The sequence below is a fragment of the Acidovorax sp. Root568 genome, assembly GCF_001427445.1.
GTDB lineage: Bacteria > Pseudomonadota > Gammaproteobacteria > Burkholderiales > Burkholderiaceae_C > Acidovorax > Acidovorax delafieldii.
Genome location: NZ_LMGP01000016.1, coordinates 1 through 57,671 on the forward strand (window position 1 = coordinate 1; position 57,671 = coordinate 57,671).

Genomic DNA, 57,671 nt, shown 5'->3' on the forward strand with positions numbered 1-57,671 from the left:
CCTTCCAAACAGATACCCCTGGAACCCCTCGCACCCGTGCAGCCTCAGGAACGACAGCTGCCCCGTCGTCTCCACCCCCTCCGCCACCACCTCCAAATCCAGGCTCTTGGCCAGCGCCAGGATCGTCCGCACGATCGCCGCGTCGTTCGGGTCCGTCAGCACGTCCCGCACGAAGCTCTGGTCGATCTTCACCTGGTCCAGCGGCAGGCGCTTGAGGTAGGACAGGGACGAGTAGCCGGTGCCGAAGTCGTCCAGCGCAAACCCCACGCCTTCGCTCTTGAGCTGCACCATGCGCGCGATGGTGTCTTCGATGTCGCCCAGCAGCAGGCTTTCGGTGAGTTCGAGCTTGAGCTGCCGGGGGTCTGCGTTGTGGTTCTTCAAGGTTTGCAGCACTTCGGCCACGAAGCCGGGTTGCCGAAATTGGCGGGCGCTGACGTTGACGGAGATGGACAGGTGGGCGGTGTCTGGGTGCTGGCTCCAGCGCTGCAGTTGTTCGCAGGCGGTCTGGAGCACGTATTGGCCCAGCGGGAGGATGAGGCCGGTCTGTTCTGCCAGGGGGATGAAGTCGCCGGGGCTGATCATGCCGCGCTGGGGGTGGCGCCAGCGCACGAGGGCTTCTGCGCCCAGCAGGCGGGCGTGGTGGTCCACGACGGGCTGGTAGTGCACGAGCAATTCGCCCCGGGCCAGGCCCTGGCGCAGGTCGGCTTCGAGGTTGGAGCGGGCGTTGACGGCCGCCTGCATGTCGGGGTCGAAGAAGCGCTGGGTGTTGCGTCCTGCGGCTTTGGCCTGGTACATGGCCAGGTCGGCGCGCTTGAGGAGTTCATCCACGGTGAGGCGTTCGTCGCCAAAGAGGGTGATGCCGATGCTGGGGGTGCTGTAGTGCTGGGCGCCGTCCAGGTCAAAGGGCTGGTTCAGGCTGGCCAGGAGTTTTTCGGCGACGGTTTCTGCCTGGGTGGCGGCGTTTTGCAGGTCAGGGGCCAGGGCTTCGAGCATGACGACGAATTCGTCGCCGCCGAAGCGGGCCACGGTGTCGGCTTCGCGCACGCTGCCCACCAGGCGGGCGGCGACCTGGGCCAGGAGCTGGTCGCCCATGTCGTGGCCCAGGGTGTCGTTGAGGTCTTTGAAGTTATCGAGGTCGATGAACAGCAGGGCCCCGAGGTTCCTGGTGCGCTGGCAGGCGGCGATGGAGCGTTGCAGGCGGTCCAGCAGCAGGCGGCGGTTGGGCAGGCCCGTGAGCGCGTCGTAGAACGCCAGGCGTTCGATCTCNCGCTGGCAGGCGGCGATGGAGCGTTGCAGGCGGTCCAGCAGCAGGCGGCGGTTGGGCAGGCCCGTGAGCGCGTCGTAGAACGCCAGGCGTTCGATCTCTTGTTCGGCGCGTTTGCGGTCTGTGATGTCGCGGCACACGCCCAGGATGCCCGTCACGCGGCCATGCAGATCGCGGATGGGCGTCTTGATGGTCTCGAACTGGCCCTGGTAGCCGTCTTCGGCGAAGGTGAGCGTTTCCTCATACACCAGCGGCTGCCAGGCCTGCATGGCGCGCTGGTCGTACTTGCGAAAGCGCTCGGCCTCGGCCGCGTTGGTCAGGTCGTAGTCGTTTCGGCCCACCACATCGCGTTCGGGCCGGCCCGCAAAACGCTCGAATACCGGGTTGACCGACAGGTACACCCCGTTGGTGTCCTTCATGAACACCATGTCCGGCATGGCATTGACCACGCTGGCCAGATGCGCCTTCTGCTGGGCCAATTCTTGTTCGATGCGCTTGAGCGCCGTCAAGTCGTAGGCAAACAGCACCACGGCTGCCACCCCTTGCGCCGTCACGCTCTCTGGGGCGATGGTGGTGTGGCGAAACTGTGTGCCGTCAGGGCCGTCAATGCGGTTTTCGAACACCGCGGTCTCGCCCGCAAAGGCTTTTTCAAGATGCGGGTGGATGCGCGCGAACACTTCGGGCGGGATCACATCCTGCAGCCGCTGCCCTTCCAGCGCCTGGGGCGTGGTGTAGAGCCAGCGTGCCTGCTGTTCATTGACGTACAGCACGCGCAAGTCCCGATCAATCCGCGACACACCACCCGGCACATGGCGCAGCGTGTTGGCCATGAGCGCCTGCTGGGCGTGCGCGGCCTCTTCGGCCTGGTGGTGGGCGGTGATGTCGGTCTGCACGCCATCCCACAGCACCCGGCCATCCTGCAGCCGGCGCGGCGACGAACTCAGGTGCATCCAGCGCACCTGGCCGTCGGTGCGGCGCACCCGAAACACCGCCTCCAGACTGGTCATGGACAGGTAGGACTGGCGCTCTGCCTGCCGCAGGCGATCTATGTCTTCCGGGAGGATCTGCCGGTAAAGCACGCGTGGGTCCTGCAACACGTCTTCGACGCGTACCCCGTTCAGCCGTTCGATGGCGTCGCCCATGTGCACAAAATGCACCCGGCCATCCAGCTCGCGCACGATCTGGAACAACACGCTGTGCGGCAGGTTGCGCCCCAGCAATGACAGACGCCCCTCGCTCTCGCGCAACCGGCTCTCGGCCTCCTGGATGCGCGCGAACGGGCGGCGGATGCCTGCATCAAACACCGCCTGGTACAGCAGCGCATACGCCACCACCCGAAAGCCATGGGACAGCACTCCACCCAGCATCGAATGCCCGCCCAGCGCGCCCACCGTGACCTCACCGCACACGAACGCTCCGGCCGCCCAGGCAAACAGGCGTTCACGCGGTGCATCTTCGCTGCGGCTGCGGCGATGCAGCACCACCGCGCTGGCGGCCATGGCCAGGGCGAGCCCCACGGCCACCACCTGGCGCAAGGCACCGTCTGCAGCATGGGCAAACCACTGGGGCAGCGGCCCCAGCGACGACCCTGCCAGCACCAGCGTGACACCCCCCGCCGCTGCCAGCCAGGCGCGGGCCGGCCCGGGGGCCGACAAGCGCGTGGCGGTGAGCCCCAAGGTCAGGGCCTCGGCCACACGCGCCCAACTGCTCAGCCACAACGACATGTCGGCACTGCCCGGCGGCATGTGCACAGGGCCGGAGTGCACCAGCACCCCGTGCAGAAAATTGCAGGCCGCCGCCACGCCAAAACCCACCACCAGGACATTGGCGCGCGCCTGCTCCTGCGCCTCCAGGGCGTGCAGGGACACCGACACCACCAGCAGTCCCAGCAGCACCGCCACCAGCTCCAGCAACGGTTCCAGCCCGTGCTGGGCGCCCGCCCCATCCCCCAGCATCTGCGCCAGCGGCACCACGACCAGCGCCAGCACTGCCACCACCAGCACCACGGTGATGGCGGGCGCATCCGACCAGGGCATGCGCGCTGTCGGAGAGCTGTTGGGAGGTGGCATGGACGAAGGGGTGAATGGCAGTGCCAGCGAAATGGCCGCACAACGTCACAAGTGTATCTACGCGTAAGGAAATGACCAGAGCGCTCGCACCATGAAAAACGGGGCCAAAGCCCCGTCCAAGACAACCCGGGACGGCGCTGCGCCCAGGCGTTGCGTGCACGCATCAGCGCAGGGCGCGATGCGGCAAGTAAGAAGGATGCAGCGGGCCCTCAACCCTCCAGCAGCTGGCGCAGCACAAACGGCAAGATGCCCCCGGCCTGGTAGTAGTCCACCTCGATGGGGGTATCGATGCGCAGGGTCACCGTCACTTCCTGGCGCGTGCCATCGGCACGGTGAATGACCAGCCTCGCATCGCTCTGTGGCGTGAGTGCGGCATCAGGCACCACATCAATCACCTCATTGCCCGTCAGGCCCAGCGTTTCCCAAGAATCGCCCGCCTTGAACTGCAGCGGCAACACGCCCATGCCCACGAGGTTGGAGCGGTGAATGCGCTCAAAGCTGCCCGCCACCACCGCCTTGATGCCGAGCAGTTGCGTGCCCTTGGCGGCCCAGTCGCGGCTGGAGCCGGTGCCGTACTCTTCGCCCGCAAAAATCACGGTGGGCGTGCCCTGCGCCATGTACTGCATGGCGGCATCGAAGATGAACATCTTCTCGCCCTGCAGCGGACCATCGTTCTGGAACAACGTGACGCCGCCCTCTTCACGCGAGCCATCGGCGGTGGGCGGAATCATCAGGTTCTTGATGCGCACATTGGCAAAGGTGCCGCGCATCATCACGTCATGGTTGCCCCGGCGGGCGCCGTAGCTGTTGAAGTCTGCCTTTTGCACGCCGTGCTGCAACAGCCACTGGCCTGCGGGTGAGCTTTCCTTGATGGAGCCTGCGGGCGAGATGTGGTCGGTGGTGATGGAGTCGCCGAACAGCGCCATGATGCGCGCGCCGTGCACCGCCGACGCGGCCGCAGCGCCTTTGTCGAGCGCAAACTGGGCAAAAAACGGCGGCTCGGCAATGTACGTGCTGGCGGGCCAGGTGTAGGCCGTGCCGCTCACGCCCTTGATCTTCTCCCACAGCTTTCCGGGGTCGGTCGCCACCTTGGCGTAGTTTTCGCGGAAGGCCTTGCCGTTCATGGCGAACTTGAGCAGGGCGTGGACTTCATCGCTGGTGGGCCAGATGTCGCCCAGGTAGATGTCCTTGCCACCCTTGCCCTTGCCCACGGGTTCGGTCATCAGGTCTTTGAGCACCGTGCCCGCGATGGCATACGCCACCACCAGCGGCGGGCTGGCCAGAAAGTTGGCCTTGAGGTTGGGATGGATGCGTGCCTCGAAATTGCGGTTGCCCGACAGCACGGCTGCGCAGACCAGATCGTTGCTGGTGATGACCTCGTTCAATTCGGGGGTGAGGTCGCCCGCGTTGCCGATGCAGGTGGTGCAGCCATAGCCCGCCAGCGCAAAGCCCAGCTTTTCCAGGTACGGCAGCAGCCCGGTCTGCGTGAGGTATTCGGTGACGATGCGCGAGCCGGGGGCCAGCGAGGTCTTGATGTGCGGCTGCACCTTGAGGCCTGCCTCCACCGCCTTCTTGGCCAAGAGGCCTGCAGCCAGCAGCACGCTGGGGTTGCTGGTGTTGGTGCAGCTGGTGATGGCGGCAATCAGCACGTCGCCATTGCCCACTGTGGGGTCAGCCCCCTTGGCGGGCAGCGTGGCTGCGCGGGACTCGCCGTGCGCAGTGGCCAGTGCGGGTTTGTTGGCCTCCATCTCGACCACCGAGCGCGGTGCGCCGGCCGGCGTGGGCTTACCGTCTGGCGTAGCCTCTTCGGCGGCAGCTTCGCCATGGCGGTGGATGTGATGGCGCGTGTGCAGCAGCTCTGCCGGGCGGTTGAAGCCGTTTTGCGCATTGGGCTTGCTGAACAGCTCAGCGAACTGGCTGCTGACCTTGCCCAGCTCGATGCGGTCTTGCGGGCGCTTGGGGCCCGCCAAGCTGGGGGTGACGCTGCCAAGGTCGAGCTTGACGACCTGCGAGTAGTCGACCTCGCCGGCCAGCGGCACACCAAACAGCCCCTGGGCCTTGAAGTAGGCCTCGAAGGCTTCGATCTCGCCCTTGGTACGCCCCGTGCCCTTGAAGTAGTCGATGGTCTTTTCGTCCACCGGGAAGAAGCCCATGGTGGCGCCGTACTCCGGCGCCATGTTGCCGATGGTGGCGCGGTCGGGCAGCGCCAGGGTGCGCGTGCCTTCGCCAAAGAACTCCACGAACTTGCCCACCACCTTGTGCTGGCGCAGCAGCTCGGTCACCGTGAGCACCAGGTCGGTGGCGGTCACGCCCTCGCGCAGCTGGCCGGTCATCTCAAAGCCCACCACATCGGGCGTGAGGAAGTACACCGGCTGGCCCAGCATGGCGGCCTCGGCCTCGATGCCGCCCACGCCCCAGCCCACCACGCCGATGCCGTTGATCATGGTGGTGTGGCTGTCGGTGCCCACCAGGGTGTCGGGGTAGTAGACGCCATCCTTGCGCTTGTGCACGCCGCGCGCCAGGTATTCGAGGTTGACCTGGTGCACGATGCCAAAGCCCGGGGGCACCACACCAAAGGTGTCAAAGGCCTGCATGCCCCACTTCATGAACTCGTAGCGCTCTTTGTTGCGCTGGAATTCGAGTTTCATGTTCAGGTCGAGCGAATTCTTCTTGCCGTAGTGGTCGACCATGATCGAGTGGTCCACCACCAGGTCCACCGGCACCAGGGGCTCGATCTTCTTGGGGTTCTTGCCCAGCTTGGCGGCCACGCTGCGCATGGCGGCCAGGTCGGCCAGCAAAGGCACACCGGTGAAGTCCTGCAGCACCACGCGCGAGACGACAAAAGGGATCTCGTCGGTGCGCGCGGCATTGGGCGCCCAGTGCGCAAGCTGTTGCACATGCTCGGCCGTCACCTTGCGGCCGTCGCAATTGCGCAGCACCGATTCGAGCACGATGCGGATCGACACCGGCAGACGCTGGATCTGCGGAAACTGCTTGGTCAGCGCAGGCAGAGAGTAGAACTTGCCCTCCTTGCCCGACGCCGTTTTGAAGCCCTTGAGCGTGTCGGCAAAGGCGTGGCGTGCGGGTCGGGACGACGGTTTGGCTAGCGGCTTGGACGATGAGGCCATGGCGAACTCCTTGATAAGGCAACAGCGTCTATTCTGGCAGTCCCCCATGACGGCGCAATCGTTGGGGGTATGCCGCTGTGCCCCGCCGCCCTGGCGCAGAGGCTCATACGACGCTCTTTTCACCATTTTTGCGGAAAAACTCGGCCAAGCGCTACATCCTTATGTCTCAATAGCTATCAAATATATAGCACAAAAGAACTAAATAGCAGCCCAAGCAGGCAGGCGGCGCACACCCATCCACTGCAGCTCAGCAATGAGCGCCACCGAGACCACGTGCACCACCAGGTACGCCTGGCCCAGAAACGTGGGTGCCACGGCGTTACCGAGCAGCAGCACCAGGCTGGCCAACGCCCATCCAAAGTTGGCAGCGATCAGCGCCCACAGCCACCCGCGCGGCATGGTGCGCGCGCGGGCAATTCGGGTGGCCAGTGCTGCGTAGCCCAGCAGCAAAACGCCGGACACCACCAGCAGTCCGTGCGGCAGACCCAGCCATTCGGCCAGCGACGCCGTCAGCAGCAGATGCAAGGCGCCCAGCAGCAGCCCGGTGGACGCATCGAACCAGACCACGGCACGCAAAAGGGAGGGGGAAGACAACAGGTTCAACATGGCAAGCTCCTTGGGGGTTGAAGAAGGCTGCATCGTTGCCGCTGCGGCGCATGGCGTCGATGACATGGCAGGTAATGGCCTGCGGCCTGGTTGGGCCTAGGATGCGAGGCATGACGTCCGCACCCTCCACCCCCTCTCGCCGCACCCCGCGCCATCCGCTGCCGCACCGCAGCACAGCGGCGGGGCCTGCCAGTTTTGGCGACCACCTGCGCACCTGGCGCCAGCAGCGGCACCTGAGTCAGCTGGAGCTGGCCGACGAGGCAGACATCTCCACGCGGCACGTGAGCTTCATGGAAACCGGCCGCACCAATCCCAGCCGTGACATGGTGCTGCGCCTGTGCGAGCGCCTGGCCATCCCGCTGCGCGAACGCAACGCACTGCTGGTGGCAGCCGGCTACGCCCCCATGTACCGAGAACGCGCGCTGGACGACCCGGCACTGACCGCAGCGCGCCAGGCCGTCGAGCTGGTGCTCAAGGGCCATGAGCCCTGCCCCGCCATCGCGCTCGACCGCTGCTGGAACGTGGTGGCTGCCAACCGCGCAGCGCAGGCCTTGCTGGCCGCGCACGTGAGCCCTGAACTGCTCGTGCCCCCCATCAACGTGTTCCGCCTGAGCCTGCACCCCGACGGCCTGGCGTCACGCATCGCCAATCTGGCGCAATGGCGCCACCACCTCTTTGAGCGCCTGCGCCAGCAGATTCATGCCACGGGGGACCCGGCATTGCTGGCCCTGCAGGCCGAACTGCTGGAATACCCCGCGCCCGATGAATCCACACCACTCGTCATGGCGGGAGAAATGCTGGGTGTGGTGATGCCGTTTTGTTTCAATAGCATGCACGGCATGCTGTCGCTCATCAGCACCACGACGATATTCGGCACGCCAGTGGATGTGACGCTGCAGGAGCTGGCGGTGGAATCGTTTTTCCCGGCCGACGCATTTACTGCCCAGGTACTGCGGGAGATGGCGCAGCAATATGCTGCGGATTGACTGCCTGGGGTGCGTTGAACCACCACACGCGGACCGAATTTTTGGGTTCCGTGGGCAGTGGCTGGTTGGGATAGCGTGATTTTGCGGTATCCACCCAGTGAATGCAGGGCGCAGATTTTGTGTCGCCAGCGATGTATGAAGGCTCCAGGTGTGGGGCCAGGCTGGGTAGTTCGGCGCCCCGTGCCAGGCCACCCAAAAAAATAGCCCGCAGTTGCGGGCTATTTTTTTTGAGTGCAGCGAATGCCGATTCTCAGATGGCGAACTTTTCGCGGTTTTCGTTCTGAATCCACTTGGGTGCCTTGCCACGGCCGGTCCATGTCTGGCCAGTCGCCGGGTCGCGGTATTTGGGGGCCACTTTGGTGCCTGCCGTAGAGCTGCGGCCAGTTTTCCCTGCGGCCTTGCCTGCGGGGAACACATCCTGGGCGGTCAGACCATATTCGGCCACCAAGGCGCGCACTTGGGAAACAGCGTCCGACAATTCTCGGCGACGGGCTTCGCTGATTTGTTGCTCAAGCGCTTCACGCTGCTTCAAAAGTTCTTTGTAGCTGGTCATGGTGTCTGAATAAGAAAATGGGGTTAGTGACAACGCGATTATATGGATAACCGCTGCGAGCACACGCCGGGGTAAAGATTTTGCATTAAGAAACCACAAAAATACTGCCTGGCATATTCAGCACCTGGACAGCCGGTGGTCCAAGAAGCCACAAAGGCTTCAAAGTGCGCTGTCAGGCTGTGCCAATACGCGGTCAATGCGTTTGCCCTCCAGGGCCAGCACCTCGAATATCCAGCCCACGCACACAATCTGTTCGCCTACGGCAGGTAAATGCCCCGTTTCTGCCATCAAAAACCCCGCCAGGGTGTTATACCGCCCACGGTCTTCCTGCGGCAGATCTCGAATATCCAGGCGGGCCTTGAGTTCGGACACAGGCATCAGCCCATCCAGCAGCCATGCGCCATCACCACGCGGGGTGGCCCAGGCATCGGCGGCAGCGCCGGGCTGCAATTCACCGGTAATGGCTTCGAGCAGATCGTGCGGGGTCATGATGCCTTGCACCACGCCATATTCGTCCACCACAAACACCATGCGCCCCGAGCGCGCCCGAAACTGCTCCAGCAGCTCCATGCCGCTCAAGGTCTCGGGCAAAAAGGCGGCGGGCTTCACATACTGTTCCAGCGTGCCGGGCGCATCAGGCCCCAGCTCCAGCAACCGGGCCACGCTCACAATACCCACCACCTCGTCCAGAGAGTTGCGACACACGGGGTACCACGAATGCGCGGCATGCTCGCCGCCACGGCCCGCCTGCTGCAAGCCCTGCAACACCGACCACCCTGCATCGAGCCAGCCCACATCACTGCGCGGCACCATCAGCGAGGTCAATGGCCGATCATCCAGGCGAAACACGTTTTGCACCATCTGGTGCTCATGGTGCTCGATCACACCGGCCTCGCGCCCTTCTTCCAGGCTGGCAACGATTTCTTCTTCCGTGACCGAACGCCCTGCTGTGTTGTCCACCTGCATCAGGCGCAGCACCCCTTGGGTTGAGAGCGACAACAGGCGCACAAAAGGCTTGGCCACCCGGGCCACCCAGGCCATGGGTCGCGCCACCAGGCGGGACACCGCCTCGGGATAGAGCTGTCCGATGCGTTTGGGCACCAGTTCGCCAAACACGATGGTGACGAAGGTGATGACGGTTACCACCAGCGCGGTGGCGGTGATGCTGGCGGCCCGCACAGGCATCCCGAGCTGCTGCAGCCACAGCCCCAGGTCATCGCTGAAAGCAGCCTCTCCGAGAATGCCGTTGAGCATGCCAATGGAGGTGATGCCCACTTGCACCGAGGACAAAAACTGCGTGGGGTTCTCAAGCAGCGCCAGAGCGGCCTGTGCGCCCTTGTCACCCGCCTCGGCCATGGCGGTCAGCCGCGACCTTCGACTTGACGCCAGCGCCAGCTCGGACATCGCGAACACGCCGTTGAGCAGGGTCAGCAGCGCGATCAGCAGAAAATCCATGCTTCACTCAATCAGGTTTGCAACCGACGACCATCATGGCACTTTACTGTATCGGCGACATTCAGGGCTGCGACGACGCCCTGGGGCGCCTGCTGGACACCATCGGCTTTTCTGCCAGCCGTGACACGGTGTACCTGCTGGGGGACCTCGTCAACCGCGGCCCCGACTCCGCCGCCGTGCTGCGCCGCTGCATGCAGCAGGGCGACGCCATCCGCTGCCTGCTGGGCAACCACGACCTGCACTTGCTCGCTGCCGCACACGGCGCACGCAAGCCTTCGCGCCGGGACACCCTGGCCTCGGTGCTCGACGCCCCAGACCGCAGCGCTTTGCTCGAGTGGCTGCGCCACCAGCCATTGGCACGGGCCCACGAGCATGCCGGCCAGACCCTGCTGATGGTGCATGCGGGCGTGGTCCCCACCTGGACCCCCACAGACACCCTGGAACGCGCGCAGGAGGTCCATGCCGTGCTGGGTAGCCCGGACCTGCCCGCCTTCTTGCACAGCATGTATGGCAACACGCCGGACCACTGGAGCGATACCCTCACAGGCTCCGACCGGCTGCGCGTGATCGTGAACGCGCTAACGCGCATGCGCTTTTGCTCATCCGAGGGTGTGATGGATTTTGAAAGCACCGAAAGCGCCAGCGCTGCCCCAGAGGGCCTGATGCCCTGGTTTGATGTGCCGGGCCGGCGCACCGCTGGCACGCTGATGGCCTTTGGCCACTGGTCCACCTTGGGGTGGCTCAACCGCAGCGACCTGCTGGGCCTGGACACTGGCTGTGTATGGGGGGGGTGCCTGAGCGCCGTGCGTTTCGGCGCCACGCTGGGACAGCGGGAGCTGCTGCAGGTGCACTGCGAGCAGGCCCAGGCCCCGGGCTGAGTGTCTGGAGACCATCTCGCAAAGGCCCGCCAGCTCGCTCAGAGCCACAACCGACTCAAGACGGCATAGGCTCGAGCAAGGCCGACATGGCGGCAGACTGCCAGACACCACCATCCTGCCCGGCGATCAACACAGCCAGCCCCGGCATACGCTGCGCCAGCGCCCTGCCCGCCTGCGGGCCCTTCACCATGAGCGCGGCGCCCAGTCCGTTGACGGCTGCCACATCCCGCGCCACCAGACTCACGCCATGCACCCCGGATGCCGGGCGCCCCGTACGCGGGTTGAGTACATGGTGCTGGCGCTGGCCTTCGTGAAAGAAGAAGCGTTCATAGTCCCCTGAAGAGGCCACCACACCGGTGCCTGCCACCGCCACGACGCCCAGCAAGCGCTCGGGAGACCGCGGGTCGCGCAAGCCCACACGCCAGGGTCTGCCTTGCCATAACCCCTGGGTCAGCACATCACCGCCACCATTGATCATGGCATTCTCGACCCCTTCGGAGCGCAGCATGTCCATGCCGGCTTTCAGAATCGGGAGTTTGGCGATGCCACCCAAATCCAGCGCCATGCCCTGGCGAGCCAGGTAGGCAGTGCCTGCGGCGACATCCAGCACCAGACCGCGTGCATCCACCAGCGGCAGTTGCCGCGCGATCTCGCTGGCGCCTGGCACCACCTTTTCGCCAGGGCCAAAGTTCCAGGACCTGAAAGCTCCCACAGTGGCATCAAAGGCCCCATGGCTCGCTGCCGACACACGCTGTGCGCTTTGCAGCACCGCCATGACCTCGGCCGGAACCTGCACCGGCGTCACGCCCGCAGCCAGGTTGATGCGGCTGACCACGCTGCGTGGCTGGTAGCGGCTCATGAGCGCCTCCAGCCTCTGCATCTCGGCATAGGCCCGGTCCATGGCGCGGCGCAGCAGCAGGGCGTCAACACCCTCCACAGCCATATCCACCTGCGTGCCCATCAGTGGCCGCGAGCTGCGTTCAGACACCACCCTCGCGTGGGCTGCCGCGCTGGCGCCCCAGGTCGCACCACCCAGCAAGGGCAGCGCCATCACCATGCGACGGCGCAACAGACCGTGGGAATGCAGAGAAGCTTGCTGCATGGCGTCTGCGCTCAGAGCGATTTGTCGGCCATGAAGTCCACGGCGGCCTTGACCTCGTCATCGGTCAGGTTGGCGGAGCCTCCCTTGGCAGGCATCATGCCTTTGGCCCCGGTAAAGCCCTCGATAGCGTGCTTGTACAGCGTGTCCTTGCCCTGGGCAATGCGCGGGCCCCAATCGGCCTTGTCGCCTGGCTTGGGGGCACCGGCCACGCCCGCGGCATGGCACATGGCGCAGGTCTTGCCGAACACGCCCTTGCCCACTTCGTTTTCTGCGACAGCCGGGGCGGCAGGGGCCGCCGCGGGCGCCGGGGTCGTCGCTGCAGCGGGTGCGGCAGCAGGTGCAGGTTCCGACTTCTTGTCGCCACAACCGGCCAGCAGCGCGGCCAAGATCGCTACGGCGACCCACTCGGTTTTCTTTTGCATCGCATACATCCTGTTCTTGATGGTTAAAAACATCTGAGGGGGCCTGTGACTGCGCACGAAATGCATGCAGCGCCACTTCAGACCGGTGCATGAACTTTAGAGGCAACAGGCCCTTTTGGGCAGTTACAGGCCTCGCCAGAACATGATCCAGATCAAATTGATTCATATTACGTGAATCTATTATCCGCCCCATGCAAAGCCATCCAACCGTACGAACCCTGCGCCTTTGGTTGCTGGCGTGGTTTGTCATGGCGCTGGCTGCAGCAGCGGCTTCGCCGCTGATAGCGCCCCGTGCCCTGGAGCTGGTCTGCTCCGGCACCGGTGGCACCCGGCTGGTGGTGAAGACCGCAGAGGGCCTGGTGGCGGCAGATAGCGCCGGCCTTGATTGCCCCTTGTGCCTGGCCGCCGACGCTCCACCCGCTACCCCGATCACAGCAAACACCACCGCGGCAGCGCCTCCATTGGCGCCCCTCTTTCACACATCACTTTCCGCTCGCACAGGGATGGCGCTCAGCCCCCCTGCGCGTGCACCACCCCTTTTCAACTGAGCGATCCCCAAGAGGAAAACCATGACCGAGAGAAAAGACAGTTCCCTTCCCGCTGCTGGCCTGGGCCGACGCAGTTTCATCAACACGGCAGCCCTGGTGGGCCTGACCGCAGGCGTTGCCGCCTGCAACGAAAAGCCCAGCGCCGCCACACCTGCGGCACCGGCATCGGCAGCCCCCGCCGCCAGCCACGCGGCCGGCGGTGCCAACCCCCACCTCAAGCCCGGCGAACTGGACACCTACTACGGTCTGTGGAGCGGCGGCCATACGGGCGACATGCGCGTGCTGGGCCTGCCCTCGGGCCGCGAAATCACACGCATCCCCTGCTTCGTGCCTGACGCACTGGTGGGCTGGGGCATCACCAACGAATCCAAGGCCGTGATGGGCACCAAGGCCGATGGCCACCTCGAATACACGGTGGCCGACACCCACCACACGCACGCCTCGTACAAGGACGGCAACTACGACGGCCGCTACGCCTGGATCAACGACAAGATCAACAGCCGCATCGCGCGCATCCGCCTCGATTACTTTGTGTGCGACAAGATCACCAAACTGCCCAACGTGCAGGGCTTTCACGGCATCTTCCCGGACAAGGCCGACCCGGTGGACCCGGCCATCAACTACACCACGCGCGTGTTCTGCGGCGGTGAGTTCGCCATTCCCATGCCCAACACGGGCACCGAAGACTCCAGCAAATACCGCTCCATGTTCAGCTGCGTGGATGCAGAAACGATGGAAGTGCGCTGGCAAGTGCTGATCGACGGCAACTGCGACCTGGTGGCCACGTCGTACGACGGCAAGCTGGCCGCCACCAACCAGTACAACACCGAGATGGGCGCGAAGTACGAGGACATGATGTCCGCCGAACGCGACGCCTGCCTGTTCTTCAACGTGGGCCGCATCGAGGCCGCCGTGAAGGCTGGCAAGTTCAAGACCATCGGCACCAGCAAGGTACCTGTGGTGGACGGCACGCACGAAGCCAACACGGACCCAAAGACGGCCCTCACCGCCTATGTGTCGGTGCCCAAGAACCCGCACGGCGTGAACGCCAGCCCCGATGGCAAGTACTTCATCTGCGCCGGTAAGCTCTCGCCCACTGGCACCGTGATCGAGCTGGCCAAGGTGCTGGACTACTTTGACGGCAAGCTCGAAAAGCTGGACTCCGCCATCGTGGCCGAAGTGGAGCTGGGCCTGGGCCCACTGCACACCGCGTTCGACGGCCGTGGCAATGCCTACACCACCCTGTTCCTGGACAGCCAGGTCGTGAAGTGGAACGTGGAGGCTGCCATCAAGTTCCACGCAGGCGACAAGACCGCCAAGTACGTGGTGGACCGCCTCGATGTGCAATACCAGCCCGGCCACTTGAACGCGTCGCAGTCCGAAACCAAGGCCGCCGACGGCAAGATCCTGGCGGTGGGTTGCAAGTTCTCCAAGGACCGCTTCCTGCCCGTGGGCCCGCTGCACCCCGAGAACGAACAGCTCATCGACATCTCTGGCGAAAAGATGGTGCTGCTGGCCGACCACCCTGTGCGTGGCGAGCCCCATGACTTCATCATCTTCAAGCGCGACCTGGTGCGTCCCAAGCAGGTCTACACGCTCGACGAGTTCCCGCTGGCCGTCAAGGACCCCAAGGAGTCCGGCGTGTTCCGCAATGGCAAGAAGGTCACCGTGAAGATGACCTCGCAAGCCCCGGCGTTCAGCCTGCGCGAGTTCAAGCTCAAGAAGGGCGATGAGGTCACGCTGATCCTGACCAACCTGGACAAGATCGAAGACTTGACCCACGGCTTTGCGATCCCGAACTACAACGTGAACTTCATCGTGAACCCGCTGGAGACCAAGTCGGTGAGCTTTGTGGCCGACAAGCCCGGTGTGTTCTGGTGCTATTGCACGCACTTCTGCCATGCGCTGCATCTGGAAATGCGCACCCGCATGATCGTGGAGGGGTGATTCGGAGCATCCCCCTGAGGCGCTGCGCGCCTTCCCCCTTCTCTCGAATCGCTGCGCGATTCGGGAAGGGGGACGCAGCCCTCGCGGCGGGGCGGCCCTTGCTTGGCTGCTCTCGCCTGGGGCGCGCCAGTTGTCACGTTTGTGCCCCATTTCGAATCATATTGGCCGCTAGCGCTTGAAGAATATGCGCCGGCAGCTATCAAAAAGATAGTTCCATGATTTCCCTCCGTCGGCAGTTCGCCACGCTTCTTCTGGTCTTGTTGGCAGCACTTTGGCTGGCGCCGCGCGCGCATGCTGCGGCAGGCGCCTACGAGGCCGAACTGCCTGCGGACCTGCCTACCGCGCGCGACATGTGCGCGCTGGTGCCGTGCAAGGACGTGTTTCCCGGCGCCAGCCATTTCTCTGAACGCAAGGGCCAGCCGCCCTACGTAGAGGCTTACGACAACGACAGCGCGCAAAAGAAGCTGCTGGGCTACGTGATGCTCTCCACCGACATCACGGACACCCCTGCCTACTCGGGCAAGCCCGTGGTCACGCTGATCGGCATGGACACACAAGGTCGCTTCGTGGGCGTGAAGGTGCTCAAACATTCCGAGCCCATCCTGCTGCTGGGCATCCCTGAATCCGCGCTGCTGAAATTCAACGCCCAGTACCTGGGCAAGTCGGTGGCCGACAAGATCGAGGTGGGCCAGTCGCGCCCCGATGAAAACGTGCTGGGCCTCGACGCCATCTCGGGCGCCACGGTCACCGTCATCGCGCAGAACCAGGTCATGATGGCCTCGGGCTCGGCCGTGGCGCGGCAGGTGGGCATCCTCGCGCCCACGGTGCGCGAGCCCGCACGCTATGCCGAAACCGGCAAACGCCTGAGCTGGGCCGAACTGGTGCAACAAGGCACCGTGCAGCGCCTGCGGGTGCTGCCCGAACAGGTGGGCCTGGACAAAGGCCCCGACCCGTTCATCGAGCTGTGGTTTGGTGATCTGAACCACCCCGACATTGGCAAGAGCCTGCTGGGCGACAACGGCTGGAACAACCTGCGCCTGCAGCTCAAGGAGGGCGAACACGCCTTCTTCATCGTCCGCACCGGTGGCAAGGAATCGTTCAAGGGCTCGGGCTTTGTGCGCGGCGGCCTCTACGACCGCGTGCAGGTGCGCCAAGGCGCAGATTCGTTCACCTTCCGCGACCTGGACGCGCTCAACCTGTACGGCATCGAGGCCGCAGGCGCACCCAGCTACAACGAATCGGTCATCTTCATCATCCGCTCGAGTGCGTTCTCGGCGGCCTATCCGTGGAAGCTGAGCTTTCTGGGCAACCGCGTGGACCGGGCCACCGGCACACGCAGCTTCACCAGCTTTGACACGCCCTACTGGCTGCCCGCCGCCACGCTGCAAGGCGGGCGCCCTACCATCAACGAGCCCGACGCCCCCTGGGTGCGCGTGTGGAAGTCGCGCGCGGTCGAGATCGCGCTGTTCGCCGTGCTGCTGGTCGCCGTGAGCGTGGTCTACGCCCTGCGCGAAAAGCTCACCCGCCTGTCCACCCACAAGAACAAGTGGCCCGTCAACGCCTTCAAGTACAGCTTCTGGGCCCTCAGCATTGGCTGGATCGGTTTTGGCGCCATGGCGCAGCCCTCCATCACGCAGGTGCTGACCTGGTTCCACGCGCTGCTGTTCCAGTGGACCTGGTCGCTGTTCCTGTCCGACCCGTTCATCTTCCTGTTCTGGATCTTCATCATCGTCACCGTCTTCCTGTTCGGGCGCGGGTTGTTCTGCGGCTGGATGTGCCCGTTTGGCTCGCTGCAGGAGGGCATCTACAAGATCGCGCGCGCGGTGGGCCTCAAGCGCTTTCAGGCCCAGCTGCCGCAGAAGTGGCACGACCGGCTCAAGTGGGTCAAGTACGCGGTGTTCTTCGGGTTGCTGGTGGTGTCGATGTTCTCGATGGGGCTGGCCGAAAAGCTCGCCGAGGTGGAGCCGTTCAAGACCACCTTCCTCGTCGGTGTGCTGAACCGCGCCTGGCCCTACAGCCTGTTTGTGGCGGCCATCCTGGGCGTGTCGATCTTCATCGAGCGGCCCTATTGCAAATACATCTGCCCACTGGGCGCCTCGCTGGCCATGCCCAGCACGTTCCGCTGGTTTGGCCTCAAGCGCAAGCAGGACTGCAACAGCTGCAAGGCCTGCGCCGTGGGCTGCGGCGCCCAGGCGATTGACGCCGATGGCCGCATCGACCATCGCGAATGCCTGCACTGCCTGGACTGCATGGTGCTCTACACCGACACCAAGGGCTGCCCGCCCCTGGCAAAAGAGCGCAAGCGCCGCGAAAAGGACGGCCTGGAGATCACGCCCATCGGCGCGAACGGCTACTTCATCCCGATCCACCCCGCTACGGTGCAGGATCAGATTTCGGCCAAGGCCGCCCAGGGGCCCGACCCACGCATGCCCACAACGCCTGCACACCCCGCCCACAAGACTGGAAGCCAAGGCCTGCGCTGGATCTGGCTGGAGCTGGTGGACCACCTGTGGCCCTGGAGCCGCGAAGGCTGGGCATCTGGCCGTGGCCTGCAGATCGCAGGCTTCTCGCTGGCCATCGCCGCCAGCGTGGCCTGGGTGATGACCGCCCTGGGCACGTTGTCGTCGGGCGCCATCATCGGCTGGTGGTTTGGCTGGAGCGTGTACGAGGTGCTGATCCGCCTATCGGGCAAGCGCTATGTGAAAGACGGCCCGTGGTGGCAGGGCCAGTACCGCCAGGCGGGCGTGATGGACATGCTGAGCTATGTGGGCTTCAAGAACCTGCTGATCGGCGCGGCGCTGTTCCTGGCCATCAAGGCCGTGGTGGGGTTGGCGTGATGAAGCCCCCCCTTGCTGCCACCGCATTCGTGGCGCTGGCTGCGTGCCTGCTGGCCCTGCCCACCCACGCTGCCACCGTGCAGGTGCGCCCCGGGCAAGACCTGCAAGCTGCCATCACGGCCGCTGCGCCAGGCGACACGGTGGAGGTGCTGCGCGGCGCCTACCGCGTGAACCTGCGCATCGACAAAGCCCTGACGCTGCGCGGCATCGACCGCCCCACGCTCAGCGGCGGCCAGACGGGCGACACCATCCGAGTCACCGCGCCCGACGTGGTGATCGAGGGCCTGATCGTGCGCGACTCGGGCACCAGCCTCAAGGACCAGAACGCGGGCATCTACATCTACCCCGGTGCCCACCGTGCCGTGGTGCGCCACAACGACCTCACCTACAACCTGTTCGGCCTGTGGATCGAGAAGGCCAACGACGTGCAGGTGCTGCACAACACCATCACCGGCCTGCGCGATGTGGGCTCGTCCCAGCGCGGCAATGGCGTGCAGCTGTACAACACCACGGGCGCTCGCATCGAGGGCAACCAGATCAGCTTTGTGCGCGACGCGCTGTATGTGGACGTATCGCACCACGCCGTGTTCCGGGGCAACAAGCTGCACCACAGCCGCTACGGCACGCACTACATGAACTCCTACTACAACCTGTGGGAGGACAACGACACCTACTACAACCGGGGCGGCCTGGCGCTGATGGAAGTGCGCGACCAGGTGGTGCGCAACAACCGCGCCTGGGGCAACACCGACCACGGCATCATGCTGCGCACCATGCAGGACTCGGTGATCGAGAACAACGTGGTGGCCGAGAACAACCGGGGCTTCTTCATCTACGACGTGGAGTACGTCACCCTGCGCGGCAACCTGGTGGCGCGCAACACGGTGGGCGTGCACCTGTCGGCCGGCTCCACCCGCAACAAGGTGGACAACAACGACTTCGTCGGCAACCGCGAACAGGTGCGCTACGTAGGCGCCCGCGACGAGCGCTGGGGCACCGGCGGCGGCAACCACTGGAGCAACTACCTGGGCTGGGACCGCGACGGCAACGGCGTGGGCGATGTGCCCTACGAAGCCAACGACATGGTGGACCGCCTGACCTGGCGCCACCCCGCCATCAAGCTGCTGCTGGCCAGCCCTGCCGTGCAGGCACTGCGCCTGGTGGGCCAGCAATTTCCGGTGCTGCGCGTGCCCACGGTGGTGGACCCCAAGCCCCGCATGCAACCGAACCAACCCCAACGGAATTTTCAGCGTGACACGCAACCCTCCCCCCATTGACCTGAGCGAGCCCCCCGCCATCGAGGTGCGGGGCGCGCACAAGCACTACGGCGCACTGCACGCCGTGGACGGCATCGACCTGCGCATCGCGCGCGGCGAGATCTTTGGCCTCATCGGCCACAACGGCGCGGGCAAGAGCACGCTGTTCAAGATGATCCTGGGCCTCACACCCGCCACCTCGGGCGAAATCCGGGTGGGCGGGGCCACGGTGCAGGGCCGCGACTTTCGTGCCGCCCGCCGCCACCTGGGCTACCTGCCCGAGAACGTGGTGCTCTACGACAACCTGAACGGGCTGGAAACGCTGCGTTTCTTCGCCCGCCTCAAGGGTGCGCCCCTCACACAATGCCCCGCGCTGCTGGAACGCGTGGGCCTGGCCCACGCGGGCAACCGCGCCGTGCGCGAATACTCCAAGGGCATGCGCCAGCGCCTGGGGTTTGCACAGGCCCTGCTGGGCGAGCCCCAGGTGCTGCTGCTCGACGAGCCCACCAACGGCCTGGACCCGCAGGCCATCCGCGACTTCTACGCCACGCTGCGCGAGCTGCAAGCGGGTGGCGTGACCATCGTCATCACCTCGCACATCCTGGCCGAACTGCAGGAGCGCGTGGACCGCCTGGCCATCCTGGCCTCCGGCAAGCTGCAGGCCCTGGGCAGCGTGCAGGCACTGCGCGAGCAGGCGCACATGCCGCTGACCATCCACCTCACCCTGGCCGCGGCCGACCGGCCTGCCGCGCTGGGACTGCTCTCTGCCGTGCCCGGCGTCACCGGGACGGAAACGGCGGAAGGCCTGCATGTGGACTGCCCGCGCGGCAGCAAGATGGCCGTGCTGGGTGCGCTGGCACCGCTGGGCACCGCGCTGCAGGACCTGCAGATCCAGGAACCCTCGCTTGAGGATGTGTACTTTGACCTGCGCAAGGGCTAGCCATGGAATTCCAACAAATCTTCACCATCGCGGGCAAAGAGTTCCGCGACCGCATGCGCAACCGCTGGGTGCTGGCCGTGGCGCTCGTGTTCACCGTGTTCTCGCTGGCCATCGCCTACTTTGGCGGCGCACAGCAGGGCACGGTGGGTTTTCGCTCCATCGAGTTCACCATCGCCAGCCTGGTCAGCCTGGTGATCTACCTCATCCCGCTGATCGCGCTGCTGCTGGGCTTTGACGCCATCGTGGGCGAGCGCGAGCGCGGCTCGCTCGATCTGCTGCTGTCATTGCCCATCACGCGGCTGGAGCTGCTGCTGGGCAAGTACCTGGGGCTGGCGGCGGCGCTTACGCTCTCGACGCTGGCGGGGTTCGGGCTGGTGGCGGTGCTGCTGGTCCGGCAGTTCAGCTGGGCTGCGCTGTTCCACTACGGCGGCTTCATGCTCAGCTCGGTGCTGCTGGGGCTGGCCTTTTTGAGCCTGGCCGTGCTGCTGTCGGTGCTCACGCACGAGCGCACACGCGCCTCGGGGCTGGCGATTACCGCCTGGTTCTTTTTTGTGCTGGTGTTTGACCTGCTGCTGCTGGGTGCCCTGGTGGCCACGGGCGGCAGTGTGGGCGGCGAGGCCATGGCCTACCTGCTGCTGCTCAACCCGGCCGACGTTTTCCGCATCCTCAACGTGTTCTCGCTGGACGACGTGCGCACCCTGTACGGCCTGACCAGCATCGTGCCCCCTGCCCTGGCCAAGCCATGGCTGATGGGCGCGGTGATGGCGGGCTGGATTGTGGTGCCCCTGGGCCTGGCGAGCTGGAGATTCAAGCCATGACGAAAAAATCCCACAACCAATACCAATGCGCGTGCGCCACACGGCGCCAACTGCTGGGCTGGGCGGCCCTCACATCGCTGGGCACGCTCACCGGCCTCACGGGCCTGACCGGCTGCAGCCAGGCAGACAACAGCGCGCAGTCCCTGAAACCCGTGGAGATCGACCGCACCACCAGCTGCGAACTCGACGGCATGCTGCTGGCCGACTACCCCGGCCCCAAGGCGCAGGTGCGTTTTGCGGGGCAGGACAAGCCCTCGTTCTTCTGCGACACGGTGGAGCTGTTCAGCACCCTGCTGGCCGGCGAACAAGTGCGCGCCGTGCAGGCCGTGTACGTGCAGGACATGGGCAAAGCCGACTGGAATGCACCGCAGGGCCACTGGATCGACGGCAAGACCGCCATCTACGTGGTGGGCGGCAAGCGCCACGGCTCCATGGGCCCCACCATCGGCAGCTTTGCGCAAGAGGCCGACGCGCAGAAATTCGCCGCCGAATACGGAGGCAAGGTGCTGCGTTTTGCCGAGATCAAGTCCGCCATGGTGGACCTGAGCGGCGGGGCCCAGCAAGACACACGCATGTGAGCCACCCGTGTTGGCATTGATACCGCCCCCACCCCGCCCCGCCGCTCGGCGCGCCGTGCTCGCAGCCCTGTTGCTGGGCTCGACAGGCCTGGTGGCGTGGCAATGGCCCCAGCGCACCCCGCCCCCGCCATCCGGCAACGCGGCCCTGGAGGGGATTGGCGACGATGTGTGTGTGGTGGCGCCACCCACGCCCTACGACCCTGCGCTGGGCCAGCCCCTGGCCGCTGCGCGCGAGGTGCCCGCCGAAGCCCGCTGCCCGGTGTGTGGCATGTACCCGGCCCGCGCACGAGCCTGGGCGGCACAGGTCATTTTTGCGCAAGGGGACGCATATTTCTTCGACTCCCCGCTCAGTCTCATGCTGTACCTGGGCAACGTGGACCACTACACGCGGGGCCGCACGCCCGACGCCATCGTGGCCTGCTACGTGACCGATACCGACACGGGGCTGTGGCTGAACGCGCAGGAAGCGGTGTACGTGACAGGTTCGTCGGCCCTGGGGCCCATGCGGGCCGGCAACCTGCCCGCCTTTGGCAGCGCGGGGGCGGCACAGCAGTTTGTGCAGCAGCGTGGTGGGCAGGCCGTTCTGTTCGGCGGCATCGACACGCGCTTGCTGCGCGGCCTGGCCCCCAACCTCAGGGCCGACCACCGCCTTCACGCAAGTTGAAGGGAACTTGACCGCTATTGAAAATATAGCTACCAGCGCTTATTCTTCTAGCGCCACAGGCCCAAAAGGCCTGTTTTTTATCACTGCACCGAAGTTTCTGGCTGAGTGGCCTTGAAGAGGGCTGCCACCTTGCGCTTGGGCTTGATGTTGGCCGAAATGCTGCTGCGCGCAGGCGATTTGGCGGCGGCCTCCCAGGCGGGGGCGGTATCCGCACTGCTGGGTTCGTAAGGCTTTTCGAAGAAGGGATCGCGCGAGGCCACGGCAGGGCGGAAACCCCGGTGGTGTTCACGCGACTCGCGGGGTTCGCGGCGCTCGCTGCGTTCACGCACGGCCCCTGGAATCGCATCGCGCGGATCACCGGTCTCGCCTGCTTCACGCCATGCGCGGCGGCCGTCGTTGATGCGGCCGCGGGGGCGGTCTTCTTCGTATTCGATGGCTTCGAGATCGATCTTCTTCTTGATCAGCTTCTCAATGTCGGCCACCAGGCGGGCATCGCTGCCCGACACCAGCGTGACGGCCAGGCCGGACGCGCCCGCACGGCCTGTGCGGCCAATGCGGTGCACATAGTCTTCCGCATTGAAAGGCACGTCGAAGTTGAACACCGCAGGCACGTCCTTGATGTCCAGGCCGCGCGCAGCCACATCGGTACACACCAGCAGATCAACCTCGCCGCTCTTGAAGGCTTCCAGCGCCTTCAGTCGCTCGTCCTGGCTCTTGTCGCCGTGCAAGGCTGCGGTCTTGAGGCCCTCACGCTCCAGGCTGCGCGCCAAACGGGCGCATCCGAGCTTGCTGTTCACGAAGATGAAAGCCTGCTTGATGCCGCGCGTCTTGAGCACCTGGTGGATGGCTCGGCGCTTGTCGTCATCATTGGCGCTGTAAAAGCGCTGCTCCACCGTGGAGGCCGTTTCGTTCGGGCGGGCCACCTCAATGGTGATGGGGTTCTGCAGGTAGCTGCTGGCCAGGCGCTTGATCTCGGGCGAGAAGGTGGCGCTGAACAGAAGCGTGGTGCGCTGCTTGGGCAGGTAACTCAGGATGCGCTGCAGGTCGGGCAGAAAACCGATGTCCAGCATGCGGTCGGCCTCGTCGAGCACCACGTACTCCACCTGGTTGAGCACCGCATTCTTGGCCTCGATATGGTCGAGCAGGCGGCCCGGCGTAGCCACCAGCACTTCGACGCCTTTTTTCAGCTCGATGGTCTGGGGCTTCATGTCCATACCGCCAAACACCACGGTGCTGCGCAGTTTGGTGTACTTGGCGTACAGCGCAATCTGCTGGGCCACCTGGTCGGCCAGCTCACGGGTGGGCAACAGCACCAGAGCGCGCACAGGGTGACGAGCGGGGGATGTGGAACTGCTCTCGTGCTTGAGCAGGCGCTGCAGCAAAGGCAGCGAGAACGCGGCGGTTTTGCCGGTGCCGGTCTGGGCTGCGCCCATCACGTCCTGGCCGGTGAGCACCACCGGGATGGCCTGCGCCTGGATGGGCGTCATGGACTCGTAGCCCATTTCGGCTACGGCGCGCGCCAGCGGCTCAGCCAGCGATAGATTGGAAAAGGAACTTGTCATTTAGCCCTCTATTGTCGCACCGGTGGCCCAAAAAGCGATTTTTCGGGCCCGGAGCAGCAAAAATGCAGTAGGCGCAGCCAGCGCATTGGCGAGTATTCGCTATCTATTTGATAGCTATCAGCGCATATGAATTCGGCGCTATCGTCTGTTTTTATTCAAACTCTGGGCCGGCGAGGCCAATGGCCGCAACACCTTGCGCCGCGTGCGGTCGTTGCATCGCGGGGCGAACAATGTCCCGCAGCTGCCACAACAAACCCCCTCGGAAAGCGCTTGGCACCGGCCAAAGGCAGAGGGCGCTCGTGCGGACTCTCACCCTTTCCGGACGCAGTGCAGTGCGCCTGCTGCTGTCCCGTTACTCGGCAGACCGCCTGAGCGTGTCCACCACCGGGCGCAGCAGCACCTCGCGCAGACCCCACCAGCCTGCGGCCAGCGCCAGCACCGCGCCCGCGAGCGCACCGGCCAGCGGCACCCAGGGGGCGGCGGTCCAGGTGAAGTCAAACACATAACGCGCCAATGCCCAGCCCACGCCCACCGCCACCGCGCTGGCCAGAAAGCCCGCCAGCAGACCCACACCCACCAGCTCGGCCCGCTGCACCTGACGCAGCAGGCTGGCACGGGCCCCCACGGCACGCATGATGGCGTACTCGCGTGCGCGCTCTTCGCGGGTGGCCGTGACGGCGGCAAACAGCACCACCAGCCCAGCTGCGAGCGTGAAGGCAAACAAGAACTCCACCGCCCGGATCACCTGCTCCAGCACCCGCTGCACCTGGGCAATGGTGGCGCCCATGTCCACGTTGGTGATGTTGGGAAACTGGCGCACCAGCGCGTTGTCGAAACCGTGGGTTTCTGGAGCGCGATAGGCGGCCAAGTAGGTAACCGGGACATCCTTGACCTCGGCCACCGGGTACATCACAAAGAAGTTGGCGCGCATAGAGCCCCAGTCCACCTTGCGCAGGCTGGTGATGCGGGCCTCGTCCTGCACGCCGCCCATATCGAACTGCAAACGGTCACCCAGCTGCAGGCCCAGCGTCTGGGCAATACCTTCTTCCACGCTGATGGCGCCCTCCTCGCCGGGCGTCCAGCGCCCAGCCACCACCTGGTTGTGGGGCGGTGCCTCCACAGCGTTGGACAGGTTGAATTCCCGGTCCACCAGGCGCTTGGCGCGGTCGTCGGTGTAGTTGTCGGGGCCCAATGGCTTGCCGTTCACGGCCACCAGCCGGCCGCGGATCATGGGGTACCAGTCGTAGCGACCCACTCCGCTGTCCTTGAGCGTCTGCTGAAAGGCCTCCGACTGGTCAGGCATCACGTTGATGACAAAACGGTTGGGGGCATCGGGCGGGGTCGCCTTGCGCCAGCTGCTGATGAGGTCGGTGCGCAGCAGCACCAGCAGCACCAGGGCCAGCAGCCCCACCGCCAGGCTGCTGACCTGCACCACGGCATAGGCCGGGCGCGCAGAAATCTGCCGCGTGGCCAGCACGAGCCAGCGCGGGGCTGTGCTTTCGTTCACGCTCTTGCGCAGAAGCTTGACCGCCACCCATGACAGGCCTGCAAACAGCGCCACGGCGCCGGCAAAACCACCCACGGCAATCAGACCCAGCTTGATGTCACTGCTGACGGCCAGCAACAGCGCAGCGAAGCCCGCAATGCCGATACCCAGCACTGCCAGCGAGGCGGGCTTGAGCCCCCCCACATCACGCCGTATCACCCGCAACGGCGGCACCTGCGCCAGCTGCAGCACCGGCGGCAAGCCAAACGCAAACAGCAGCGTGAGCCCCATGCCCAGGCCAAACACCACCGGCCACAGGCTGGGCGAAGGCAAGGCCGATTCCACCAATCCCGCTAGCAGCAGCACAAACGCGTAATGCACCACATAGCCCAGCGCCACGCCCAAGGAGCTGGCAAACAGGCCGATCAGCGCGAACTCCGTGGTGTAGGCCCCAGCAATGGTGCGCTGGCTCTGCCCCAGCACACGCAGCATGGCCGAAGCGTCGAGGTGCTCCGCCGCAAAGCCGCGCGCGGCCAGCGCCACGGCCACGGCTGACAACAGTGCAGCCAGCAGCGCTACCAGGCTCAGGAATTTCTGCGCGCGGTCCAGCGTCTGGCGCATCTCGGGGCGGCCGCTTTCCAGCGACTCCACGCGCACGCCATGCACTTCGGGCTTCTTGGCCTCGACCACCGCCCAATCGTTGAACGCCTTGATGGCCGACGCCGGGCCGACCACGGCAAAGCGGTAGGTCAGGCGGCTGGCAGGTTGCACGAGCCCCGTGGCGGGCAGGTCGCGTTCGTTCACCATCACACGTGGTGCAAAGCTCATGAAGCCCGCCCCCCGGTCAGGCTCGATGACGATGATGCGCGCGATGCGCAGTTGCGCATCGCCCAGCAACAGCTTGTCGCCCATCGCGAGGTTGAGCGATTCGAGCAGTGGCGCGTCCACCCACACCTCGCCGGGCGCCGGGATGTCACGCGTCGGCTGCTCTAGCGCACCAGGGGCATCTGCCACCGTGAGGCTGCCGCGCAGCGGGTAACCCTGCTGCACGCTCTTGAGTGCCACCAGCTTGCTGGCGCCGCCCTGCGCATCGCTCGCGCGGCCCATGGTCGGAAAGCCCAGCGTGGTCACCGATTGCAACCCCAGCGCCTTGGCGCGCTCCACGAATGCAGCGGGCGTTGGGTTGTCGCTGGCCACGACTGCATCTCCCCCCAGCAGTTGCAGGGCATCGCGCTGCAGTCCGCCTTGCAGGCGATCGGCAAAAAAACCCACAGATGTGAGCGCGGCCACTGCCAGGGTGACCGCCACAATCAACAGGCGCAACTCGCCCGCGCGCAGGTCCCGGGCCAGGGTGCGCCAGCCAAGGCGCAGGAAAGACAGGTTCATGGGCAGACCTTAGCGCAAAGCGAACGGGCTGGCGGGCCGTGGGGTGTTAGAACGTGTTCAACCCATCAGGGCCGCGGGGATGGCGCTGTGGCGGCGTCGGTCGCCGCAGCTGTCGCCGGCACCGGGCTCGGAGCGTCGGCCGCCAGCGCCGGGGCTGCGCTGGAGGCATTTGGTGCCTCCGTCTGCAGCCGCTGTTCCAGCGCCTGCAACACCAGGGCGATCTGTTGGCCCACGCGGATCTGCGGGTTCGAAAAGCCGTCGGCCTTGCCGGCCTCGACCTCACGCTGCTGAATCAGCGGCACAGCCTTGGCAAAGGCCTCGGTGAAGGAATGGGTCTGGCGCAGTTGTTCATGAAACACCGCGCGGCCAAAGAAGGTCAGCTCAGACAGCCTGCCGCAGCCATACGAGGTGTGGGTGGCGTCGGCCGCCGTCATGATCAGGGTGCTGTCGGTGGCCAGCGGTTCGATCCAGCCTCCCGAAAAGCAGGCTGACACTGCGATCACGCGGTTGCGGATACCCGATTCGTCCAGCGCTGCGCGCAGCATCTCCGGCGTCACCGGGGGCACCTGCAGCGGCCAGTGTGCGGCGGCCAGTTCATGGTTGCGTGCGCCATGCGAGGTCATGTAAATCACCAGCACATCATGCTCGCGATCCATGCGCGCGGCCAGCGCGGCAATGGCGCGTTGCAGATTCTCGGGCGTCGCCCAGGGGTGGGTCTCGGCAGTTTCAGCATGGTTGAGCAGGTGCAGAACCCGGCCCTGGGCGTCAAACCGCTCCTGCAGCAGCGTGTTGACCATCGTGCTTTCGCGGCGGAACACGTTTTCATCCGCATAGGGCGCGAACACCAACCCATAGACATCCACAACGCCGGGACGCTGAGGCAACAAAGCATCCACCTGCTGTTGCCACAGCAGCTGCTGATTCTCAAAAAGGCCTTGCGATAGCGCCAGTTGCGCAGGCTCTGGAGGCTGTGCTCCGTCGGCGGACGCGGCCGACGCATCGGCCACCGCCAGGGCGTCTTCCTCCCAGGGCTGATCCTGAAACTGCCACATGCCCACCCCGACCACCACAGCCATCGCCACGCCAAAGACCGCAGTGCGCACCCGCGATCGGATGAAGCGGGCACTCACCACCACCAACGTGGCCAGCACCCATACCGTGAGCACGCCGTAGGCCACCCAGAAAAGGATGCTTGCCACCGTCCCATTCCACAGTGCAGGTTGGTGAACCGCCAATCCCATCAGGACATAGAGCACCAGCAAAGGGGCCAAGGGCGCCCACGCCGACAGCACATACCACGCGGCCAGCCCGCCCGAAGGGCCGGGCACACCCCGCTCGGGCGCAGGGGTAGGAGCACGCTGTGCTGGCGCCATGGCCCACCAAGCCAGCCACAGCAGCACCAGGCTGCTCCACATGGGGGTGAGCCAGCCACGCATGCTGAACTGGGCCGGGCCTACGACCTGTAACCGTGCAGCGCCCAACAGCAACGCGCCGCTGATCAACGACAACACCAGCAACTGCCAGGGCGTGGGTGCCGCAGCCCCTGTACGCGGAGCCAGAAACAGTGCAGCGCGCAGTCCTTCGCGCATCCAGCCCCACAGTGAAAGGCGCTCCGTGGGGGAAACGGCCCTGATGGCAGACGATGTGGGCAGGTCTTGCGGCGACCGGCTCAAAGGAACTTCAATTTCCGTGTGGGCCAGTTCTGGTCCCCACTGGCTGGGCAACGTGTCGGCCCAGGTGCTACTGCTGGCGTTCAGGTCTTTCATGCGCGCATCATGCCATCGCGGGGTGACGCCTTCTGTGGCCGTGGAATCCGCCGAAGGCAGGACGCAAGAGGCTGCGGGAACGGGCCAAAAGACGATGGAGAGCGGTGGACGAGCTCGCTATTGCGCCAGCGCCCCTCGGCCTTCGTAGGAGCGATCGAAGGACTGGCACCGTCTTTTTAAAACAGAAAATAATATTAAATAAAAATTAAATAACCAATCGCATATACTCTGCTTTGTTGCAGTCACGGCTTTTGACGCCAGCAGTCACCGCAACGCCTGCCTCCCAGCGGTCTACCGCGCCACGGCAGGCTGCCTTTTGCGACCTTGTCGCCCAGTGGGTCTGAAGAGCTGCAGCCCACCGAGTCCCTCGATGCTCACGCAGGTCGATGCTGGCCTGCGTTCCCGAATGCACCAGATTTCAAACAACGCCATTTCCATGGGCCAATATGTCGTTTCGCCCGCGACACACCCGACCGACTGCGGCCGCTTCCGCGCCTCCTTCTCGGTCCATCGTTCAAGTGGCAACGGCAGCTACTGCCGAGTGTTCCGTTTTGACAAAGCCTTTGCATCGCGCGAAGCTGCCAGGCTCTTTGCCGTCACCCAGGGCTGGCTGCAAGCGTGCATGTCCCATCCCCCTGTGTGCTGAAGCTCTGCTGACCGCAGGCTCCATGTCCTCATCCCAGTTGCCGTGGGCTCCCGCTCACAGTGCTGTACCCCAACGGTGCGCCCTTCGTTGCGTGCCATCCTTCAGAAAGGCTCTTCCATGAGCACCAAGATCTACGTGGGCAACCTGCCCTATTCCGTGACCGATTCCAGCCTGCAAAGTAACTTTGCCGAGTTCGGCAATGTGTCCTCCGCCAAGGTCATGATGGACCGCGAAACCGGTCGCTCCAAGGGCTTCGGCTTTGTGGAAATGGCGTCGGCCGAAGTGGCCCAAGCCGCCATCAGCGCGCTGCACGGCATGTCCGTCGATGGGCGCTCGATTGTGGTGAATCTGGCCCGCCCCCGTGAAGAAGGTGGCGGCGCAGGGGGCTACAGCGCCAATGGCTACAGTGCGAGCAAACGCTCGGACGTTGGCTATGGCACGGGCGGCTACGGCGGCGGCCGCTATTGAGCCCTGTGGCTCATGAAAAAAGCCGGCTCGCTGTAGCCGGCTTTTTTTTCGTCTCGCCCCATGCCTTTGCATGGGCCGCAGGCCAAGGCGGGCCGAAGGTGCTCGACGCCGCTGCGGTGGCCGACTCAAAGACTATTGAGCGGCAACGGCCCCAGCACCACCCCGTCTGCGCGGGCGCAAACCATTGAGCGCTGCCGCCTCACACTTCACCAGCAGCCCGGGCGGGGGGCACTACCGGTGCCTGGGCCAGTTCTGGCTGCAGTACCAGGCGATGCGTACCGCTGTAGCACACAAACCGGCGGTTGGTGGCGCGCCCGATGGCGCACAGGCCCAGCTGCTGGGCCACGGCATGGCCCATTTGGGTCATGCCGCTGCGAGACACCACAATGGGCACCCCCATCTGCGCGGACTTGATGACCATCTCGCTGGTGAGGCGGCCGGTGGTGTAGAACACCTTGTCTGCCCCCGATATGGGAGAGGTTGCGGGGTCTCCTGCACAGTCGCTGGATGAGCACGTCTCAGGATTCATCCACATCCAGCCGGCGATGGTGTCGATCGCATTGTGGCGGCCGACGTCTTCCACAAAAATCAGCAAGTCCTCCCCCTTGAACAGGGCACAGCCGTGCACCGAACCGGACGACTTGTAGGTGGTCTCCTTGAGGCGAATCGCGTTGACGATGCCGTACAGCTGGCCCTGGGTCAGGCGGGCGTCGGGCAACTGGATGCGGTCCACTTCGTCCATGAGCCCGCCAAACACGCTGCCCTGTCCGCAGCCCGTGGTGACGACCTTGCTGGCCGTGCGCTCTTCGATCCGTGCAATGCCATGGCGCGTGCGCACAGCGGCGGCGTGGACCTCCCAATCGACCGTGATCGATTCGATGTCGAGCACCGATTCGACCAGCCGCTGGTTGCGCAGATAACCCAGCACCAGCAGCTCTGGTTGCGCGCCCAGTGTCATCAGCGTCACGAGCTCGCGCTTGTCCACGTAGATCGTGAGCGGACGCTCGGCGGGGATCTGTACCTGTTCCCGTGCGCCCAGTTCGTTGACGACCTCCACTGCATGGGTCAGCGGGGCGTGGGCCTGCGTCAGGCGCGGCAGAGAGGGCGAAGACAAAACTGAAGGAGTGGACAAAGAACTGGAACTCATGGGGCAAATATACGCAGTGTGGTGCTACCGCGGTTAGCGCACGGAAATGAACCGCTGCGTGGCCCGGTCCACTGCACCAAGGGGGCAGGCTGGTGCCGTATCGCTCTGCGAGTGCTGGCTCGGCGGTGCACCTGGCACATCGCGCCCAGAAAAAAAGCCGCGCCCCACCAGGGAACGCGGCTTCGAGCCCAGCGCGGCAGGGCGCCTGTCAGGACTTGGAGGCCGGTGCAGCTGCAGCGGCTGGTACCTGCGTGCTGGGAGGGCTGCTGGCTGTGCCAGGTGGCGAGTGTGCACCAGCAGCCTCTGCAGGCTTGGCCGCTGGCGGTGTGTAGGCGAAGGGACCAGGGTCCGTGCAAGCAGCACCAGTAGCAGCCGCGGGCTTGGCCGAGGGCGTGGTCTTGCGGTAGTGCGCGGCCACCTTGTCTTGCGACAGGCACAACTTGTAGTTGTCCACCTTGCCAGCCCATGCAGCCTTGGCTGCCGCTTCGGCGGCCTTGGCGGCCGCCTCGGGGGACGGGGCCGGCAGCTTGGCGGATGCCACAGTGCATACAGCTGCCGCGCACAGCGCCAGCAAAAAGGTGCGGATGCTTGATCTCGTCATGGAGTGGATCCTCATACCTGGGCGGGCTGCTGGCCCGCAGATGCTGTTACGTCGGTCGCTGACTGGCTGGCGCTGCGCTGGCGCGGGATCTTGCCGGCCTGCACATCGTCGTACCACAGCTCATGGTGTTCCTTGGCCCAGCCCTCGCTCACATAGCCGGTGCGCATGGCCTTGTAGGCACCCTTCATGCCCACTGTGCCCATGTAGATATGACCACAGATCAGCGCCATCATCCAGATGGCCAGAGTGGCGTGGATCATGTGGGCGATCTGCATGTCGCCACGCACGTCGCCAAAGCCGGGGATGAGTTTGTCGAGCACCAGGCCAGTGGCCACCACAAAGATGCCGGGGATGGTGATGCCCCACCAGAACAAGCCCTTCTCGCCCGCATTGAAGCGGTGTGAGGGCACCTCGTGATTGCCCTTGCCCAGCATGCCGCCGCCCTTGGCCAACCAGACAAAGTCAGCGCGGTTGGCGATGTTGTCCTTGATGAAGGTAAGAATGATCACCAGCAGCGACACTGCAAACAACGGACCCACAAAGTTGTGAACGTTCTTGAGCGCATAGGTCAACCAGCCAAAAAGCGTGGTCCCCAGGATGGGCAACAGGAAGAACTTGCCAAACGCCATCACGATGCCGGAGATGGCCAGCGCGACGAATGCAAACGCATTGGCCCAGTGGGCCGCGCGCTCGAACGGGGTGAAACGCTCGATACGGCGGGGACCGGTGCCGTCGGGATGCTCATGCCCCAGCGGGCCTTTCACAAAGTAGAAGATGCCCAAAGCCAGCAACACAATGGCAAACAGCGCCGCACCGTAGGGGATGATCCAGTGGTTGCGCACTTGCCGCCACGCCTCGCCCGCATTGGTGTAGCGCGAGCCGGGGTACTGCACAAAGCGCTGGATCAGGTTGCCCGCCTCGGGCGCCTGGGTCTCAGGCAAGCTGCTGTAGCCTGTCACGCCCTGCCCCACCTGGCGCCACATGGGCGCGTTGTTGCCGGGCTGCACCTTCATGCGCTCGCCATTGGTCTGTTCCGCGTATTTGGGATCAGCGCTGGCGTCGGGTTTGACCTGAAAGATATTCTGGCTTTGTACCCCCCCCACCGCAGCCGGTGCAGCCGTGGCTGCAGGAGCTGCCGCAGATGCGTCGGGCGCAGGAGGCGGCGTCTGGGCGCCAGCCACCCCACAGGCCAGGCTGGCCGCCAAGGCCATGGACCACACGATGTATTTCATGGTGGACCTCACTTCGCCTGGGTGCGGGTGTATTCGTTCTGGCCGTACTGCTGGCGCGCTTTCAACTGCGCCTCCCAGCTGGTTTTGTCGCCGGCTTTCCAGCCAGGCTGCGTGAAGTTGCTGCCGGTGCCGGCGTAAGACGGAGCATCGCTGCGAATGCCCGCGCCGGTCTGCGGTTTCTCGCCGCAGCCCGTCAATGCCAGGGCGGCCACCGCAGCGGCCAAGGTCATGTGTATGGTGCGCTGCATCATGACTTGCCTCCTGCAGGCTGACCTGCCTGCTGTGAGCCGTAGGCCGTGCCCCAGCCCCACACTTCGGCGCCCTTGCCACGCTGCACCACGCGGTTGCGGAAGATGTCCGCCACCACATCGCCGTCACCGGCCAGCAGGGCTTTGGTAGAACACATTTCTGCGCAGGCGGGCAGCTTGCCTTCGGCCAGGCGATTGCGGCCGTATTTTTCAAACTCGGCCTGGCTGCCATGGGTTTCAGGACCACCGGCGCAGAAGGTGCACTTGTCCATCTTGCCGCGCACACCAAAGGTGCCGGATGACGGGAACTGCGGCGCGCCAAACGGGCAGGCATAACTGCAGTAGCCGCAGCCAATGCACACGTCCTTGTCGTGCAACACCACACCCTCTTCGGTGCGGTAGAAGCAGTTGACAGGGCAGACCGCCATGCAGGGTGCGTCGCTGCAGTGCATGCAGGCCACCGAGATGGACTTTTCACCCGGCACACCATCGTTGAGGGTGACCACGCGGCGGCGGTTCACGCCCCAGGGTACTTCGTGTTCGTTCTTGCAGGCGGTCACGCAGCCGTTGCATTCGATGCAGCGCTCTGCGTCACAGATGAATTTCATTCGTGCCATGTGTGTCTCCTTGCGTGGCGCGATCAGGCGCGTTCCACGTTGCAGATCGTGGTCTTGGTTTCTTGCATCATGGTCACGCTGTCGTAGCCATAGGTGGTGGCCGTGTTCACGGCTTCACCGCGCACCACAGGTGCCGCACCCTTGGGGTAGTACGCCAGCATATCCGCCCCTTGCCAGCGGCCCGAGAAGTGGAAAGGCATCCACACGGTATCGGGTGCCACGCGCTCGGTGACGAGTGCTTGCACATTGATGCGGGCACCGGTGGGAGAACTGAGCCATACACGCTCGCCGTTGCGGATGCCCCGGTCGGCCGCTGTCTTGGGGTTGATCTCGACGAACGACTCCTGCTGCAGTTCCGCGAGCCAGGGGTTAGAGCGAGTTTCCTCGCCGCCGCCTTCGTACTCCACGAGTCGGCCCGAGCTCATGATGAGCGGGAATTTCTCGTGCACCTTGTCGGCCACGTTTTTCTCCTGCACGCTCTTGTACAGCGTGGGCAGGCGCCAGAAGGCCTTCTTGTCGTCGTGGGTCGGGTACTTGGCCATGAGGTCAGGACGCGTGCCATACAGAGGCTCACGGTGCTGCGGAATGGCGTCAGGGAAGTTCCACACCACAGCGCGCGCCTTGGCATTGCCGAATGGATGGCAACCGTGCTTGAGGGCCACCCGGATGATCGCGCCCGTGGGGTCGGTCTTCCAGTTCTTGCCCTCGGCCTTGGCCTTTTCGGCATCGCTCAGATCGTCCCACCAGCCCAGTTTCTTGAGCAGCACGTGGTCGAACTCGGGGTAGCCCGTGGTGATCTCGCTGCCCACCGAATGGGAGCCGTCCTCTGCGAGCAGGTTGACGCCATCCTTTTCCACGCCGAAGTTGGCGCGGAAGTTGCCGCCGCCTTCCATCACATGCTTGGAGGTGTCGTACAGATTGGGCGAGCCTGGGTGCTTGAGCTCCGGCGTGCCGTAGCAGGGCCATGGCAGGCCAAAATAGTCACCGCCAAAGTCGTAGCCAGTCTCCTTGTCCTTGCCGCCCTTGGCCTTCAGGGTCTTCACATCGAACAGGTGCATGTTCTTCATGTGGGCCTTCAGGCGCTCAGGGCTCTGGCCGGTGTAGCCAATGGTCCAGACCGACTTGTTGATCTCGCGCAGGATGTCCTCGGGCACGGGCTCGTCCATGCCCTTGACCTTCTGCATCTTGTAGTTCTTGGAGAGCTCGGCGGCAAAGCCCAGCTTTTCGGCGAACTGGTGCATGATCATGTGATCGGAGCGGCTCTCCCACAGCGGCTCGATCACTTTTTCGCGCCACTGCAGCGACCGGTTGGATGCCGTGCACGAACCACTGGTCTCGAACTGCGTGGCTGCGGGCAGCAGGTACACCGCACGGTTCGGGTTCAAATCTTCGGCCTTGCCTGGCATGGCAGCCATCGCGGCGGTGGCGGACGGGTAAGGATCCACCACCACCAGCAGGTCCAGCTTGTCCATGGCGCGCTTCATCTCCAGACCACGGGTCTGCGAGTTGGGCGCATGGCCCCAGAAGAACACGCCGCGCAGATTGGAGTCCTGGTCGATCAGCTCGTTGTTCTCCAGCACACCGTCGATCCAGCGCGACACGGTGATGCCGTTCTTGGTCATCATCGCGGGCGACGCATACTGCTTCTTGATCCACTCGAAGTCCACTCCCCACACAGCGGCGAAGTGCTTCCACGAGCCTTCGGCCAGGCCGTAGTAGCCAGGCAGCGAGTCTGGGTTGGGACCCACGTCGGTTGCGCCCTGCACGTTGTCGTGGCCGCGGAAGATGTTGGTGCCGCCACCGCTCTTGCCCACGTTGCCCAAAGCCAACTGCAAGATGCACGATGCACGCACGATGGCATTGCCGATGGTGTGCTGCGTCTGGCCCATGCACCACACGATGGTGCCAGGGTTGTTCTCGTGCAGCATCTTGGCGACCTTGAAAACCTGGTCTTCCTTGACGCCACAAGCCTCTTCCACCTTGTCAGGCGTCCACTTGGCCAGCACTTCGTCACGCACCTTGTCCATGCCATAGACACGGTCGTTGATGTACTTCTTGTCTTCCCAGCCGTTCTTGAAGATGTGGTACAGCACACCAAACAGGAAGGGAATGTCGGTACCGGAGCGGATGCGCACGTACTCGTCCGCCTTGGCGGCCGTGCGGGTGAAGCGCGGGTCCACCACGATCATCTTGCAGCCGGTTTCCTTGGCGTGCAGCATGTGCAACATGGACACCGGATGCGCTTCGGCCGCGTTGGAGCCGATGTACAGAGCGACCTTGCTGTTTTGCATGTCGTTGTACGAATTGGTCATGGCGCCGTAGCCCCATGTATTGGCCACCCCCGCCACCGTGGTGGAGTGGCAGATACGCGCCTGGTGGTCGCAGTTGTTGGTACCCCAGAAGCTCACGAACTTGCGCAGCAGATAGGCCTGCTCGTTGTTGTGCTTGGACGAACCCACAAAGTACACGCTGTCAGGACCGCTGGCCTTGCGCAGCTCCTGCATCTTGGCCGTGATTTCGTTCAGGGCCGTGTCCCAGCTGATGCGCTCGTATTTGCCGTTGACCAGCTTCATGGGATAACGCAGGCGGTACTCGCCATGACCGTGCTCGCGCAGCGCTGCGCCCTTGGCGCAGTGGGCACCCAGGTTGATGGGCGAGTCGAACACCGCCTCCTGGCGCACCCACACGCCGTTCTCGACCACGGCATCGACCGCGCAGCCCACCGAGCAGTGGGTGCACACCGTACGGCGCACTTCGATCTTGCTGTCGCCGATGCCGACCTTGGCACCTTCAGCAGCGTTGGATTTCTTGACCAGCGTGAGCTGCGAGGCCGCGATGCCCACGCCCACTCCTAGGCCAGAGCGGCGCAGGAACGAGCGACGGTCCATGGTGGGCAGGGCCTGCGACAGGCCACGGCGCAGGCTGTGCACAAAAGGCGATGCAGAGCCGTTGCCCTGCACAGAATGGGAAGACTTCTTGGTTAGCAACATGGCGTGCCCCGATGTCAAAGTTGGGTGGTCTTGTAGTACTGCTTCACGCGGGCAGACAGGTGGTAGCCACCGCCCTTTTCGGGTGCGACGCGCGCGGGCTCGGACACCACGGCATCGGACGGCGCGACATGGGGGAGTGCCACAACGGCTGCTGCGGCAGCCCCTACGGTGGCGGCGCCGGAAAAGAAGCTCCGGCGGGAGGAATTTGGCTGGCTGTTCTGCATGCTTGTCTCCAGAAAGGCTGGCAGCTATGAAACGGAATTCATACAGTCTATGTCAGTGTGTAAAAACCCGCCATCGGGCTTTACAACTCCCAGTAACACACTCATCTTTTGTAGCGGCATATCGAGGGTTTACGAGCATCTGGAGGGATCAATCCAACATGTCGAAGCCCTGGGTCTCCACCGACACAAAGGCCCGCGTGAAGTGCGCCACAGCCGCATAAAACCGTGCTTGCGGCTGTGCGGCCAAGGCATCGCAGAGCTGAAGAACCCAGGGCTGCAGATGCGTTGAAAAAAATTCACGCTGCGATGTCAGGTTGCAGACAGCTACATCGTCTCCAGCGATCAGGTAGCGCATGACCTCCAGCAGGTAGGCCACGTGGTCCTCGGTCTCGGGCATGGTCTCGTCCCGCGCCAGGCCCAGCTGCTGCAGATCGGTACGCAGACGCGCCAGCGGCTTCTCGTTGAGAAACCCGCTGAGGTAGTGCGAGCCATACAAAAACACCTCGGGCTTGCCCACACCACCAAAGAGCCGGTCAAACTCTTGCGCAATGGCAGCATCGCTGAGCGCACGCGACGCCGCCACCAGTTGCTGCCAGGGCTCCTGCAAAAAGCCGCCATCGGCAGGCGCCTCCGTCACTGCCACCCGCAAGGCCGACAGCAGCTCCGGGCCGGGCGCTGCGTAGTACAGCTGCGACAACAAGCCATACAGCTCGGCGCGGGCGGTTTCTTCATCGAGCGCAGAGCTGCCGCCCAGGGGGGTCAAGGTGGATGGAGCGCTCACAGGTCGGTCACTTTCGTCTCGTTTTGTGCGGAATACAAGTCAATCACGCGGCAGTCACTGCACATCTTCAGCCGCTCCAGCGCCTCGCCCTGGAACATGGGGTGGCCCGACAGTTTGCCCAGCATGGCCTCGATGGCTTTCACCGTGCCAAAGGGTTTGCCGCAGCGCACACAGGCCCAGGGCTTGGCCTCGTTGAGCACACGCAGCTGTGCACGCTCGGGCGTGAGCAGCAGGCGCGGCTGCAGGGTGATGGCGTCTTCGGGGCAGGTGGTGGCGCACAGGCCACACTGCACGCAGTTCTTTTCGATGAAGCGCAGCTGCGGCATCTGCGGGTTGTCCTGCAGCGCACTGGCGGGGCAGGCGCTCACGCAGCTCAGGCACAGGGTGCAGCGATCTTTGTTGACTTCAATCGTGCCCAGTGGCGACCCCACGGCAGGCAGAGCAATGGCCGCAGGCCGCTCGTCTACGGGCATCGGGGCCTGCTCGATCAGGTGGTCGAGTGCCATCTCCAGCGTGCTGCGCTTCTCTTGGGCCACCGCAAAGCGTGCAGCCACGGCCGGGGTCTTCTGGCGCGTCTGGCCCAGGGTCTGCAGTGCAGCATCCAGCGCGGTGGGGTGGTTGGCACGCAGCAACTGCACATGGGTGCCGGTGTAGCCCAGGCCGCGCAGGATGGCCTGCGCCACGTCCATTTGCGCCTGCAGGCCTTCGAGGTACTGCGGGGCTTCTTCATCGGTACTCAACACCACCACCTGCGACGCACCATAGGCCATGGCACTCAGCCACAGGTCCACCCCCGTGCTGGCCGTGTGCCACAGCGCCACCGGGATCACGTTGGCAGGCACGCCGTGCGCCAGCTTCAGCTGAGCAGCACGGCCCAGTTCTTCCACCAGCGCCTGGCCGCGCTCCTGGCTGTGCAGCAGCAATACCGCATCCTTGCCGCCGGCGGCGGTGTAGGTGGACAGCAGCGTCTTGAGCTTGGTGCCCTGCTCCGTCGCACTGGGGTAGGCATAGGTCAGTGCGCCCGTGGGGCACACGGTGGTGCAGGCGCCGCAGCCCACACACAGGTTGGGGTTCACCTTGATTTGCTGGCGGCCCTTGTCGCTGCTGATGGCCTCGGCCGAGCAAATGTCCGCGCAGGCATTGCAGCCCACGGTTTCGTTGCGGCTGTGAGCGCAGAGCTTTTGTTTGTAGACAAAAAACTTGGGCTTCTCGAACTCGCCCACCAGCTCGCGCAGCTTGAGCAGCGTGCCCAGGTCCCGCCCGTCCCAGCGCAGGTAACCCTGCGGCAGCGCGTGCTGCAGGAAGGTGGGCGTGGCAGTGGATGAACGCAGGTCCAGCACCAGGTCAAAACGCTCGGTCTGCGCCGTGGCATCTCGGGTGAAGTCGATGGCGCCCGCCACCTGGCACACCTTCACGCAGGCGCGGTGCGACTGGCAGGCGGCCAGGTCGATCTGGTAATCCAGGCCAATCGCGTTTTCGGGACAGGCCGCCACGCAGGCGTTGCAGCGCGTGCACAGGTCCAGGTCGATGGGGTTGTCGGCCGCCCATTGCAGCTCAAACGCACCCAGCCAGCCGGTGAGGCCCGTGATGCGGCCACCCAGCACCGGATAGCGCCGTGCCTGCGCGCCACCGGCATTGCCAGGGCCTTGGGTGAACAGCGTCACATCCAGCACATCCGACACCAGGGCAGCCGCCTGCTCGGCCTGGTCGAGCGGTCCGATGATCAGCAAGCGGCCCGTGCTTTTGTAGGTGACCGTGGGTACGGGCGGAGGGTCGGGCAGCCGGGCGGCCGCCAGCAGCGCGGCGATCTTGGGGCTGGCCTTGGCGGCATCGCGGCTCCAGCCCCCGGTTTCGCGGATGTTCACAAACCGGATGGGCGACACCGCGCCTTCGGTCTGCTGGCCCAGGTCGCCAAACAGGCGCTGCTCCTGGGTGCAGGCCACCACCACGTCCTGCCCGGACTGGATGGCCTTTTGGAACGCCCCCGCATCGCGCCGGCACAGGGTGGAGTGAAGGGTCAGGTCTTCATGCAGCGCCTCGCCCAACGCCTTGGCGTTGAGGGGCATCGTCTGGTTGCAGTCGCAGATGAGCGTCGTGGTCATTGTGGGTATGGCTGGCTGGCGTGACCACCGCATCCTGGGCAGAGCGTGGGGCCACCTCAGGCTCGCTAGAGGGAACGCTAGGAACAGCGTTGCATACCTGGGACTGTGCCACGTCTGCGGGGCTTTGCGCCTCCGCATCATCCCGAGGCTGACTGCCCGGCGGGGATATTGCGGCCGCAGGGGCCGCGTCCGGCGCAGCATCACCTGGCAAACCCTGCGCAGCGGTCGCGGCCTTTTTCTCGTGGTCAAAAAAGCCCAGTGCATGCGCACTGGCCATCTTGCGCAGCATGCCTGCAGGCAGCGGGTCGGGCTGGGTGTAGTCGCCGATGTAGATGTCCAGGCCGTCCATCACATTGAAGTGCGGGTCGGTAAACAGCTTTTTCATGGCCAGATTGCGCACCTCAGGCGACACGGCACGGGCCACAAACGGTTTGAAGTCGGACGCGGGCGTGAGTGCCTCAGCATCCGCCAACGTGGGCGGCGGTGGCACCTCCGGGGCAGGGGCAGCAGGGGCTGCAGGTGCGACGGGCGCTGCCACAGCGGCCACCGGCGCGGGGGTTGCCACCTGGGGGGCAGGCGGCGGCGGGTCCTGCACGGGCTTGCCTGCCAGCACATCCTGCTTGCGCCGCGACCAGCGGCCGAGGAATCCGTCAGCCATGGTCGCCACCTCCTCGCGCGCCTCCCGCATGGCCACCGCCACCACCGCCACCACGCGGCTTGTCGGTGGACACGGACGCGGGGTTGCCAAAGCGGTCCTGCAGCGTGCGAAAGCTCTCGGGGCGCTTGCGGCGCTTGGGCTCGGGCTGGTAATGCTCGGCCACAAAGGCGCGCAGTGCCTCCACCACCTCGGCATCGGCGGGCACTTGCTCCACGGTTTCCTGTGCGTCCAGCCAGCGGCCAGCGTCGTGGTAGCTCAGGCTCACCGCCACCGGGCGGGCCATGGCGACCTCGCCCGCGCCGGTGTCTTCATCCTGGCGCCACATCACAAACCAGCAGGGCGCGGGCGAAGTGAGGTTCAGGTGATAACCCTCGGCGTCGTCGCGGAACAACTCCACGCGAAAGCCCGGGAACAGCCAGCGCTGCTCGCGCTCGTCCTGGATCAGCGGGCGGGGTTCGGTCCCAAAGGCGGGCTCGTGGATCACCACCTCGGCCAGCGACCATCGCCAAGGCTGCCAGCGGTTGTCGATGTGCTCGCGCCGCATGATCACGGCAACGTCGGTATAGGGGCGCTCTGTCATGGGCTGCGACTGTACCCCGGAGTAACCCCTTGCCCGCAGCGCGCGGCGCAAAGCCCCACAGCCAGCGTACGGATCGCGCGGTGTCAGCCCGGCACGCCAGTGGCCTGCATGACCTCCACCGCCACGGCGCAATATTTGAATTCGGGGATCTTGCCGAACGGGTCCAGCGCCGCGTTGGTGAGCAGATTGGCCGCCGCCTCCACATAGGCAAATGGCATGAACACCGTGCCGCGCGGCGTGCCATCGTCGCGGCGCACGCGCACCTGCACCATGCCGCGCCGCGAGCGGATGCCCACCAGCGCGCCGGGCGCCACGCCCAGCCGCGCCAGTTCGTCACCGTGCAGCGACGCGGTGGCCATGGGCTCGATCGCGTCCAGCACGGTGCTGCGCCGCGTCATGCTGCCGGTGTGCCAATGCTCCAGCTGGCGACCGGTGATGAGAACCAGGGGGTAGTCGGCATCGGGCTTCTCTGCCGCCGGGATCACGCTGGCGGGCACCAACTGCAGGCGGCCCGTGGGCGTGGGGAATTTTTCGGTGAAGACGATGGGCTGGCCCGGGTCGTCAGGCGTGAGACAGGGGTAGGTCACGCTGGAGTCGCGCGCGAGGCGGTCCCAGGTGATGCCCTCGATGCTGGCGTGCATGGCCTGGCGCATTTCGTCGTAGACAGCAGCCACGCCAGACTCCTCGCCTTCGTAGTTCCAGCCAAGCCCCATGCGCGCGGCGATCTGCTGGATGATCCACAGGTCCGGCTGCGCATCGCCCGGCGGATTGAGCGCGCGGCGGCCCATCTGCACCATGCGGTCGGTGTTGCTGGCGGTGCCGGTTTTTTCAGGCCAGGCGCTGGCGGGCAGCACCACGTCGGCCAGCCAGGCGGTCTCGGTCAGGAAGATGTCCTGCACCACCAGGTGTGACAGGCTGGCCAGCGCGTGGCGCGCGTGGTTCAGGTCGGGGTCGCTCATGGCGGGGTTCTCGCCCATGATGTACATGCCGCGCACCTTGTGCGGGTCGCTGTCAGGCGCCAAGGCCTTGTGCATGATCTCGACCACGGTGTAGCCCGGTGCCTCATCGAGCTTGGTGCCCCAGAAATCCTCAAACCACGCATGCGCCCCGGCGTTGTCCACCCGCTGGTAGTTGGGGAACATCATGGGGATGAGCCCCGCGTCGCTCGCGCCCTGCACGTTGTTCTGGCCGCGCAGCGGGTGCAGGCCGGAGCCGGGCTTGCCGATCTGGCCGGTGACGGCGCACAGCGCAATCAGGCAGCGCGCGTTGTCGGTGCCGTGCACGTGCTGGCTCACGCCCATGCCCCAGAGGATCATCGATGCCTTGGTGCTAGCAAAAGCCCGCGCCACCTCACGCAGCGTCTCGGCCGGGATGCCGCACACCGGGGCCATGGCCTCGGGGCTGCAACCCATCACGTTGGCCTTCAAGGCCTCGAAGTTGTTGGCGCGGTCGCGGATGAAGGCCTCATCCACCAGGCCTTCGTCGATCACCGTGTGGATCAGCGCGTTGAGCATGGCCACGTCGGTGTCGGCCTTGAACTGCAGCGTGCGCCAGGCATGGCGGCCAATGTCGGTGATGCGCGGGTCGGCCAGCACAATTTTGGCGCCACGCTTCGCCGCGTTCTTCATCCACGTGGCCGCCACCGGGTGGTTGGCCGTGGGGTTGGAGCCGATCACGAAGATCAGCTCGGCATGCTCCACGTCGTGCACCGGGTTGCTCACCGCGCCGGAGCCCACGCCTTCGAGCAGCGCGGCCACGCTGGACGCGTGGCACAGCCGGGTGCAGTGGTCCACGTTGTTGCTGCCAAAACCGGTGCGCACCAGCTTCTGGAACAGGTAGGCCTCTTCATTGCTGCCCTTGGCCGAGCCGAAGCCCGCCAGCGCCTTGGGGCCGTGCGTGTCGCGCAGCGACCTGAGCGTGCCGGCGGCCAGGCCCAGCGCCTCGTCCCAGGTCGCTTCGCGGAAGGTGTCGCGCCAGTCGGCACCGTAGGGGCGCACCTCCTTGGGCACACCGGGTTTGCGGATCAGCGGCACCGTGAGGCGGTCGGGGTGGTGGGCGTAGTCGAAACCGAAGCGCCCCTTCACGCACAGGCGGCCGTGGTTGGCCGGGCCGTCGCGGCCTTCGACGCTGATGATCTTTTCATCGCGCACGTTGTAGGTGATGAGGCAGCCCACGCCGCAGAACGGGCAGACCGAGTCGACCTTGCGGTCCACCTTTTGCGAGCCGACGTGCGTCTTGGGGCTGAGCGCGCCCGTGGGGCAGGCCTGCACACATTCGCCGCAGGCCACGCAGGTGCTCTCGGCCATGGGGTCATCCAGGTCGAAGACGATCTTGCTGTCGGCACCGCGCAGCGCGTAGCCGATCACATCGTTCACCTGTTCCTCGCGGCAGGCGCGCACGCAGCGGTTGCACTGGATGCAGGCATCCAGATTCACGGCCATGGCCGGATGGCTCAGATCGGGCGCGGGTTGCTCGCGGCGCAGGGCTTGGAGCGCGGGGCGCACGGTGACGCCCAGGCGGCTGGCCCAGCGGCTCAGCTCGCCGTGCTGGCCTACCGCTGGGGCAGTTCTTGAATCCAATGGGCCTGTAGCGCTAGATGGATATGCACTAACAGCTATCAATTCAGGAGCATATTCAACCCCATCGTTCCATTGGTAGCCCACGTCCGGCATGTCGGACAGCAGCATCTCCACCACCATCTGCTGGCTCTTGCGGGCGCGGGGGCTGGCGGCCTTCACCTTCATGCCCTCGGTCGGCGCGCGGCAGCAGCTGGGGGCCAGCGTGCGCTCGCCCGCGATCTCCACCACACAGGCGCGGCAGTTGCCGTCGGGGCGCAGGCCGTCGCTGTAGCACAGGTGCGGGATCTCCACGCCGTGGCGCTGCGCAGCCTTCAGGATGGTTTCGCCAGGATGGGCGGTGACGGGCTGTCCGTCCAGCTCGAAAGCCACGCCGGGCTGCGCTGCGGCAGAAGTCAACACGGCGCTCATGGCTTCACCCCGGTAGGCAGTTGTTCGGTCAGCGGGCTGTTACGCGGCTTGGGCAAATCGCCCGGCCAGGGCTCCTCGCCCACTTCGTGCGCAAAGTATTTGTGGATGCAGCGGATGGGGTTGGGCGCAGCCTGGCCCAGGCCGCAGATAGAGGCGTCGGCCATTACCTGTGCCAGATCGTCGAGCAGTTCTTCATCCCACTTCGGCGCTTGCATCAGCGTGGCCGCCTTGGCCGTGCCCACACGGCAGGGCGTGCACTGGCCGCAGCTTTCGTGTTCAAAAAAGCGCATCACGTTCAGCGCCGCGTCGCGCGCGCGGTCGTGCTGGCTGAGCACGATGACGGCGGCCGAGCCGATAAAGCAGCCGTACGGCTGCAACGTGTCGAAGTCCAGAGGAATCTGGTTCAGGCTGGCAGGCAGGATGCCGCCCGAGGCGCCGCCGGGCAGGTACGCATAGAGCTGGTGGCCGTCCCGCATGCCGCCGCAGTATTCGTCGATGAGTTCCTGCACCGTGATGCCCGCAGGCGCGAGCTTGACGCCAGGGTGCTTCACCCGGCCGCTCACGCTGAAACTGCGCAGGCCCTTGCGGCCGTGGCGGCCAAAGCTGGCAAACCACTGCGGCCCGCGCTCCACGATGTCGCGCACCCAGTACAGCGTCTCGAAGTTGTGCTCCAGCGTGGGCCGGCCGAACAGACCCACCTGCGCGATGTAGGGCGGGCGCATGCGGGGTTCGCCACGCTTGCCTTCGATGCTCTCGATCATGGCCGACTCTTCGCCGCAGATGTAGGCGCCCGCGCCGCGCCGCAGTTCGATGTGGGGCAGCGGGCATGGCGGATCGGCACGCAGGTCGTCCAAAGCCTGCTGCAGCAGCGCACGGCAGCCGTGGTATTCGTCTCGCAGGTAGATATAGATGGCCTCGGTGCCCACCACCTGGGCGGCAATGAGCACCCCTTCCAGAAAGCGGTGCGGGTCGCGCTCCAGATAAGTGCGGTCCTTGAAGGTGCCGGGCTCGCCCTCGTCGATGTTGACGGCCATCACGGCCGTGCCCGCACGCTCCCCCGCTTCGCGTGGTCCGCTGCCCCCCGAGGGGGCCGTCGCCTCGCTTGGGGCGGCCCGGCGCTCGGCGAGCGCGGCCTGCTCGCGCACGATGCGCCACTTGCGCCCGGCCGGAAAGCCTGCGCCCCCCAATCCGCGCAGGCCGGAGTCTTCCATGGCGGCCAGCACGGCCTCGGCGTCCATCTCGCCATTGACCAGCGCAGCGGCGGTCTGGTACCCGCCGTGGGCACGGTAGGTGGCCAGGTCGGTGTGTGCGGGGCTGATTCCATCCGGCTGCGCAGGCACGCTCGCCTCCACACACTCAGCAATATCAAAATTGATAGCACCTTGGGCATATGGATGTAGCGCTACCGCCCGATTGGGCTTTAAATCAACTGCTTCCAGCACCCCACCGACCGTGGCGTGGGGCACCGGGCACTGGTGCACCACCGCCACGGGCGCCTGCTCGCACCGGCCCACGCAGGGCACAGCCAACACCTGCACATCGCCCTGCCCGGCCGCGCGCAGGCGCTCGGGCAGCGCGGCCAGCAGGTCGCGGGCGCCCGCCATGCTGCAGCTCAGGCTGTCGCACACCCGCACCACCAGGCGGGGCGCCTGGGCCTCTTCACCACGCACGATCTCGAAGTGGTGGTAGAAGCTCGCCACCTCGTACACCTCGGCCATCGGCAGGTTCATCTGCTTGGCGAGTGCCACCAGGTGCCGGTCGTGCAGCACGCCAAAGTGGTCGTTCAGGCGGTGCAGGTATTCGATGAGCAGGTCACGCCGAAAGCCCGTGGCCGGGCGCGGGCCCAGCAGTTGCGCCACCTCGGCCATGGCCGCGTCTTCGGGCTGGCGGCCCTTGAGGCGGCTTTTGCGGCGGATGCGTTCGCGCATGTCGTTGACGGACACGGCGGCGACGGTGGGGGCTTCGGGGGCAAGGTGCATGGACCGGGGGCGTGGGGCGTTGATCTGGTTGTATGCAGGCACCTGCATAGGGTGCCCGGGCCGCCGCAGTGTCGGCCACGGGCGCCTGCGGCGTCAAATTGCCGATGCACATGGGTCGATCACAAAAACAAATGAAACGGCCGTTTTTGCAACTGCCCATGAATCACCCGCCGCAACCCGTGCGGTCAGCGCTCAATCGGCGACCAGAAGCCCACTGTGTGCTGCAGCGTGCTGCAGCCAGTCGGGGTCCTGCGCCAGTGCCAGCGCTGCATCGAGGGCGCGGGTGGGCTGCACCTGCCGGTGCGACATGAATCCGATGGGGGTGGTCAGCACCGGGCCCTTGAGCGGCAGGGCCTCCAGCCCCTCATGGCCGCGCACGGCATCGACCAGCGCCCCGGGCAGGACGCTGCACAACTGGCCCGCCACCACGCTCAACGCCAGGGTCAGCACCGAATCGGTTTCCATGGCGGGCATGACCGTGGCGCCTGCCGCGCGGAAGGCGCCATCGACCAGGCTGCGGTTGTGCATCTCCGGGGTGAGCAGGCACAGCGGCAGCGCCGCCGCATCGGCCCAGGCCATGGGTGGGCCGATCTGCAGTCCACGCGCCGGGCCCTGGGGCGGGCGCGCTACGCGGCGCAGCAGAAAGTAGTGCTCGACATACTGCGGCCAGGCCCGCAGCGGGCCGCCGCGTGCGGGCATGCGCTCGGTGTAGCCCAGCGCCAGGTCCAGCGAAATGTTTTCCAGCCCGGCCTCCAGCGCCTGCGAGCTCATCGACAGCGCCACCGGCACGATGCCCGGGTGCCGCGCCTGCAGCTGCGCCGCAAACCGCGCGAGGATGGGCATGGCCGTGGGCACGGCGCCCAGGCGCAGCGTGCCGCGCGGGTGGGCGGCGTCGCCGCTCAAGTCCTGCTGCAGCACCTGGTGCTCGTGCAGCATGCGCTGGGCGGATGCCAGTACACGCTCACCCTCGGGCGTGAAGCCCTCGAAGCTGCGCCCCCGGCGCACCACCACCACACCAAACTCCTTTTCCAGCGCACGCAGCGCGTTGGAGAGCGCCGGCTGCGTGATGTGGCAGGCCTGCGCCGCCCGGCCAAAGTGCCGGTGCTCGTGCAGCGCCACCAGGTAGCGCAGGGACGCGAGCAGGTTCATGGCGCGGTGGGGCGACTCGGGAGGATCAGGTGTTCTTGCTGATCGAGATGGTGGGGAATTTGTTCGAGAAGTCCTTGGCCTGCTGGGCGATCTTCACCGCCACATCGCGCGCCACCTTCTTGTAGATCTTGGCCACGTCCCCGTCCGGGTCGGCCACCACGGTGGGCTTGCCGCTGTCGGCCTGCAGGCGGATGCTCATGTCCAGCGGCAGCGCGCCCAGGTAGTCCATGTGGTATTCGGCCGCCATCTTCTTGCCGCCGTCGGCGCCAAAGATGTGCTCCACATGGCCGCAGTTGCTGCACACATGGGCTGCCATGTTCTCGACGATGCCCAGGATGGGCACACCCACCTTCTCGAACATCTTGATGCCCTTCTTGGCGTCCAGCAGCGCGATGTCCTGCGGTGTGGTCACGATCACGGCGCCGGTCATGGGCACGCGCTGGCTCAGCGTGAGCTGGATGTCGCCAGTGCCGGGCGGCATGTCGATGATGAGGTAGTCGAGGTCTTTCCAGTTGGTCTGGCGCAAGAGCTGCTCCAGCGCCTGGGTGGCCATGGGGCCGCGCCAGATCATGGCTTCGTCCTGGTCCACCAGGAAGCCGATGGACATGACCTGCACGCCGTAGTTTTCGAGCGGCTCCATGGTCTTGCCGTCGTCGCTTTCAGGGCGGCGGTTGATGCCCAGCATCATGGGCTGGCTGGGGCCGTAGATGTCGGCGTCGAGCACGCCCACACTGGCACCTTCGGCAGCCAGGGCCAGGGCCAGGTTGGCGGCCGTGGTGCTCTTGCCCACGCCGCCCTTGCCCGAGGCCACGGCGATGATGTTCTTGACCTGGGGCAAGAGCTGCACGCCGCGCTGCACCGCATGGGCGATGACCTTGGTGGTGATGTTGACCGACACGTTGTCCACGCCCGCCACGCCCTTGGCGGCGGCCACCAGGCTGCGGCGCAGCTCGGGCACCAGGCTCTTGGCGGGGTAGCCCAGTTCCACGTCAAACGCCACGTCGCCACCGGTGATCTGCAGGTTGCGCAGGGCGCGGCTGCTGACAAAATCCTTGCCCGTATGGGGGTCCAGCACGCTGGAAAGTGCGGCCAAAAGGCCCTGTTCGGTGACTGCCATTCAAATAACTCCTGTGGGGCCGGTAGTCTATTCCCAAGCTCCCGCCCCATGCCGCTGAAGGACAATGCGCACCGCATTGCATCGTCGCTCTCTCCAAAAAGGCCTCCCGTGAAATTCAAGATGTCCGAAAACTCCCTGTTTGCCGTCCTGCTGCGCTCGCCGTGGTGGATCAGCTTTGTGGTGGTGGGCCTCATCACGCTGGCGGCCGGGGCGTTGTTGCCCAAGGAGTACTTTGTCGTAGGCGCGCTGGCAGGGTTCCCCATCTTTGTGGTGGGCTGCATCGCAGCCTGGAAGCAACTGCGCGCGCCCAACCCCGCCAAGGTGGTGGAGATGCTGGAGGCCGTGGGCAGCATGCCCTGGCGCAGCTTCGCCGACACCCTGGCCACCGCCTGGGAACGCGCGGGCTACAGCGTGGAGCGCCTGACCGGCAGCAACGCCACCGGGGCCGACATGCGCCTGAGCCAGGGCGGCAAGACCACGCTGGTCAGCGCCAAGCGCTGGAAGGCCGCTACCCACGGGGTGGAGCCCCTGCGGGAGCTGCACACGGCCATGACCGCTGCCGATGCGTCGGCGGGCGTTTACGTGGCCGCCCTGGGCCAGGTCAGCGAGAACGCCCAGGCGTTTGCCCGGGAGCACGGCATCGTGGTGCTGCAAGGTGACGCGGTGGCGCAACTGCTGCTCAAGCAGCGTTAAGAACCTGTTCACAGTCTTTTTGGAGTTGCACAAGTGCCTTGCCGGGAGGGGATGCAAGGCGCGGGGCGCTGCCAATAGCCCGTGCTATTGGCAAGCTTTGCTCCGCCGCAGACCGCCCGGCAAGGCACTTGCCCGAAGGGTTGGAGTGAAATCGGGCGATTGGACGCCCCGGCCGCTTGCATGGGCATGAGCCCATGCGGCGCATCCGAAGCATCCACTCCTCCCGATTGCACTCCAATGTAATCTCCAAAAAGACTGTGAACAGGTTCTAAGACCACCCCCTGTGGGGTGGCCCGCACATGCGGGTTTTCCCACATGAGCTGCGCCCGGGCGCCCCTCCACACTGGGAGCCTTACACCGCCCCACCGTCCATGCCCCCCACAACCCCTACCGCAGCCCCTGGCAACGTAGCTGCCACACCCGCCACGGGCCTGCTGCTGACCGGCGGCGGTGCCCGCGCTGCCTACCAGGTGGGCGTGCTGGAAGCCATTGCCGACCTGCGCCAGGCCTGTGGCGAAGGCGGCGGCCCCAACCCCTTTCCCATCATCACCGGCACCTCGGCGGGGGCCATCAACGCAGCCGCCCTGGCCTGCGGAGCCGACCACTTTGACCGTGCGGTGCGCCGCATTGCACGCGTGTGGCGGCAGTTCCATGCCAGCCAGGTGTATGGCGCCGACTCGCTCAGCGTGATGCGCAGCGGCGCGCGCTGGCTCACGCTGGTGTCGCTGGGCTGGGCGCTGGCACGCTGGCGGCGCATGCGGCCGCGCTCGCTGCTGGACAACTCGCCACTGGAGAAGCTGCTGGTCAAGATGGTGCCCCTGGTGCGCCTGCCCCGGCTGATCCGCAAGGGGCATCTCACCGCGCTCGCCGTGACGGCGTCCAGCTACAGCTCGGGCGAGCACGTCACCTTTTTTGAAGCGGCCACGCCCGTCAAGCCCTGGGTGCGCTCCCAGCGCAAGGCGGCCAGCGACCGCATCACGCACGAGCATCTGCTCGCGTCGTCGGCCATTCCCTTCATCTTTCCAGCCAAGGGCATCGAGGTGGATGAGCACATCGAATACTTCGGCGATGGCTCCATGCGCCAGTCGGCGCCTATTGCTCCGGCCATCCATCTGGGGGCCGAGCGCATCCTGGTGATCGGCGCGGGCCGCATGCACGAGCCCAAGGGCGATGCCGCCGCCAACCCCACGGCCACCTACCCCACGCTGGCGCAGATCGCGGGGCATGCGCTGTCCAACATCTTTCTGGATGCGCTGGCGGTGGACGTGGAGCGCGTGCAGCGCATCAACCAGACCCTGTCGCTGATCCCCGAAGAAAAGCGCCTGCATAGCGCGCTGCGCCCCATAGAGCTGCTGGTGATCGCCCCCTCGCAGCGCCTGGACGCCGTGGCTGCGCGCCATGTGGGCGATCTGCCGGGCCCCGTGCGCACCATGCTGGGCGCCCTGGGGGTCACGTCCAACATGGCCGATGTGCGCGGCGCGGCGCTGGCTAGCTACCTGCTGTTCGAGTCCGGCTACACGCAGGAGCTGATGGCCCTGGGCCGGGCCGACACCCTGGCCATGCGGTCCGAGGTGTGCCAATTTTTTGGATGGACGGATACCGGTGCCGAGGTGCGGACGAAGCACCACGGAGCGGAGGACTGAACCGCTGACCCCCTACGGTTTGGGCAACCAGCCCAGGCCGTGTGCGTGCAGGCTTTGCACGTAAAGCCGGTCGGCCGTCTCGGTGATGGCCGTGGTCTCGGGGTAGGCGCCGCTCGGGTCCTGCAGGTCGGCCACCACCTTGCCATCGTCGGTGAACGCGATCACGTGGCCGTAGGGCTGGGGAATGGGCCAGAGCGCGCGCGGCAGGCGCAGGGTCAGGCTGCGCAGCCAGGGCTTGCCCGCCATGTTGTCGATGGCGGCTCCGCGTGGCTTGGCAAAGCCCAGCCACACCTTGCCGTCCTGCCCGCGCATCAGGTTGTCGGGGTAACCGGGCAGGTTGTCGAGCAGCACGCGGGCCTGGGGGCTGGTCTGGCCAATGTCGAGGTCATTCGCATCCACCGCAATCTTCCACACCCGGTATTTGCCGGTTTCGTTGACGAACAGGCTTTTCTCGTCCTGACTCAGCGCCACGCCGTTGGCAAAGCTGATGCCCCGGGCGACCACGCGTGCGGTGCGGGTGGCGGGGTCGTATTCGATCACCCGGCCCGTGCTGGCCTGCTCCAGGATGTCGAGCACACTGGCCTCAAACGTACCGCCCCAGTCCTTAGGGGCAAACCGGGTGGAGGCATCGCTCAGGTACATCTTTCCGCTTTGGGCCACCACCACGGCGTCGGCATAGCGGATGGGGTCGTTGCCCACCTTGTCGGCCAGCACGGTGACCTTGCCATCGGGCGCAATGGACAGCAGGCCCTTGATGGCATCGGCCGCGATCAGGTGGCCCGCCGCATCGAAGTCGAACCCCAGCACCCGCCCGCCGGTGTTGGCAAACACCTCCTGACCCGAGCCGTCGGGGTTCATGCGCAAAATGTTGCCGCTGAGCACGGTGGTGTAGAGCTTGCCGTCCTTGCCAAAGGCGATGTGCTCGGGGCCCACCTCGTCTTTGAGGTCGATGATGTTCAGCTGGGCCAGACGCTGGTTGGGAGCGTGCACGCCCTGGTAGCCAGGGGCGGCAGGTGCAGTCCAGGCCAACGGCTGAATGGGCACAGGCCACGTTGCCAGATAGGCAGCCACCACCAATATCGCGCCACCCACGCCCCACCCCACCCGTGTTGCCCATGTTCTGGCCATGTGTTGTCTCCTCATGATTATTTGACTGCGGGGCATTGTGGCGCCGTCAGAGGCTGGCGCACAGGCCACGGCTGGCACCTGCGCGACCGGGCCTATCCGGTGCAGCGCCTGCAGCGGTCAAGGACACTGCCGACCGCCTAAAATCACGGGTTCCGCCTGAGAAAGCCGCATTCCATGACGACCTCCGCCCGCAAACTCTTCGTTACCACCGCCCTGCCCTATGCCAACGGCAACTTCCACATCGGCCACATCATGGAATACATCCAGGCCGACATCTGGGTGCGGTACCAGCGCATGCAGGGCCACGCGGTGAACTTTGTGGGGGCCGACGACACCCACGGCGCGCCCATCATGATTGCCGCCGAAAAGGCCGGCAAGACGCCCCAGCAGTTCGTGGCCGACATTGCTGCCGGCCGCAAGCAGTACCTGGACGGTTTTCACATCAGCTTTGACAACTGGCACAGCACCGATGCGCCCGAAAACCACGAGCTGGCCCGCCAGATCTACCGCGACCTGCGCGACCGTGCGGATGGCTCGCTCATTGAAGTGCGCACCATCGAGCAGTTCTTCGACCCCGAGAAGAACATGTTCCTGCCCGACCGCTACATCAAGGGCGAATGCCCCAAGTGCCACGCCAAGGACCAGTACGGCGACAACTGCGAGGTGTGCGGCACGGTGTACGCGCCCACCGACCTCATCAACCCCTTCTCAGCCCTGTCGGGTGCCAAGCCCGAGCTGAAGAATTCGGAGCACTTCTTCTTCAAGCTGTCGGACCCACGCTGCGTGGAGTTCCTGGAGAACTGGACGCAGGACGGCAAGCTGCAGCCCGAGGTGGCCAACAAGATCAAGGAGTGGTTCACCGTCCGCACCAACCCCGACGGCACCACCAGCGAAGGCCTGGGCGACTGGGACATCAGCCGCGACGCGCCCTACTTCGGCATCGAGATCCCCGACGCGCCCGGCAAATACTTCTACGTGTGGCTGGACGCGCCCGTGGGCTACCTCGCGTCGCTTAAGAACCTGCTGGAAAAGCGCGGCGAAAGCTACGACGCCTACATGGCCGACCCGGCCATGGAACAGTACCACTTCATCGGCAAGGACATCGTCACCTTCCATACGCTGTTCTGGCCCGCCATGCTGCACTTCAGCGGCCGCAAGACGCCCAACAACGTGTTTGTGCACGGCTTTTTGACCGTGAACAACGGCGAGAAGATGAGCAAGAGCCGGGGCACGGGCCTGGACCCGCTCAAGTACCTGAGCCTGAACATGAATGCCGAATGGCTGCGCTACTACCTGGCGGCCAAACTGAGCGCACGCAACGAGGACATCGACTTCAATGCCGAAGACTTCATGCTGCGGGTGAACAGCGATTTGATCGGCAAGTACGTGAACATTGCCAGCCGGGCGGCGGGCTTCTTGACCAAGCGCTTTGACGGCAAGCTGACCGACCAATTTGGCACCACGGGCGCGGCCCTGCTGGCCGAGGTGCGCGGTGCCAGCGACGCCATCGCGCAGATGTACGAAACGCGGGAATACAGCAAGGCCACGCGCGAGATCATGCTGCTGGCCGACAAGGTCAACGCCTATGTGGACCAGAACAAGCCCTGGGATCTGGCCAAGGACGCTGCCAACAACCAGGCCCTGCACCAGGTGTGCTCGGTGCTGGTCAACGCCTTTGCCACGCTCACCCGCTACCTGGCCCCCGTGCTGCCGGGCCTGGCCCAGGCGGTGCAAGGCTTTGTGGGCGTGAACATGCAGCAGTGGAACGTGGCGGGCGACGTGCAGGCCATCCAGCCCTACCAGCACCTGATGCAGCGCGTCACCCCCGAGCAGCTTGAGGCCTTGTTTGAGGCCCCAGCGCAAGCAGAGCAAGCGCCAGCAGCTACAGAAACCGTAGCAGCCAACTCCCATCCTGGTGGCGAAGAACTCGCCCCCACCATCACCATCGACGACTTCACCAAGATCGACCTGCGCATTGCGCTGATCGTGAACTGCGAGCCGGTCGAGGGCTCCACCAAACTGCTGCGCCTGACGCTGGACGTGGGCGAAGGCCGCACGCGCAACGTGTTCAGCGGCATTGCCAGCGCTTACAAGCCCGAAGACCTGGTGGGCAAGCACACCGTGATGGTGGCCAACCTCGCCCCGCGCAAGATGAAGTTTGGCGTGAGCGAAGGCATGGTGCTGGCCGCCAGCCATGGTGACGAAAAGGCCAACCCCGGCATCTACGTGCTCAACCCCTGGCCGGGCGCCACGCCCGGCATGCGGGTGCGGTAAGGCGTGCAACGCTCATAGACAAAGCAACCGTCGAGGATGCGAGCGGTGCTGAGCCCCTCGCCATTCGCTGATAGCGGAAGGGGCGGCATGTTGACTGCCACCCTTCATCCAGTTTTCAGTACAGGTACACCGCGCCCGCGTTGGTGCTGCTTTCGTCCGACTGATTGCCTCCAACGCCAGTCGATCCACTGTCTTCAGTGGATGCCCCCACGGCCAGGGTAGTGCCGTCACCCGATATCGCCACACGGCCACCGAACCGGTCCCCAGCGCCCGTATTGGGTGCCTTCAGGTAGGCTTGTTGCGCCCAGGTGCCCGCGCTGCGGCGGAACACCAGCACAGCGCCCGCATCCGCAGCGGCGGTGTTGGCCTGGTCGCCATTGAATCCGCGCGCATTGCTGTCGTCGCGGTACGACGGCACCACCAGCGTGTTGCCGTCGCTGGACATCGCCAAGTTGTTGCCAAACCGGTGGGGGGTGCGGGTGTTGGAGGCTTTCAGGTACGCCTGCGACTGCCAGACGCCACCTGCGCGAATGAACACAAACACCGCGCCAGAGTTGAGTGCCAGGGTGTTGCGCGGTGGCGGCACGACGAAGGTGCCTGTGTAGTTGCTGCTGTCTCCATCCATGCCAACCGCCAGCGTGTTGCCGTCGCCTGACAGGATGACCGACACACCGAAGCGGTCCTGCGCTTGGGGACTGGGGGCCTTCAGATAGGCCTGCTGCGACCATGCCCCCGCATTGCGCTGGAACACATAAGCCGCACCGGCATTGGTCAATGTGTCGTCCGCAGGATCACTCGCCAAGGCGCTGCGCTCAAAGAACGCACCCACCGCCAGGGTGTCGCCCGTGCCCGACAGGCTGAGGTAGATGCCGAAGAAATCTCCCGCACCGGCGTTGGCGGCCTTGAGGTAGCTTTGCTGTGCCCAGCTGGTGCCCGTGCGGGCAAAGACGTAGGCGGCCCCGGACGCAGCATAGGCTGCATTGCCGTGTGTTCCGGTCAGGTCACCATCCTCGTTATAGGCCCCCACCGCCAGGGTGTTGCCGTCGTTCGAGAGGGCTACGAATGAACCGAAAAGATCGTCGGCATCCGCGTTGCTCGCCTTGACGAATGCCTGCTGCGACCAGACGGCGCCCGTGCGGGAATAGACATAGACGGCGCCTGAGTTGCTGGCCAGGTTGTTGGTGGCGGGCATCGTCGCAAACGTGCCCTTCTGGTCGCCGCTCTCGCCATCCGCGCCGATGGCCAGCGTGTTGCCGTCGGCAGACAGCGCCACGGCATTGCCAAAATAATCGTTGGCCTCGCCGTTGGGGGCGGCAATGCGCGCCTGCTGCGACCACATGGCGCCACTCTTCGTGAAGACGTACACCGCGCCGGTGTTGCCTCCCTCGCCATAGGCCCCCACGGCCAAGGTGGTGCCGTTGCTGGACAAGGCCACGCGGTTGCCAAAGCGGCCTTCGGCGGTGGTCGCCGGCGCCTTGAAGTACCCAATGGCACGCACCAAGTCGACCGCTACAGACGTCGACGGGGCGCTGCAACCACCCGCATTGCAGGCCTGCACGGTGTAGGTGGCATTCAGCCGCAGGTGCAGCAGCACCGGTACTGCATAGGTCAGCCCTGTGGTGGCGGTGGACCCGATCTGCACGGGTGTCAGCGGGCCTGCGCCATCCGGGTCCTCGTACACCGTGTAGCTGGTTGCACCCGGCGCCGAAGTCCACGAAAAGATCAGCGCCTTCGTCCCGTAGCCAATGCCCAGGCCACCCGGCGCCGGAGGAGCTGGCGGCGGTGGGGGCGGTGGCGGAGGCGGCGTATAGATCGTGCTGCAAAGCACCCTCACCTGGGTGACCGGCGCCACGGCGACTCCAGTGCCAGCTTCGACCGTACAGGCCTGATCCACAGGCTGCGCATACACCGTGACCGCATAGGCGCTACCGTGAGGCACCGGCGATTCAAACCGGAAAGCGCCGTTCTCAGTCAGCAGCAAATCTGCAGCGCCATTCAGCCGCAGCCTCAGGCCCCCCACAAGGCCCGTAACGGCCCCACCCACCACATAGGTGTTGGTGGTACAGGTCACCAGGATGTTGGTGACCGGGCCCGTCACCACACCCGAGCCGTTTTCCACCACGCAGGTCTGCCCCACCGGCTGGGTGCGCACAACAATGTTGTAAGCCTGCCCCTGCGCAACGTTGGTGACGTAACTGCCGCTGGCCGTGATGCTCACTTCCGCACCCGTTCCGTTGGCGAGTACCAGCGTTCCCGTCAGCCCCGTCACCGTGCCCCCCACCGGATGCTGCACCACGGCGGGCGGTGGTGGGGGAGGCGGTGGCTCGGCAGAGTCCCCACCACCGCCGCCGCAAGCTGCCAGGGCGCCTGCCATGACCAGAGGCAACGCCCATGCCGCACCGGCAAGCCTCGCACGCAGGGCCTCGGCCATGGCAGAAAAATTTCGATACATCAAGGGTTCTCCGGGTCTGTGAACTGCATGGACACTTCAACCCCTCGGGAGGCACGAACGGGTCCGACTCCCTCGCGCGGGTGCAGGCGGGGTGCCTGGAACTCTATGGCGGGAGAACGCGCAAGCGCACCCCACTGAAGCAGGGTTGACGCAGAGAATGGAATGGCACCGTAGCGTTTGGCGGGACTCAGAACCCCGGGGTCTTGTTCAACCGACGAGACTGTCAGCCACCGCGCTGGCGGCTGTCTCGCTCAATGGCCCACGTAGCGCCCTGGCCGGTGGCTGATCCACAAGAACCCGCTCATCACCAGCACCGCCAGCACCGAATACGCCACACGGTCTACCGGCACCACCCACAGTGCGAGCAGCACGACGGTGCCATCGATCATCATCTGCACCTTGCCCGCACGCATGCCGTAGCGGCCTTGCAGGTACAGCGACACCACGGTGGCCCCGCCCAGGCTGGAGCGGTGGCGTGCCAGGAACAGGCAGCCCGTGCCCAGCAGCAGCCCGCCCAGCAACGAGGCGAACAGCGGGTTCAGGTAGTCCACATGCATCACGTGCGGGAACAGCTCGGTCAGCAGCGACAGCAGGCCCACGCAGACAAAGGTCTTGATCGTGAACTCGCGCCCCATGCGCGTCCAGGCAAACCAGTAGAACGGCAGGTTGACCACAAAGAACAGCTTGCCGAACGAAATGCCGGTGACGTAGTGCAGCAAGAACGCCGCACCCGCCGTGCCGCCCACCAGCAGCCCCGCCTGGTTGAACAGCATGAGCGCCATGGCCACGAACAGGGTGCCCGCAAACAGGGCCTGGGCGTCTTCAAAGGTGCCATGGCGCAGGGCGGATAGCGGCGGTGCAGCGTCGTGGGCGGGGGGCTGGGTATCGGGCATGGGCGTTCAGCGTTGGGGTGCGTGGCAAAGGCGCGGGGGCTTTCCGCCGGTGGAGTGCTGGGCACTTGGGGACAGTCCGGCGCGCGTCCAGCGTTCAATCTGCAAGATGAGAAGCAAGCAACGCGCCAGTGTGCGCAGGTGTGCGCAGGCGCCGCTACTTGCCGCCCTTGAACTCGGGCGCCTCTGTGTCCGCACCCTTCTGCGTGCGCAGCACGAACTGGTCGGGCCCATAGACCACCGTGAAGACCTTGGACTGGTTGGGTGCCTCCAGGTAGCGCCAGTCGGCCCAGGTCTCCTTTTTCAGCTCGTAGGGCGTGACTTTGGCGGGCTTGCCCAGCAGGCGGCGCACCTCGTCCATGCGCATGCCGGGCGACACACGCGCAAAGGTCTCGGGCGTCAGCACCTGGCGCAGCGCGGTCATGCGGCCGTCGGGGCCGATGGTGATCATGTAGTTGACCTGGCCGGCAGGCTGGCGGTTGTACTCGAAGGTGCGCGCGCCACCGGGCTCGTTCCACACGTTCTCGGGGGCGCCGAAGCGGTCGCGCACGTCGGCTTCGGTCGAAACGCCCTCCTTGAGTTCGCTGATGCGTTGCGGATCGCAGGCGGCAAGCACCAGCAGGGAAAAAGTGGCAGCCGCCAGGGCGGCCGAGCGATATATCAAGCGCATAAATTCGTCCCGGTAAAATCTTGGACCTTCGGTGCATCACTGTGCCTGACGCGTTCCAAGAAAGAGTTCACAGTCCATGTCTATTTTCCGCCGCCCCGACTACCAATCCGACGCCACCCAGTTCATCAACCAGCTCAAGGCGAG

44 protein-coding genes and 1 pseudogene (1 of these 45 running past the window's edge) are annotated in these 57,671 nt (G+C 65.4%); 15 read left to right on the forward strand and 30 right to left on the reverse strand.

Features of this window, described 5'->3' with window-relative positions; translation table 11 throughout:
• From ASD75_RS24145 to ASD75_RS14650, 4 genes and pseudogenes are all read right to left on the reverse strand, one after another.
• Positions 1 to 1,266: bifunctional diguanylate cyclase/phosphodiesterase (locus ASD75_RS24145; RefSeq protein WP_235511635.1), on the reverse strand; the 1,266-nt coding region annotated here is incomplete at both ends.
• Position 1,267: 1 nt separating this feature from the next.
• Positions 1,268 to 3,300: pseudogene (locus ASD75_RS24150) on the reverse strand (PAS domain-containing protein); the annotation flags it as partial.
• Between the two features lie 242 nt (positions 3,301 to 3,542).
• On the reverse strand, positions 3,543 to 6,461 hold the full coding sequence (locus tag ASD75_RS14645; protein WP_056746747.1) for an aconitate hydratase: 2,919 nt from the start codon (positions 6,459 to 6,461) through the stop codon (positions 3,543 to 3,545).
• Between the two features lie 198 nt (positions 6,462 to 6,659).
• Entirely contained in the window at positions 6,660 to 7,067 is a 408-nt protein-coding gene (locus ASD75_RS14650) for a hypothetical protein (RefSeq protein ID WP_056746748.1), read from the reverse strand.
• Positions 7,068 to 7,177: 110 nt separating this feature from the next.
• On the opposite strand from ASD75_RS14650, the gene ASD75_RS14655 reads away from it, so the two are divergent.
• On the forward strand, positions 7,178 to 8,053 hold the full coding sequence (locus ASD75_RS14655; RefSeq protein ID WP_056746749.1) for a helix-turn-helix domain-containing protein: 876 nt from the start codon (positions 7,178 to 7,180) through the stop codon (positions 8,051 to 8,053).
• Positions 8,054 to 8,303: 250 nt separating this feature from the next.
• Here the strand turns inward: ASD75_RS14655 and ASD75_RS14660 are convergent, their stop codons facing one another.
• Together ASD75_RS14660 and ASD75_RS14665 are read right to left on the reverse strand one after the other, a co-directional pair.
• Positions 8,304 to 8,606, reverse strand: coding sequence for an H-NS histone family protein (locus tag ASD75_RS14660; protein WP_056058651.1), 303 nt, complete (start codon positions 8,604 to 8,606; stop codon positions 8,304 to 8,306).
• Between the two features lie 159 nt (positions 8,607 to 8,765).
• Positions 8,766 to 10,061, reverse strand: coding sequence for a hemolysin family protein (locus tag ASD75_RS14665; RefSeq protein ID WP_056746750.1), 1,296 nt, complete (start codon positions 10,059 to 10,061; stop codon positions 8,766 to 8,768).
• A gap of 35 nt (positions 10,062 to 10,096) precedes the next feature.
• On the opposite strand from ASD75_RS14665, the gene ASD75_RS14670 reads away from it, so the two are divergent.
• The gene (locus ASD75_RS14670; RefSeq protein ID WP_056746751.1) at positions 10,097 to 10,939 is read left to right on the forward strand and encodes a symmetrical bis(5'-nucleosyl)-tetraphosphatase; all 843 of its coding nucleotides are present in this window, start codon (positions 10,097 to 10,099) and stop codon (positions 10,937 to 10,939) included.
• A gap of 55 nt (positions 10,940 to 10,994) precedes the next feature.
• On the opposite strand, the gene ASD75_RS14675 is transcribed toward ASD75_RS14670, so the two are convergent.
• Together ASD75_RS14675 and ASD75_RS14680 are read right to left on the reverse strand one after the other, a co-directional pair.
• Positions 10,995 to 12,041 carry an FAD:protein FMN transferase gene (locus ASD75_RS14675; protein ID WP_056746752.1) on the reverse strand — a complete coding sequence of 349 codons (1,047 nt, stop codon included), beginning with the start codon at positions 12,039 to 12,041 and terminating at the stop codon, positions 10,995 to 10,997.
• A gap of 11 nt (positions 12,042 to 12,052) precedes the next feature.
• Positions 12,053 to 12,463, reverse strand: coding sequence for a cytochrome c5 family protein (locus ASD75_RS14680; RefSeq protein ID WP_056746969.1), 411 nt, complete (start codon positions 12,461 to 12,463; stop codon positions 12,053 to 12,055).
• Between the two features lie 569 nt (positions 12,464 to 13,032).
• On the opposite strand from ASD75_RS14680, the gene nosZ reads away from it, so the two are divergent.
• The 7 genes from nosZ to ASD75_RS14715 all read left to right on the forward strand — a co-directional run bounded on the left by nosZ (position 13,033) and on the right by ASD75_RS14715 (position 22,051).
• The gene (gene nosZ / locus ASD75_RS14685; RefSeq protein ID WP_056746753.1) at positions 13,033 to 14,958 is read left to right on the forward strand and encodes a TAT-dependent nitrous-oxide reductase; all 1,926 of its coding nucleotides are present in this window, start codon (positions 13,033 to 13,035) and stop codon (positions 14,956 to 14,958) included.
• 215 nt (positions 14,959 to 15,173) lie between these two features.
• Positions 15,174 to 17,795: a NosR/NirI family protein gene (locus ASD75_RS14690; protein WP_056746754.1), complete on the forward strand. Its 2,622-nt coding sequence runs from the start codon at positions 15,174 to 15,176 to the stop codon at positions 17,793 to 17,795.
• Positions 17,795 to 19,072 (forward strand): nitrous oxide reductase family maturation protein NosD, encoded by a 1,278-nt coding sequence (locus ASD75_RS14695; RefSeq protein WP_192420207.1) that lies wholly within the window; start codon positions 17,795 to 17,797, stop codon positions 19,070 to 19,072. The genes ASD75_RS14690 and ASD75_RS14695 overlap by 1 nt, the downstream gene beginning before the upstream one ends.
• On the forward strand, positions 19,047 to 19,991 hold the full coding sequence (locus ASD75_RS14700) for an ABC transporter ATP-binding protein (protein WP_082565034.1): 945 nt from the start codon (positions 19,047 to 19,049) through the stop codon (positions 19,989 to 19,991). The genes ASD75_RS14695 and ASD75_RS14700 overlap by 26 nt, the downstream gene beginning before the upstream one ends.
• 2 nt (positions 19,992 to 19,993) lie before the next feature.
• Positions 19,994 to 20,809 (forward strand): ABC transporter permease, encoded by an 816-nt coding sequence (locus ASD75_RS14705; RefSeq protein ID WP_056746755.1) that lies wholly within the window; start codon positions 19,994 to 19,996, stop codon positions 20,807 to 20,809.
• On the forward strand, positions 20,806 to 21,387 hold the full coding sequence (locus ASD75_RS14710; RefSeq protein ID WP_056746756.1) for a nitrous oxide reductase accessory protein NosL: 582 nt from the start codon (positions 20,806 to 20,808) through the stop codon (positions 21,385 to 21,387). Before ASD75_RS14705 ends, ASD75_RS14710 begins: the two co-directional genes overlap by 4 nt.
• 7 nt (positions 21,388 to 21,394) lie before the next feature.
• The gene (locus ASD75_RS14715; RefSeq protein WP_369817494.1) at positions 21,395 to 22,051 is read left to right on the forward strand and encodes a nitrous oxide reductase accessory protein NosL; all 657 of its coding nucleotides are present in this window, start codon (positions 21,395 to 21,397) and stop codon (positions 22,049 to 22,051) included.
• 80 nt (positions 22,052 to 22,131) lie between these two features.
• Here ASD75_RS14715 and ASD75_RS14720 read toward each other — a convergent pair whose 3' ends face one another.
• From ASD75_RS14720 to ASD75_RS14730, 3 genes are all read right to left on the reverse strand, one after another.
• On the reverse strand, positions 22,132 to 23,613 hold the full coding sequence (locus ASD75_RS14720) for a DEAD/DEAH box helicase (protein ID WP_056746757.1): 1,482 nt from the start codon (positions 23,611 to 23,613) through the stop codon (positions 22,132 to 22,134).
• A 352-nt stretch (positions 23,614 to 23,965) separates the two neighbouring features.
• Positions 23,966 to 26,485, reverse strand: a complete 2,520-nt coding sequence (locus tag ASD75_RS14725) for an ABC transporter permease (protein WP_056746758.1) — start codon at positions 26,483 to 26,485, stop codon at positions 23,966 to 23,968.
• A 65-nt stretch (positions 26,486 to 26,550) separates the two neighbouring features.
• Positions 26,551 to 28,251 carry a C13 family peptidase gene (locus ASD75_RS14730; RefSeq protein ID WP_056746759.1) on the reverse strand — a complete coding sequence of 567 codons (1,701 nt, stop codon included), beginning with the start codon at positions 28,249 to 28,251 and terminating at the stop codon, positions 26,551 to 26,553.
• A gap of 406 nt (positions 28,252 to 28,657) precedes the next feature.
• On the opposite strand from ASD75_RS14730, the gene ASD75_RS23390 reads away from it, so the two are divergent.
• Positions 28,658 to 28,897 (forward strand): hypothetical protein, encoded by a 240-nt coding sequence (locus tag ASD75_RS23390; RefSeq protein WP_192420591.1) that lies wholly within the window; start codon positions 28,658 to 28,660, stop codon positions 28,895 to 28,897.
• 117 nt (positions 28,898 to 29,014) lie between these two features.
• Positions 29,015 to 29,365, forward strand: coding sequence for an RNA-binding protein (locus tag ASD75_RS14735; protein WP_056058635.1), 351 nt, complete (start codon positions 29,015 to 29,017; stop codon positions 29,363 to 29,365).
• 199 nt (positions 29,366 to 29,564) lie between these two features.
• On the opposite strand, the gene ASD75_RS14740 is transcribed toward ASD75_RS14735, so the two are convergent.
• The 15 genes from ASD75_RS14740 to apbC all read right to left on the reverse strand — a co-directional run bounded on the left by ASD75_RS14740 (position 29,565) and on the right by apbC (position 47,777).
• On the reverse strand, positions 29,565 to 30,512 hold the full coding sequence (locus tag ASD75_RS14740; protein WP_056746760.1) for a formate dehydrogenase accessory sulfurtransferase FdhD: 948 nt from the start codon (positions 30,510 to 30,512) through the stop codon (positions 29,565 to 29,567).
• A 208-nt stretch (positions 30,513 to 30,720) separates the two neighbouring features.
• On the reverse strand, positions 30,721 to 31,113 hold the full coding sequence (locus ASD75_RS14745; protein WP_082565036.1) for a hypothetical protein: 393 nt from the start codon (positions 31,111 to 31,113) through the stop codon (positions 30,721 to 30,723).
• Positions 31,114 to 31,124: 11 nt separating this feature from the next.
• Complete coding sequence (locus ASD75_RS14750; protein ID WP_056746762.1) at positions 31,125 to 32,345, reverse strand: formate dehydrogenase subunit gamma; 1,221 nt, start codon at positions 32,343 to 32,345, stop codon at positions 31,125 to 31,127.
• 8 nt (positions 32,346 to 32,353) lie between these two features.
• The gene (locus ASD75_RS14755) at positions 32,354 to 32,596 is read right to left on the reverse strand and encodes a hypothetical protein (protein ID WP_056058622.1); all 243 of its coding nucleotides are present in this window, start codon (positions 32,594 to 32,596) and stop codon (positions 32,354 to 32,356) included.
• Positions 32,593 to 33,210: a formate dehydrogenase FDH3 subunit beta gene (gene fdh3B, locus ASD75_RS14760; protein WP_055402827.1), complete on the reverse strand. Its 618-nt coding sequence runs from the start codon at positions 33,208 to 33,210 to the stop codon at positions 32,593 to 32,595. The genes ASD75_RS14755 and fdh3B overlap by 4 nt, the downstream gene beginning before the upstream one ends.
• A 23-nt stretch (positions 33,211 to 33,233) precedes the next feature.
• The gene (locus ASD75_RS14765; RefSeq protein WP_056746763.1) at positions 33,234 to 36,200 is read right to left on the reverse strand and encodes a formate dehydrogenase subunit alpha; all 2,967 of its coding nucleotides are present in this window, start codon (positions 36,198 to 36,200) and stop codon (positions 33,234 to 33,236) included.
• A gap of 14 nt (positions 36,201 to 36,214) precedes the next feature.
• Positions 36,215 to 36,424, reverse strand: a complete 210-nt coding sequence (locus ASD75_RS14770) for a hypothetical protein (protein WP_056058615.1) — start codon at positions 36,422 to 36,424, stop codon at positions 36,215 to 36,217.
• 148 nt (positions 36,425 to 36,572) lie between these two features.
• Positions 36,573 to 37,205 (reverse strand): molecular chaperone, encoded by a 633-nt coding sequence (locus ASD75_RS14775; protein ID WP_056058612.1) that lies wholly within the window; start codon positions 37,203 to 37,205, stop codon positions 36,573 to 36,575.
• Positions 37,202 to 39,271, reverse strand: coding sequence for a 4Fe-4S binding protein (locus ASD75_RS14780; RefSeq protein ID WP_056746764.1), 2,070 nt, complete (start codon positions 39,269 to 39,271; stop codon positions 37,202 to 37,204). The genes ASD75_RS14775 and ASD75_RS14780 overlap by 4 nt, the downstream gene beginning before the upstream one ends.
• Positions 39,231 to 39,965 carry a DUF3306 domain-containing protein gene (locus ASD75_RS14785; protein WP_056746973.1) on the reverse strand — a complete coding sequence of 245 codons (735 nt, stop codon included), beginning with the start codon at positions 39,963 to 39,965 and terminating at the stop codon, positions 39,231 to 39,233. Before ASD75_RS14785 ends, ASD75_RS14780 begins: the two co-directional genes overlap by 41 nt.
• Positions 39,958 to 40,545 carry a DUF3305 domain-containing protein gene (locus ASD75_RS14790; protein WP_056746765.1) on the reverse strand — a complete coding sequence of 196 codons (588 nt, stop codon included), beginning with the start codon at positions 40,543 to 40,545 and terminating at the stop codon, positions 39,958 to 39,960. The genes ASD75_RS14785 and ASD75_RS14790 overlap by 8 nt, the downstream gene beginning before the upstream one ends.
• An 83-nt stretch (positions 40,546 to 40,628) precedes the next feature.
• On the reverse strand, positions 40,629 to 43,532 hold the full coding sequence (fdhF, locus tag ASD75_RS14795; protein WP_056746766.1) for a formate dehydrogenase subunit alpha: 2,904 nt from the start codon (positions 43,530 to 43,532) through the stop codon (positions 40,629 to 40,631).
• Positions 43,529 to 45,511: an NAD(P)H-dependent oxidoreductase subunit E gene (locus ASD75_RS14800; RefSeq protein WP_056746974.1), complete on the reverse strand. Its 1,983-nt coding sequence runs from the start codon at positions 45,509 to 45,511 to the stop codon at positions 43,529 to 43,531. The genes fdhF and ASD75_RS14800 overlap by 4 nt, the downstream gene beginning before the upstream one ends.
• Before the next feature lie 192 nt (positions 45,512 to 45,703).
• Positions 45,704 to 46,660: a LysR substrate-binding domain-containing protein gene (locus tag ASD75_RS14805; protein ID WP_056746767.1), complete on the reverse strand. Its 957-nt coding sequence runs from the start codon at positions 46,658 to 46,660 to the stop codon at positions 45,704 to 45,706.
• A gap of 25 nt (positions 46,661 to 46,685) precedes the next feature.
• The gene (gene apbC / locus ASD75_RS14810) at positions 46,686 to 47,777 is read right to left on the reverse strand and encodes an iron-sulfur cluster carrier protein ApbC (protein WP_056746768.1); all 1,092 of its coding nucleotides are present in this window, start codon (positions 47,775 to 47,777) and stop codon (positions 46,686 to 46,688) included.
• 120 nt (positions 47,778 to 47,897) lie between these two features.
• Here apbC and ASD75_RS14815 point away from each other — a divergent pair, with 120 nt between their 5' ends.
• Together ASD75_RS14815 and ASD75_RS14820 are read left to right on the forward strand one after the other, a co-directional pair.
• Complete coding sequence (locus ASD75_RS14815) at positions 47,898 to 48,470, forward strand: restriction endonuclease (protein ID WP_056746975.1); 573 nt, start codon at positions 47,898 to 47,900, stop codon at positions 48,468 to 48,470.
• A gap of 371 nt (positions 48,471 to 48,841) precedes the next feature.
• Positions 48,842 to 50,113: a patatin-like phospholipase family protein gene (locus tag ASD75_RS14820; RefSeq protein ID WP_056746769.1), complete on the forward strand. Its 1,272-nt coding sequence runs from the start codon at positions 48,842 to 48,844 to the stop codon at positions 50,111 to 50,113.
• Between the two features lie 12 nt (positions 50,114 to 50,125).
• Here ASD75_RS14820 and ASD75_RS14825 read toward each other — a convergent pair whose 3' ends face one another.
• Positions 50,126 to 51,241: an SMP-30/gluconolactonase/LRE family protein gene (locus ASD75_RS14825; protein WP_056746770.1), complete on the reverse strand. Its 1,116-nt coding sequence runs from the start codon at positions 51,239 to 51,241 to the stop codon at positions 50,126 to 50,128.
• A gap of 174 nt (positions 51,242 to 51,415) precedes the next feature.
• Here ASD75_RS14825 and metG point away from each other — a divergent pair, with 174 nt between their 5' ends.
• On the forward strand, positions 51,416 to 53,515 hold the full coding sequence (gene metG, locus ASD75_RS14830) for a methionine--tRNA ligase (protein ID WP_056746771.1): 2,100 nt from the start codon (positions 51,416 to 51,418) through the stop codon (positions 53,513 to 53,515).
• Positions 53,516 to 53,630: 115 nt separating this feature from the next.
• Here metG and ASD75_RS14835 read toward each other — a convergent pair whose 3' ends face one another.
• The 3 genes from ASD75_RS14835 to ASD75_RS14845 all read right to left on the reverse strand — a co-directional run bounded on the left by ASD75_RS14835 (position 53,631) and on the right by ASD75_RS14845 (position 57,527).
• On the reverse strand, positions 53,631 to 55,967 hold the full coding sequence (locus tag ASD75_RS14835) for a hypothetical protein (protein WP_082565038.1): 2,337 nt from the start codon (positions 55,965 to 55,967) through the stop codon (positions 53,631 to 53,633).
• A gap of 251 nt (positions 55,968 to 56,218) precedes the next feature.
• On the reverse strand, positions 56,219 to 56,860 hold the full coding sequence (locus ASD75_RS14840; protein WP_056058586.1) for a YitT family protein: 642 nt from the start codon (positions 56,858 to 56,860) through the stop codon (positions 56,219 to 56,221).
• 154 nt (positions 56,861 to 57,014) lie between these two features.
• Positions 57,015 to 57,527, reverse strand: coding sequence for a hypothetical protein (locus tag ASD75_RS14845; protein WP_056746773.1), 513 nt, complete (start codon positions 57,525 to 57,527; stop codon positions 57,015 to 57,017).
• 76 nt (positions 57,528 to 57,603) lie between these two features.
• Between ASD75_RS14845 and ASD75_RS14850 the strand changes: the two genes are divergently transcribed.
• Positions 57,604 to 57,671: the 5' portion of a DUF3460 family protein gene (locus ASD75_RS14850; protein WP_056058580.1), read on the forward strand. The gene runs 139 nt beyond the window's last position; the window shows 68 of its 207 coding nt (coding positions 1–68); the start codon lies at positions 57,604 to 57,606; the stop codon falls past the right edge of the window.

Excerpts from the sequence above, each read along its gene's own strand:
- ASD75_RS14730 (WP_056746759.1), bottom strand. The coding sequence starts at position 28,251 with ATGAAAGACCTGAACGCCAGCAGTAGCACCTGGGCCGACACGTTGCCC.
- ASD75_RS14725 (WP_056746758.1), bottom strand. The coding sequence starts at position 26,485 with ATGAACCTGTCTTTCCTGCGCCTTGGCTGGCGCACCCTGGCCCGGGAC.
- ASD75_RS14845 (WP_056746773.1), bottom strand. The coding sequence starts at position 57,527 with ATGCGCTTGATATATCGCTCGGCCGCCCTGGCGGCTGCCACTTTTTCC.
- ASD75_RS14785 (WP_056746973.1), bottom strand. The coding sequence starts at position 39,965 with ATGGCTGACGGATTCCTCGGCCGCTGGTCGCGGCGCAAGCAGGATGTG.
- ASD75_RS14805 (WP_056746767.1), bottom strand. The coding sequence starts at position 46,660 with ATGAACCTGCTCGCGTCCCTGCGCTACCTGGTGGCGCTGCACGAGCAC.
- ASD75_RS14720 (WP_056746757.1), bottom strand. The coding sequence starts at position 23,613 with ATGACAAGTTCCTTTTCCAATCTATCGCTGGCTGAGCCGCTGGCGCGC.
- ASD75_RS14675 (WP_056746752.1), bottom strand. The coding sequence starts at position 12,041 with ATGCAGCAAGCTTCTCTGCATTCCCACGGTCTGTTGCGCCGTCGCATG.
- ASD75_RS14825 (WP_056746770.1), bottom strand. The coding sequence starts at position 51,241 with ATGGCCAGAACATGGGCAACACGGGTGGGGTGGGGCGTGGGTGGCGCG.
- ASD75_RS14665 (WP_056746750.1), bottom strand. The coding sequence starts at position 10,061 with ATGGATTTTCTGCTGATCGCGCTGCTGACCCTGCTCAACGGCGTGTTC.
- ASD75_RS14755 (WP_056058622.1), bottom strand. The coding sequence starts at position 32,596 with ATGATGCAGCGCACCATACACATGACCTTGGCCGCTGCGGTGGCCGCC.
- ASD75_RS14735 (WP_056058635.1), top strand. The coding sequence starts at position 29,015 with ATGAGCACCAAGATCTACGTGGGCAACCTGCCCTATTCCGTGACCGAT.
- ASD75_RS14690 (WP_056746754.1), top strand. The coding sequence starts at position 15,174 with ATGATTTCCCTCCGTCGGCAGTTCGCCACGCTTCTTCTGGTCTTGTTG.
- ASD75_RS14790 (WP_056746765.1), bottom strand. The coding sequence starts at position 40,545 with ATGACAGAGCGCCCCTATACCGACGTTGCCGTGATCATGCGGCGCGAG.
- ASD75_RS14650 (WP_056746748.1), bottom strand. The coding sequence starts at position 7,067 with ATGTTGAACCTGTTGTCTTCCCCCTCCCTTTTGCGTGCCGTGGTCTGG.
- ASD75_RS14800 (WP_056746974.1), bottom strand. The coding sequence starts at position 45,511 with ATGCACCTTGCCCCCGAAGCCCCCACCGTCGCCGCCGTGTCCGTCAAC.
- ASD75_RS14820 (WP_056746769.1), top strand. The coding sequence starts at position 48,842 with ATGCCCCCCACAACCCCTACCGCAGCCCCTGGCAACGTAGCTGCCACA.
- ASD75_RS14745 (WP_082565036.1), bottom strand. The coding sequence starts at position 31,113 with ATGACGAGATCAAGCATCCGCACCTTTTTGCTGGCGCTGTGCGCGGCA.
- apbC (WP_056746768.1), bottom strand. The coding sequence starts at position 47,777 with ATGGCAGTCACCGAACAGGGCCTTTTGGCCGCACTTTCCAGCGTGCTG.
- ASD75_RS14750 (WP_056746762.1), bottom strand. The coding sequence starts at position 32,345 with ATGAAATACATCGTGTGGTCCATGGCCTTGGCGGCCAGCCTGGCCTGT.
- ASD75_RS14815 (WP_056746975.1), top strand. The coding sequence starts at position 47,898 with ATGTCCGAAAACTCCCTGTTTGCCGTCCTGCTGCGCTCGCCGTGGTGG.
- metG (WP_056746771.1), top strand. The coding sequence starts at position 51,416 with ATGACGACCTCCGCCCGCAAACTCTTCGTTACCACCGCCCTGCCCTAT.
- ASD75_RS14680 (WP_056746969.1), bottom strand. The coding sequence starts at position 12,463 with ATGCAAAAGAAAACCGAGTGGGTCGCCGTAGCGATCTTGGCCGCGCTG.
- ASD75_RS14705 (WP_056746755.1), top strand. The coding sequence starts at position 19,994 with ATGGAATTCCAACAAATCTTCACCATCGCGGGCAAAGAGTTCCGCGAC.
- ASD75_RS14765 (WP_056746763.1), bottom strand. The coding sequence starts at position 36,200 with ATGTTGCTAACCAAGAAGTCTTCCCATTCTGTGCAGGGCAACGGCTCT.
- fdhF (WP_056746766.1), bottom strand. The coding sequence starts at position 43,532 with ATGAGCGCCGTGTTGACTTCTGCCGCAGCGCAGCCCGGCGTGGCTTTC.
- ASD75_RS23390 (WP_192420591.1), top strand. The coding sequence starts at position 28,658 with ATGCACCAGATTTCAAACAACGCCATTTCCATGGGCCAATATGTCGTT.
- ASD75_RS14740 (WP_056746760.1), bottom strand. The coding sequence starts at position 30,512 with ATGAGTTCCAGTTCTTTGTCCACTCCTTCAGTTTTGTCTTCGCCCTCT.
- ASD75_RS14780 (WP_056746764.1), bottom strand. The coding sequence starts at position 39,271 with ATGCCCCTCAACGCCAAGGCGTTGGGCGAGGCGCTGCATGAAGACCTG.
- ASD75_RS14655 (WP_056746749.1), top strand. The coding sequence starts at position 7,178 with ATGACGTCCGCACCCTCCACCCCCTCTCGCCGCACCCCGCGCCATCCG.
- ASD75_RS14660 (WP_056058651.1), bottom strand. The coding sequence starts at position 8,606 with ATGACCAGCTACAAAGAACTTTTGAAGCAGCGTGAAGCGCTTGAGCAA.
- nosZ (WP_056746753.1), top strand. The coding sequence starts at position 13,033 with ATGACCGAGAGAAAAGACAGTTCCCTTCCCGCTGCTGGCCTGGGCCGA.
- ASD75_RS14840 (WP_056058586.1), bottom strand. The coding sequence starts at position 56,860 with ATGCCCGATACCCAGCCCCCCGCCCACGACGCTGCACCGCCGCTATCC.
- ASD75_RS14670 (WP_056746751.1), top strand. The coding sequence starts at position 10,097 with ATGGCACTTTACTGTATCGGCGACATTCAGGGCTGCGACGACGCCCTG.
- ASD75_RS14770 (WP_056058615.1), bottom strand. The coding sequence starts at position 36,424 with ATGCAGAACAGCCAGCCAAATTCCTCCCGCCGGAGCTTCTTTTCCGGC.
- ASD75_RS14695 (WP_192420207.1), top strand. The coding sequence starts at position 17,795 with ATGAAGCCCCCCCTTGCTGCCACCGCATTCGTGGCGCTGGCTGCGTGC.
- fdh3B (WP_055402827.1), bottom strand. The coding sequence starts at position 33,210 with ATGGCACGAATGAAATTCATCTGTGACGCAGAGCGCTGCATCGAATGC.
- ASD75_RS14710 (WP_056746756.1), top strand. The coding sequence starts at position 20,806 with ATGACGAAAAAATCCCACAACCAATACCAATGCGCGTGCGCCACACGG.
- ASD75_RS14835 (WP_082565038.1), bottom strand. The coding sequence starts at position 55,967 with ATGTATCGAAATTTTTCTGCCATGGCCGAGGCCCTGCGTGCGAGGCTT.
- ASD75_RS14645 (WP_056746747.1), bottom strand. The coding sequence starts at position 6,461 with ATGGCCTCATCGTCCAAGCCGCTAGCCAAACCGTCGTCCCGACCCGCA.